General features: G+C 58.9%; 41 protein-coding genes and 6 pseudogenes. 16 read left to right on the top strand and 31 right to left on the bottom strand.

Annotated features, from left to right (window positions below):
• The first annotated feature begins 2,016 nt into the window (after positions 1-2,016).
• The 4 genes from gmd to IVA95_RS19420 all read left to right on the top strand — a co-directional run bounded on the left by gmd (position 2,017) and on the right by IVA95_RS19420 (position 8,440).
• Positions 2,017-3,102 (top strand): GDP-mannose 4,6-dehydratase, encoded by a 1,086-nt coding sequence (gene gmd, locus IVA95_RS19435; RefSeq protein WP_247511922.1) that lies wholly within the window; start codon positions 2,017-2,019, stop codon positions 3,100-3,102.
• Positions 3,083-4,060 carry a GDP-L-fucose synthase gene (locus tag IVA95_RS19430; protein WP_276577696.1) on the top strand — a complete coding sequence of 326 codons (978 nt, stop codon included), beginning with the start codon at positions 3,083-3,085 and terminating at the stop codon, positions 4,058-4,060. Before gmd ends, IVA95_RS19430 begins: the two co-directional genes overlap by 20 nt.
• 220 nt (positions 4,061-4,280) lie before the next feature.
• Entirely contained in the window at positions 4,281-6,107 is a 1,827-nt protein-coding gene (glmS, locus tag IVA95_RS19425; protein WP_247511921.1) for a glutamine--fructose-6-phosphate transaminase (isomerizing), read from the top strand.
• A 983-nt stretch (positions 6,108-7,090) separates the two neighbouring features.
• Positions 7,091-8,440: an MFS transporter gene (locus tag IVA95_RS19420; RefSeq protein ID WP_247511920.1), complete on the top strand. Its 1,350-nt coding sequence runs from the start codon at positions 7,091-7,093 to the stop codon at positions 8,438-8,440.
• Positions 8,441-9,007: 567 nt separating this feature from the next.
• On the opposite strand, the pseudogene IVA95_RS19415 reads toward IVA95_RS19420, so the two are convergent.
• From IVA95_RS19415 to IVA95_RS19365, 11 genes and pseudogenes are all read right to left on the bottom strand, one after another.
• Positions 9,008-9,400: pseudogene (locus IVA95_RS19415) on the bottom strand (nitrogen fixation protein FixA); the annotation flags it as partial.
• Between the two features lie 763 nt (positions 9,401-10,163).
• Entirely contained in the window at positions 10,164-11,138 is a 975-nt protein-coding gene (locus IVA95_RS19410) for a nodulation protein NodZ (protein ID WP_247511919.1), read from the bottom strand.
• A 190-nt stretch (positions 11,139-11,328) separates the two neighbouring features.
• Positions 11,329-13,341: a carbamoyltransferase gene (locus IVA95_RS19405; protein ID WP_247511918.1), complete on the bottom strand. Its 2,013-nt coding sequence runs from the start codon at positions 13,339-13,341 to the stop codon at positions 11,329-11,331.
• Between the two features lie 199 nt (positions 13,342-13,540).
• Positions 13,541-14,329 (bottom strand): ABC transporter permease, encoded by a 789-nt coding sequence (locus IVA95_RS19400; RefSeq protein WP_247494280.1) that lies wholly within the window; start codon positions 14,327-14,329, stop codon positions 13,541-13,543.
• A 3-nt stretch (positions 14,330-14,332) separates the two neighbouring features.
• On the bottom strand, positions 14,333-15,247 hold the full coding sequence (gene nodI, locus IVA95_RS19395; RefSeq protein WP_247511917.1) for a nodulation factor ABC transporter ATP-binding protein NodI: 915 nt from the start codon (positions 15,245-15,247) through the stop codon (positions 14,333-14,335).
• A gap of 4 nt (positions 15,248-15,251) precedes the next feature.
• Positions 15,252-16,964: a nodulation protein NodU gene (nodU, locus tag IVA95_RS19390; RefSeq protein ID WP_247511916.1), complete on the bottom strand. Its 1,713-nt coding sequence runs from the start codon at positions 16,962-16,964 to the stop codon at positions 15,252-15,254.
• 11 nt (positions 16,965-16,975) lie between these two features.
• The gene (gene nodS / locus IVA95_RS19385) at positions 16,976-17,605 is read right to left on the bottom strand and encodes a nodulation methyltransferase NodS (RefSeq protein WP_247511915.1); all 630 of its coding nucleotides are present in this window, start codon (positions 17,603-17,605) and stop codon (positions 16,976-16,978) included.
• Between the two features lie 23 nt (positions 17,606-17,628).
• Positions 17,629-18,987 (bottom strand): chitooligosaccharide synthase NodC, encoded by a 1,359-nt coding sequence (gene nodC / locus IVA95_RS19380; RefSeq protein WP_247511914.1) that lies wholly within the window; start codon positions 18,985-18,987, stop codon positions 17,629-17,631.
• A gap of 14 nt (positions 18,988-19,001) precedes the next feature.
• Positions 19,002-19,661: a chitooligosaccharide deacetylase NodB gene (gene nodB, locus IVA95_RS19375; protein WP_247511913.1), complete on the bottom strand. Its 660-nt coding sequence runs from the start codon at positions 19,659-19,661 to the stop codon at positions 19,002-19,004.
• The gene (locus tag IVA95_RS19370) at positions 19,658-20,290 is read right to left on the bottom strand and encodes a NodA family N-acyltransferase (RefSeq protein WP_247511912.1); all 633 of its coding nucleotides are present in this window, start codon (positions 20,288-20,290) and stop codon (positions 19,658-19,660) included. Before IVA95_RS19370 ends, nodB begins: the two co-directional genes overlap by 4 nt.
• Complete coding sequence (locus tag IVA95_RS19365; RefSeq protein ID WP_247511911.1) at positions 20,287-20,703, bottom strand: response regulator; 417 nt, start codon at positions 20,701-20,703, stop codon at positions 20,287-20,289. Before IVA95_RS19365 ends, IVA95_RS19370 begins: the two co-directional genes overlap by 4 nt.
• Before the next feature lie 442 nt (positions 20,704-21,145).
• Here IVA95_RS19365 and IVA95_RS19360 point away from each other — a divergent pair, with 442 nt between their 5' ends.
• The 3 genes from IVA95_RS19360 to IVA95_RS19350 all read left to right on the top strand — a co-directional run bounded on the left by IVA95_RS19360 (position 21,146) and on the right by IVA95_RS19350 (position 26,320).
• Positions 21,146-22,090: a LysR family transcriptional regulator gene (locus IVA95_RS19360; RefSeq protein ID WP_247511910.1), complete on the top strand. Its 945-nt coding sequence runs from the start codon at positions 21,146-21,148 to the stop codon at positions 22,088-22,090.
• 2,960 nt (positions 22,091-25,050) lie between these two features.
• Complete coding sequence (locus tag IVA95_RS19355) at positions 25,051-25,365, top strand: hypothetical protein (RefSeq protein WP_247511909.1); 315 nt, start codon at positions 25,051-25,053, stop codon at positions 25,363-25,365.
• A gap of 217 nt (positions 25,366-25,582) precedes the next feature.
• Positions 25,583-26,320 (top strand): outer membrane beta-barrel protein, encoded by a 738-nt coding sequence (locus tag IVA95_RS19350; RefSeq protein ID WP_247511908.1) that lies wholly within the window; start codon positions 25,583-25,585, stop codon positions 26,318-26,320.
• A 467-nt stretch (positions 26,321-26,787) separates the two neighbouring features.
• On the opposite strand, the gene IVA95_RS19345 is transcribed toward IVA95_RS19350, so the two are convergent.
• The 3 genes and pseudogenes from IVA95_RS19345 to IVA95_RS19335 form a co-directional block, all read right to left on the bottom strand.
• Positions 26,788-27,513, bottom strand: a complete 726-nt coding sequence (locus IVA95_RS19345) for a LuxR family transcriptional regulator (RefSeq protein WP_247511907.1) — start codon at positions 27,511-27,513, stop codon at positions 26,788-26,790.
• 1,037 nt (positions 27,514-28,550) lie between these two features.
• On the bottom strand, positions 28,551-29,777 hold the full coding sequence (metC, locus tag IVA95_RS19340) for a cystathionine beta-lyase (RefSeq protein WP_247511906.1): 1,227 nt from the start codon (positions 29,775-29,777) through the stop codon (positions 28,551-28,553).
• Positions 29,778-30,267: 490 nt separating this feature from the next.
• Positions 30,268-31,379, bottom strand: a pseudogene (locus tag IVA95_RS19335) (IS630 family transposase).
• A 42-nt stretch (positions 31,380-31,421) separates the two neighbouring features.
• Here IVA95_RS19335 and IVA95_RS19330 point away from each other — a divergent pair.
• On the top strand, positions 31,422-31,679 hold the full coding sequence (locus tag IVA95_RS19330) for a MarR family winged helix-turn-helix transcriptional regulator (protein ID WP_247511905.1): 258 nt from the start codon (positions 31,422-31,424) through the stop codon (positions 31,677-31,679).
• A 355-nt stretch (positions 31,680-32,034) separates the two neighbouring features.
• On the top strand, positions 32,035-32,244 hold the full coding sequence (locus tag IVA95_RS19325; protein WP_247511904.1) for a hypothetical protein: 210 nt from the start codon (positions 32,035-32,037) through the stop codon (positions 32,242-32,244).
• Positions 32,245-32,301: 57 nt separating this feature from the next.
• Here IVA95_RS19325 and IVA95_RS19320 read toward each other — a convergent pair whose 3' ends face one another.
• Positions 32,302-32,460 carry a hypothetical protein gene (locus IVA95_RS19320; RefSeq protein ID WP_247511903.1) on the bottom strand — a complete coding sequence of 53 codons (159 nt, stop codon included), beginning with the start codon at positions 32,458-32,460 and terminating at the stop codon, positions 32,302-32,304.
• A gap of 410 nt (positions 32,461-32,870) precedes the next feature.
• Between IVA95_RS19320 and IVA95_RS19315 the strand changes: the two genes are divergently transcribed.
• The 3 genes from IVA95_RS19315 (at position 32,871) to sugE (ending at position 36,015) form a co-directional block, all read left to right on the top strand.
• A complete protein-coding gene (locus tag IVA95_RS19315) occupies positions 32,871-33,209 on the top strand; it encodes a hypothetical protein (RefSeq protein WP_247511902.1) in 339 nt (112 codons plus the stop codon).
• Positions 33,210-34,726: 1,517 nt separating this feature from the next.
• Positions 34,727-35,587, top strand: coding sequence for an SPASM domain-containing protein (locus tag IVA95_RS19310; protein WP_247511901.1), 861 nt, complete (start codon positions 34,727-34,729; stop codon positions 35,585-35,587).
• A gap of 113 nt (positions 35,588-35,700) precedes the next feature.
• Positions 35,701-36,015 carry a quaternary ammonium compound efflux SMR transporter SugE gene (gene sugE / locus IVA95_RS19305; RefSeq protein WP_247511900.1) on the top strand — a complete coding sequence of 105 codons (315 nt, stop codon included), beginning with the start codon at positions 35,701-35,703 and terminating at the stop codon, positions 36,013-36,015.
• A gap of 1,857 nt (positions 36,016-37,872) precedes the next feature.
• Here sugE and IVA95_RS19300 read toward each other — a convergent pair.
• Positions 37,873-38,394 carry a thermonuclease family protein gene (locus IVA95_RS19300; RefSeq protein WP_247511899.1) on the bottom strand — a complete coding sequence of 174 codons (522 nt, stop codon included), beginning with the start codon at positions 38,392-38,394 and terminating at the stop codon, positions 37,873-37,875.
• 454 nt (positions 38,395-38,848) lie between these two features.
• Positions 38,849-39,594: pseudogene (locus IVA95_RS19295) on the bottom strand (energy-coupling factor ABC transporter permease).
• A 723-nt stretch (positions 39,595-40,317) separates the two neighbouring features.
• Here IVA95_RS19295 and IVA95_RS19290 point away from each other — a divergent pair.
• On the top strand, positions 40,318-41,151 hold the full coding sequence (locus tag IVA95_RS19290) for an RMD1 family protein (protein WP_247511898.1): 834 nt from the start codon (positions 40,318-40,320) through the stop codon (positions 41,149-41,151).
• An 831-nt stretch (positions 41,152-41,982) separates the two neighbouring features.
• Here the strand turns inward: IVA95_RS19290 and IVA95_RS19285 are convergent.
• The 8 genes and pseudogenes from IVA95_RS19285 to nifH form a co-directional block, all read right to left on the bottom strand.
• Positions 41,983-42,507, bottom strand: a complete 525-nt coding sequence (locus IVA95_RS19285) for a hypothetical protein (protein WP_247511897.1) — start codon at positions 42,505-42,507, stop codon at positions 41,983-41,985.
• A gap of 560 nt (positions 42,508-43,067) precedes the next feature.
• A complete protein-coding gene (locus IVA95_RS19280) occupies positions 43,068-43,364 on the bottom strand; it encodes a ferredoxin family protein (protein ID WP_247279062.1) in 297 nt (98 codons plus the stop codon).
• A 41-nt stretch (positions 43,365-43,405) separates the two neighbouring features.
• A pseudogene (locus IVA95_RS19275) lies at positions 43,406-44,713 on the bottom strand (FAD-binding protein).
• Between the two features lie 11 nt (positions 44,714-44,724).
• Positions 44,725-45,837, bottom strand: coding sequence for an electron transfer flavoprotein subunit alpha/FixB family protein (locus tag IVA95_RS19270; protein ID WP_247511896.1), 1,113 nt, complete (start codon positions 45,835-45,837; stop codon positions 44,725-44,727).
• Positions 45,838-47,015: 1,178 nt separating this feature from the next.
• On the bottom strand, positions 47,016-47,348 hold the full coding sequence (gene nifW, locus IVA95_RS19265) for a nitrogenase stabilizing/protective protein NifW (RefSeq protein ID WP_247297554.1): 333 nt from the start codon (positions 47,346-47,348) through the stop codon (positions 47,016-47,018).
• Positions 47,349-47,361: 13 nt separating this feature from the next.
• Positions 47,362-48,615, bottom strand: a complete 1,254-nt coding sequence (gene nifV, locus IVA95_RS19260) for a homocitrate synthase (protein WP_247511895.1) — start codon at positions 48,613-48,615, stop codon at positions 47,362-47,364.
• Between the two features lie 594 nt (positions 48,616-49,209).
• Complete coding sequence (locus tag IVA95_RS19255; RefSeq protein ID WP_247511935.1) at positions 49,210-49,905, bottom strand: nitrogen fixation protein NifQ; 696 nt, start codon at positions 49,903-49,905, stop codon at positions 49,210-49,212.
• A 100-nt stretch (positions 49,906-50,005) separates the two neighbouring features.
• Positions 50,006-50,896, bottom strand: a complete 891-nt coding sequence (gene nifH, locus IVA95_RS19250; protein ID WP_026233535.1) for a nitrogenase iron protein — start codon at positions 50,894-50,896, stop codon at positions 50,006-50,008.
• 533 nt (positions 50,897-51,429) lie between these two features.
• On the opposite strand from nifH, the gene IVA95_RS19245 reads away from it, so the two are divergent.
• Positions 51,430-51,984 (top strand): peroxiredoxin, encoded by a 555-nt coding sequence (locus IVA95_RS19245; protein ID WP_247511934.1) that lies wholly within the window; start codon positions 51,430-51,432, stop codon positions 51,982-51,984.
• Positions 51,985-52,116: 132 nt separating this feature from the next.
• Here IVA95_RS19245 and IVA95_RS19240 read toward each other — a convergent pair whose 3' ends face one another.
• From IVA95_RS19240 to IVA95_RS19230, 3 genes are all read right to left on the bottom strand, one after another.
• The gene (locus tag IVA95_RS19240; RefSeq protein ID WP_247511894.1) at positions 52,117-52,497 is read right to left on the bottom strand and encodes a hypothetical protein; all 381 of its coding nucleotides are present in this window, start codon (positions 52,495-52,497) and stop codon (positions 52,117-52,119) included.
• 1,375 nt (positions 52,498-53,872) lie between these two features.
• Positions 53,873-54,139, bottom strand: a complete 267-nt coding sequence (locus IVA95_RS19235; protein ID WP_247511893.1) for a DUF6129 family protein — start codon at positions 54,137-54,139, stop codon at positions 53,873-53,875.
• An 11-nt stretch (positions 54,140-54,150) separates the two neighbouring features.
• Entirely contained in the window at positions 54,151-54,387 is a 237-nt protein-coding gene (locus IVA95_RS19230) for a hypothetical protein (RefSeq protein ID WP_247511892.1), read from the bottom strand.
• A gap of 183 nt (positions 54,388-54,570) precedes the next feature.
• Here IVA95_RS19230 and IVA95_RS19225 point away from each other — a divergent pair.
• Positions 54,571-55,091: pseudogene (locus IVA95_RS19225) on the top strand (transposase).
• Here the strand turns inward: IVA95_RS19225 and IVA95_RS19220 are convergent.
• From IVA95_RS19220 to IVA95_RS19210, 3 genes are all read right to left on the bottom strand, one after another.
• On the bottom strand, positions 55,084-55,746 hold the full coding sequence (locus tag IVA95_RS19220) for a hypothetical protein (RefSeq protein WP_247511891.1): 663 nt from the start codon (positions 55,744-55,746) through the stop codon (positions 55,084-55,086). The pseudogene IVA95_RS19225 and the gene IVA95_RS19220 overlap by 8 nt on opposite strands.
• Before the next feature lie 83 nt (positions 55,747-55,829).
• Entirely contained in the window at positions 55,830-56,183 is a 354-nt protein-coding gene (locus IVA95_RS19215; RefSeq protein ID WP_247511890.1) for a hypothetical protein, read from the bottom strand.
• A 126-nt stretch (positions 56,184-56,309) separates the two neighbouring features.
• Positions 56,310-56,471 (bottom strand): hypothetical protein, encoded by a 162-nt coding sequence (locus IVA95_RS19210; RefSeq protein WP_247511889.1) that lies wholly within the window; start codon positions 56,469-56,471, stop codon positions 56,310-56,312.
• Between the two features lie 331 nt (positions 56,472-56,802).
• Between IVA95_RS19210 and IVA95_RS19205 the strand changes: the two are divergent.
• A pseudogene (locus IVA95_RS19205) lies at positions 56,803-57,663 on the top strand (IS5 family transposase); the annotation flags it as partial.
• Positions 57,664-57,671: the final 8 nt, after the last annotated feature.

Below are 57,671 nucleotides of genomic sequence, written 5' to 3'. Positions count from 1 at the left end.
CCCGCAGGGGGGATTGAACCGTACGTAGCGTCAGATTGTAGAGTGCCCAGCTAGGGAGCACCAATGTTCGGTCGCTTCAGAATTCCTGTGCTAAAGCGGAGCAGGACGATCGCTTGCGATGAGAGGTCTTCTGCCAAAGCGGCTGAGGATCGCGCTCACTGCGAAGAACGCTGTTCTGTCCTGTCCACGCAGATCGCCGAGCCGTATGAAGACAAGATCGCCCGCATGTAAGAAGGACCAATCCAGCCTTGGAGGCTTCGAAATACGTTTGCGGGCACTGAGTGCCCAACCAGCCGCCGCGAGATTGATGCGGTATCCCGGAGCGGTCATGTGAGAGGACCCGATGGATCCAACAGGGTCTTGCTCGTCGATCACTGTGAGGGCCAATGCCGGGCCATTGTTGGCTTTAAGAATGGCGATCCTGGAACCGCGTATATGTGCGGCGAACCCGTTGTGACGGGACCTCGCCAAAAGCTGTCATCATGGTGCGCTTATCACCATTCCCGAATGCGCGTCATGCCATGGTCGGACGGACGCAGCGTCGTTGAAGGGAAGCAGACTAGATGACCAACAGTAATCCGAGACGAGCGCGCGCAATTGCTAGGCATGGGCAGCGGTCAACGCGGCAGCAAGAGAGCTGCCGATAGATCCGCGAGCTGGATCTGCTCGACGTGCATGCCTGACGATTGCCCCAGGGCCGAACGCCGGTCCAGGCAATGAGGCCCATCAAGACCTGACGAACGAGTATTGAGAATCTCATGTGAGCGCGTTGGAACAGAAATGATGTGGAAGTCCCGCGAGCGACTGAAGATTGATCTGGGCACCTTGATTGAGCGCAACGCCGCGTTCGAACCCGATGAGCCGGCGATCCATTTCGAGGTCGCGCCTCTAAAGCTTACGCTCTTTCGGCGCATTCGAGCAGGAGCACGTGGTTTAAAGGCCCGGGTCGACCTCTCCACGAGCAGCTCATCCGACTTCTTTCTGCCGAGGGGCTGCAAATCAAATGTGATAATTGAGGTAGAACGCAGTTGATCCGTCAGCTCAGGCTGGTGTCCGCAGAAAGCTTGCTCAAGAACCGGGACTTTGCCGCGGGCATCGATAAGAGAAGGGGCGCTCGGGACCAGCAAACCGCCAGTTTCGATGGCAGCGGCACGTGCTCAAGCCGGCTTGTTCACGCACATGCGGGCTTTGCCTGGTCATAGTACCGCCGGTCCAAAGACATGCTTGCGAGCGCGGAAAAGACCCCCGGCGGAATGGTCGCCGAGCCGAGGACTGACCTTCTGAGCCATATCGTCCGCGCGCTAGACGCACCATTGTTGTTGATTCCGTGGCCACTCGCGAGCAATGAACCGCCAGATGCTTTTCGCTACTGAATTCGTCCTTCGGGGGCACAGGGCACACTGATCGTCGCGATAATCCCCTTGAGGTCCCGTATACCAGGTGCACTGGCCTCATTCATGCAGCGCTTTTCTGTGAACTCAAACAGCACAGAGTCAATATGCGCGCCTTCACTTTTGCTTGCCAGATCACCAACATGATTGTTCAGGGATGATAAGTACTGCGCGACAGAGAACGAATTTCAATGCTTTGTTTGCCCGGCTTGCTCGCAGTTGCACTGGATGAACAGCAAGACTGGAAAACTCTTAGGCAAGGACACGAAATGAGGGAAACTCGCTGGCTCGACGCGCGAGTTGAGCACGCAGGGACTGTGGAACGCTTCTCGGCCAAACGGGTCTGCTTATCTCCTATCCGCGCCGCAATTTCATTGGTCGCACCCACGCCGAGAAACGCGTGACGAAGGCCGAACGAAATCTTCCGGACTACAAACTTTCGTATAGTCCTTCAACCCCTTTCGATGTGGAAGGTTTACCTCCGTACAGTTGAGCGATCGATGCAATGCCTATACAGAGTCCAGAACTCGGCAGTTCGAGAGCGTGACGATTCCGCATTCGAAGAGGCCAGACGCGATTGACGTCGTCGATCGGGGACCGACATTAGCCTGCGCAGAGCAACGATTTGTCAAACCAAGAGAGTAAACGGCGGGTCGCTCTAATCACCGGCGTGACTGGACAGGACGGCGCCTATCTCGCCGAACATCTGCTGTCGCTCGGCTATGTCGTGCACGGCATCAAGCGGCGCTCGTCCTCGTTCAACACCGCGCGGGTCGACCATCTCTACCAGGACCCGCATCTCGGGGACGTGCCGTTCCTGATGCACTACGGCGACATGACGGACTCGACCAATCTGATCCGCCTGGTGCAGCAGATCCGGCCGACCGAGATCTACAATCTCGCCGCCCAGAGCCATGTCGCCGTCAGTTTCGAGAGCCCCGAATACACCGCCAATGCCGATGGGATCGGCGTACTGCGGCTGCTCGAGGCGATCCGCATCCTCGGCATGGAGAAGGAGACCCGGTTCTACCAGGCCTCGACCTCCGAGCTCTACGGCCTCGTTCAGGAGATCCCGCAGAAGGAGACCACGCCGTTCTATCCGCGCTCGCCTTATGGCGTGGCGAAGCTCTACGGCTACTGGATCACGGTGAACTACCGCGAAGCCTACGGCATGTTCGCCAGCAACGGCATCCTGTTCAACCATGAGAGCCCGATCCGCGGCGAGACCTTCGTCACCCGCAAGATCACGCGCGGCGTCGCGCGTATCGAGGTCGGGCTCGAACAGACGCTCTATCTCGGCAATCTCTCGGCCAAGCGCGACTGGGGCCATGCCAGGGATTATGTCGAGGGCATGCACATGATCCTCCAGGCCTACAAGCCCGACGACTTCGTGCTGGCGACCGGCGAGATGCGCTCGGTGCGCGAGATGGTCGAGCTGTCCTTTGCGCAGGTTGGCCGCCGCATCGAATGGCGCGGCGCCGGCGTCGACGAGACCGGCATCGATGCCAAGAGCGGCAAGACGGTGGTGAAGATCGACCCGACCTATTTCCGTCCGACTGAAGTCGATCTCCTCGTCGGCGACGCCAGCAAGGCGCAACAGCTGCTCGGCTGGAAGCCGAAGCGCAGCTTTGCCCAGCTCGTCGAGGAGATGATGGCAAGCGATCTGGCGGAAGCAAAACGAGAGGCGGCCGATGGCAAACGCACCGTTTGAGCTGAAGGGCAAAAGCGTCTACGTCGCAGGTCATCGCGGCATGGTCGGCAGTGCGCTGGTGCGCCGGGTCGCGCGGGAGGACGTGCAGCTCGTCACGGTCGACCGGCGCGAGGTCGATCTCTGCAACCAGGCCGCCGTGTTCGACTGGTTCGCGAAAACGCGGCCGCAAGTGATCTTCCTCGCCGCCGCAAAGGTCGGCGGCATCGTCGCCAATGACACGCTGCGCGCCGAGTTCATCTACGACAACATCGCGATTGCCGCGAACGTGATCCAGGCCGCGCATCAAAACGGCGCCGAGAAGCTGATGTTTTTGGGCTCGTCCTGCATCTATCCGAAGCTGGCCCGACAGCCGCTGCGCGAGGATTCGGTGCTTTCAGGCCCGCTCGAGCCGACCAACGAGCCCTATGCGATTGCCAAGATCGCCGGCATCAAGATGACGGAAGCCTATCGCAGCCAGTACGGCAGCGACTTTATCAGTGTGATGCCGACCAATCTCTATGGCCCCGGCGACAATTATCATCCCGAATTGAGCCATGTCGTTGCCGCGCTGATCCGCCGTTTCCACGAGGCGAAGGTCACCGGCGCAAAGAGTGTCGCGGTGTGGGGCACCGGCACGCCGCGGCGCGAGTTCCTCTATGTCGACGACATGGCGGATGCCTGCGTGCACCTGATGAAGAGCTATTCGAGCGCGGAGCTGGTCAATATCGGCACCGGCGAGGATATCACCATCGCCGAGTTCGCCCGTGTCGTCGCCGAGGTCGTCGACTACAGCGGCGAGATCGCCTTCGACACCTCGCGCCCCGACGGCACGCCGCGCAAGCTGCTCGACGTCAGTCGTCTCGCAAGCCTCGGCTGGCGCGCGAGGACATGGCTTGTAGATGGAATGCGGCAGACCTACCAGGCCTTCTTGGCGGTATCGGGTACATCGGACAAAACGAGAGACTCATGCAGCTGCTAACTGCTGACGGCGCTCATTGTCCGATTGCCAGAAAGTTGCTTTAGGATTTTCCGGCGAATTCGACAGGGCTCCACGTGTTGCTTGGAGCTCGCGCACCTCCGGGTGCCGCGTGCCCGATGGAGGGCAGGCACGGCTAGACTGGCCGATAACTATAGCGAGCGAATTGGTCAGGCGCGCCTTGCGGGACGCTCTGTTTTGAACTTGAGGTAAACTGATTAGCATGTGCGGAATTGTCGGCATCTTGGGGCGCGGTCCGGTCGCGGATCGTCTCATCGATTCACTGAAGCGACTGGAATATCGCGGCTACGACTCAGCGGGCATCGGAACGCTCAAAGGAAACCAAATCGAGCTTCGACGCGCCGAGGGCAAGCTGAGGAACCTTGAGACACGCGTTCGCTGCCATCCGCTCTCAGGCCATGTCGGGATTGGGCACACGCGCTGGGCTACTCATGGCAAGCCGACGGAGCACAATGCTCATCCGCATGCAACGGACAATGTTGCAGTCGTCCATAACGGCATAATCGAGAATTTCCGCGAGCTGCGCGCGGAGCTAAAACAGCATGGCGCCTGTTTCGCCTCTGAAACAGACACCGAGGTGGTGACGCATCTCATCGACTTTTATCTGAAAAATGGCTGCTCGCCGCAGGAGGCAGTAAAAGCGTCGCTGCCGCGGCTAGTCGGCGCGTTTGCGCTTGCAATCCTGTTCAAGGGTCAACACGACCTCATGATCGGTGCGCGCAAGGGCTCACCACTCGCGATCGGGCATGGCGAAGCCGAAATGTATCTCGGATCGGATGCCATCGCGCTCGCGCCCCTTACCGGCTTGATCACCTACCTTGAGGACGGCGATTGGGCTGTGCTCAACCGCAACTTCAGCGTGGTCTACGACGCACAAGGCACAGTTGTCCGCCGGGAGGTGGTGAATTCTGGCGCGTCGTCGGTTCTCGTCGACAAAGCAAACTACCGCCACTTCATGGCGAAGGAAATCCACGAACAGCCAGAGGTGATCGGGCAGACGCTGGCGCATTACGTCGATATCGCCACCGAGAGCGTGGCACTGCCGCAGGAGCTTCCGTTCGACTTCAACGAGATCGGACATATCTCGATCACGGCTTGCGGTACGGCAGGCTACGCCGGCCATATCGCCAAATACTGGTTCGAGCGGCTGGCTCGTATTCCGGTCGAGCTCGATGTCGCCTCCGAATTTCGCTATCGTGAGGCGCCGATGCGCAAGGGAGATCTTGCTATCTTCATCTCGCAGTCCGGCGAGACGGCCGATACGCTGGCTGCGCTCCGCTATGCCAAATCGCAAGACCTGCATACCCTCTCGATCGTGAACGTACTGAGTTCGACCATTGCGCGCGAAAGCGGGACAGTGTTGCAGACACTCGCCGGACCTGAAATCGGCGTTGCCTCGACCAAGGCGTTCACATGCCAGCTGGTCGTCCTGGCGGCGCTTGCGGTCGCTGCTGGCAAGGCGCGCGGTGAATTGCCGGAGAGCGACGAGGTCGATCTCGTGCGAGCGCTGATCGAAATTCCGCGGCTAGTTACAGCGGCGCTTGCCAGCGAGCCGCAGATCGAGAAGCTCGCACGCGACATCGCCAAATCGCGTGACGTGCTATATCTTGGTCGCGGCACGTCGTTTCCACTGGCCCTGGAGGGGGCACTGAAGCTGAAGGAGATCTCTTATATTCACGCCGAGGGCTATGCGGCCGGAGAGCTCAAGCACGGCCCGATCGCCTTGATCGACGAGAGCGTTCCCGTAATCGTCATTGCTCCCTGCGACCGGGTGTTCGAAAAGACCATCTCGAACATGCAGGAGGTCGCCGCACGCGGCGGCAAGATTATCTTGATAACGGACGCTCGGGGAGCCGCAGAGGTATCCATGGATTCACTCGCGACGATTGTGCTGCCGGAGATGGGTACGACATTTACGTCGATTGTCTATGCGATTCCGGTGCAGCTTCTGGCCTACCACACGGCCATCCTGATGGGCACGGACGTCGACCAACCCCGAAATCTCGCGAAATCGGTAACCGTCGAATAAGGCAAGGCGACGCGGCCTGGAATTGTGTGGTCAGATTCCGAATGTGCACAAGCCTCGGTCAGATCGAATCACGATGTGCCGCCCAGCTCCTGGCCCGATGCCACCGCATGGTTTTTGCCCGGTTCATAGCCCTTGCTTACGGAGGCTGAGACTCATGTGCAAAATCTTCGGCCAATCAGGTTGAGGCTGGCGTGGCGTTGCCTCCGGCAAGCAAGGAGTCGCGTATGACTTATCACGGCATTCCGATTGCTTGGACCTGGTCATAATCGTGACGAACATCCAGGTTTTTCATACGGCGTGGAAGCCAGATGAACCTGTTCGATTGATCCAAACGAATGCCCGTTATCGCTGAGGAGCCCCGCTATGTTCCTCCCCCTCAGCGCGGGTTTTGGACCGCATTCGGACCGCAGCGCCCCTCGAAGTACGAGGCGCGCCTCGCTTCGAAGGACAACGTGGCACTTGCCGAGCATGGCGATCGGCGCTATCGGACGGGCTCGATCGCCAGCACCCTCACCAAATCTTTTCCGTCAAATCTCAGGTTACTTGAGCAATATCGAGGCCAAATCGCTGGACATGGGGTGAGATGCTAACGCAGCTCGGCCCCAATCGCAGGCTCGCGAGCTGCTCTAGCACGATATCTCACGGAGCTCTTCCCTGCCGCTCGTATGCCATGCATCTCGTCCTTCCTTTTCATTGCATGTCAGTGCGCTCGATGAGAATTCGGCCACGCCACAGACAACAACCTTGTCACCGAGAATTGCCCGAAGTTTCAGTAGCTTGAGAGTCACTCCTGCGGCGCGAGCGGAATAACGCCCGAAAAACTGTGCGAGTTTGCGGCAATTGCCGAAAATAAGCCGGAAACGTCAGGCGCTTACGGGTTGGTCGATAGTGCCCTGATGGCAGATTCGCGGCCATGAAACTGCACTCGGCTGGCGTGAGATTTTCTCCGGAACCGGCCATTTCAAACCGAGAGGAAACTCGCCATGTCACCAGCGTCCATCGCGCACGCGTCAAATGCCAAATCGCGCATTGGCGCCATCTTACGTGCGACGAGCGGCAACTTCCTCGAGCAGTTCGACTTCTTCTTGTTCGGGTTCTACGCCAGTGCCATCGGAAACGCGTTCTTTCCATCAGGAAGCGAAACCGCTTCACTGCTTAACACCTTCGGTGTGTTCTGGCTGGGGGCCTTGATGCGACCTGTTGGCGCGATTGTGCTTGGAGCCTATATTGACCAGATTGGCCGTCGGCAAGGCCTGATCATCACGCTTTCGATCATGGCTATTGGCACCGTCATCATCGCCTTTTGTCCCGGCTATGCAACGATCGGCATTGCCGCACCCGCGATCGTGCTGTTCGGACGGCTGTTGCAGGGCTTTTCTGCCGGCGTTGAGGTTGGCGGCGTTTCCGTCTACCTCTCCGAGATTGCCACTCCGGGCAACCGCGGCTTTTACACATCGTTTCAGTCCTCGAGCCAGCAGGTTGCGATCTTTGTCGCGGCTCTTATCGGATATTTTTTGAGCGAAGCACTTCCGGCCGAAATGGTTGCCGCCTGGGGCTGGCGGATCCCATTCTTCCTTGGCTGCTTGATCGTTCCGCTTATCTTCTTCCTGCGCCGGACGCTGGAGGAAACTCCGGAGTTTCTGGTCATGAAGACCCACCCAACGGCCCGCGAGGTCTTTGCCTCCACAGTTGCGAACTGGCGCATTGTCATCCTCGGCATGATGATCGCGATGCTGACGACCACGACCTTCTATTTCGTCACAGTGTACACGCCTACGTTCGGCAAGCACGTATTGCAGCTGTCCTCGCAGAACACGCTCTTGGTGACGCTTTTGGTCGCCGTGACGAACTTCATCTGGAACCCAATCGGCGGCGCGATTTCTGACAGAATCGGTCGGAAGCCGGTCTTGCTGACCATTGCCGGCCTTGCCTTGGTGACTGTATATCCGGCGTTGTCTTGGCTTGTGACCGACCCAAGCTTTGGCAAGATGCTGGTAGTGGAGATGATGTTCTCGTTCTACTTTGGCACCTATAGCGGCGCCATGTTGGGCGCTTTGGTCGAAATCGTGCCGAAGCACGTTCGCACAACCTGCTTTTCTTTGGCCTTCGCACTCGCCGCAGCTCTCTTTGGCACCTTTACGCCGCTCGCATCGACTTGGCTGATCGATCGGACCGACGACAAGGCTTCGCCGGGTTTCTGGTTGATGTTTGCAGCTTTGCTCGGCATTATCGCCGCACTCACCATTTATCCAGGAAACACCAAGAGACTTGCGAAGCTGTCGCGACCCGAGCGGTCTAACCGGGCCGTAAGCGCGCAATGTGCCACGCATTAGCAGCGCGCCCACGGGGACCTTCACGTCCAAGACTGAACTGAACGGGGTGCGTGGCGGTCCTTGCGGTGATCTCACGGTGGTCCGCGTGCCACTCTGCGGGTCACGGTTCTTCTTATGCGATATCGAGCAGTATCGGGACGAGCCGTCGCTGATGTTGACCGGGGATGGCTGAGCACTACCGCCACGCTCGATTCGTTCTATGGTCGAGCGGCGCGATGATAATGCTCGCACTTTGCGGTTACGTGAAACACGGCAGCTCGCTCGAGGGAGATACATCCCTCGCGCGAGCTCCACGTACGCTGCCAAGCACACTTAACGGGCACATCTTGAGGCTGCATGAATTCCCCAGTGGACCGGTGTATCGCAGCTCGCCAAACCTTAGCGTAACGAGACGTTCTGGTATGTTGATCCGAAACCGGCCTCTCGGCGCTCAGAGGCAAGTTGAATGCTCACCCTCCCTAGGGAGAGCGGTCGAAAAGCTTGAATCGTGCCTGGTGCACCGAGCGACGGGCCAATGCATGACCACGGACCCAGGCGATCGCTGGCTCCGCTCGATCAGCCGCGACTTCACGCACCGCTAGTTTGCGCGGATGAGGTACCGCGCGCAAGCTGTGCGAGCTCCGTCTCGAGCGTAGGGTTGCGCTTGAACATGGCGTCGATCAACGCTTGCGCCGGCTGCTCGGCCGCTTCCACCCACGTCGCCTTCTCCGCTCGTGCGGAGGGCGCGAAGACACGCTTGACGACGGTCGGCGACCCCCTCAGGCCGCATTTGGCCATGTCATCCACGCCGGCAGTTTGAGCGCTCCATTTTACGATTGAGGCACGGGCCGCACGCAAGGCATCGATCATTGCACCGCGGCGAATTTGATTGCTTGCCTCTAACATGCTGACGAGACAAGGAAGCTTGGAACGCAGCACCTGGACTCCTCCTTCGCAGCGCCGTTCCGCCTCGATCGTGCGTACTTTGAAGTCCAACGCTTGCGTGCGCTAGGCCTTCGAGCCGAGAGGCTGGCGTTCCCATGGCGAGCTGACTGCGTCGCCCTCGACGAGTGGTCTGTGGATCATGCGCGCTTGACGAGATAGGTTAGCTGCCTTTGGCGGAGATCAGGAACAATAGCCAGTTCGTCCAAGTTGCTCTCAGCCGTGGTACGCGCGGCCGCACATGCGGCTCTTGCGCAATATCGATGGGCCGCCGGCCGCGCGGTTCATCACACCTCCGTCCGAAAGGACTCTGCGAGCGGCGCATGAACAAGGCCGTCGTCCAGAAAACGAGCTGACCGCAAAAGGATTCCCAGCAAAGGCGATCCATCTACCGGACGCGCCTCCTTGCTGCTGGGACATTCTGACGTGACTGTTTGTTACGTCAGATTTCCTCGGCGACCCGGACCGCCATTGCCGTGCTTTTCACCGTCTGGCCAGCGATGGCGGATTTGGCCGGATGATGACAGGACCATAACCTTTCCGCGCGACTCGACTTACACATGAGGGCCCGAAGCATTGCGGGGCAAGGCCGCCGGCGCCCGCCGGCATTGGCCTACGCCTCGCAGGCGTTCGCCCTCCCACCCGCACCGCATCCGTGGTCGTGCGCCGGTCAGCCGTCCCTTGCGGACGGAAGTCGCCATCCACCGTTCCTGCGAGACGTTGCGAAACGCGATGGTGTCGAAGCCAGCAGTATCAGGCTGATGATCTAGCCCGCCATTGCTGAGGCTCAGATTCTGGCGCTTCATGAAGCCGCGAAATGCTCGTATGGGTTATCGATCATGGTCAAGTGCTCCGGATTTCTCTGGTCGAATTCAATAATCCGTGGCACGAGCAGACGGGCATAGCGCGTGAAGGCGCTGGTGGGGGGAAAGCGGATCACAGTAGCGCATCGCGCAAGAAGATACATGTCGATGAGAGCGGAAGCTCCACCTTCAATTCCCATTTCCGCACTATGCAACGGCCCTGCCCGATCGGCCTGGAAACGTTTTGGTACGGCGAAGACATCGGGAAACAGACCCGATACGCGATCGAGCACCTGTGCACTGTCCGTGCACAGGAAGACCTTTACAGGCTTTGGATATGGCAAAGCCTTGGCTTTACGGATTGCCATGCAGACCTGACGAAGGGCGAGCTCCGAATCGGCCCAGTACGGCGCATGCTCCATGATATCTTCGCCATTGCCGTGCCGAACATGAACGCCAATGATGCTATGGCCGCCAAAGTGTTCCTCATACAAGGCGTCGATCCGCGCTTGAATCTCAGACCTGAGCTTGATGTTCCGAAAGATCAGTCGTTCGGCTTCCTCGCCACAACGCCACATCAGGCAAGCGTCACAGACAATGGTGTTGGCTTCGTTATCTTCTCTTGCCTGGAATAGCTCGGTCAGTTCGTCACGTTCACGGAAGATCTGCTCATCCGGACGATTGATGCAGTCGATCGATGGCCTATTCCACCACCGCGGGAAGAACGGTCCGGGAAACGAGAGCTGGTTGACCCGGTCATCGCAAATCACCGGCACTCCAGCGATGTCCTCAAGCGGCTCGAAGAACACCGGAAAGGCATTGCTGAACGGTTGGTCGATGTAGCAGGAACCGCGCCAGTCAACGACGAGCGTCCGCCCGGTCCGCTGCGCGTACGACCAGGCTGACGCCAGCGACCAGAGGCAATCACCAAAGCCGGTACGCCTCCGAGAAATAACAAAGCGTTCCTTCGTCAAGTTATCAAACCCTTCTCGTTGCGCAAGATCAGTTTTGTGTGGCGCACCTACTCATCTGCGATTCCGATCCACGCCAATGGACGGCTGGTCACCTGGACGCAAGGCGATCAACCCGCAAGCCCTCCTCCACGGCACCGCGGCAGGTCATGCAAGAGGCGTCCAAGGAGCGCTCTTCCGCATTGCTCACCTTTTACGACCGCGCAGTCTGTGACGGATGCAGCCGAATACGGCGCAGATCCCAGAGCCCGCGCAGTTCGTTCACGAGAGCTTCTCGCCTAGTCCTGTCAGAGGTGACCCTGGCGAGAAGATCGGCAAGAACAGCTTCCTTCTCAATTTGCATCAGCATGTCGAACAGGTCATGCGAGACGCGCACGCTGTCCTGGCTGGAGTGACCCATGCGGATCTCGCAGACTGTCTCCTGGCGTTCTCGGCCCGCATGAGCGCGAACCCGGTAAAGAGATACATGGGGCGGCAGTGATACAGCGAGTGCAGTCCAGCTTTCGAGCGTTGTTGCCCGCTTCTTGACGAGGAATGACCCGACCACAAGGCCATCCAGCTCGGTCGACAAAAACGCCGTAATCGCATCGGCAACGGAATCTACGATCGGTTCGGCATTGTTGTTGAAGGACGTATTAAGCAGAATCGGGACGCCTGTCCGGCTCTTGAAGGCATTGATGAGTTCCCAATAGGCGGCATTGCTCGTGCGGGAAACCGTTTGCAGCCGAGCCGTACCATCGATATGCGTGATCGCGCCCAGCAAAGCACGCTTGGATTCGCGCACGCGAACGACGAAATTCATGAAGGGATATTCTGCGCGACCATCCGGCAACTCAAAGAACGCGCCCGCATCCTCCTCCAGAACCGATGGCGCAAATGGTCGATAACTCTCGCGCTTCTTGACCATCGCGTTGATCCGGTCCTTGTTCGCCGCGGGCCTCGGGTCCGCAAGAATACTGCGGTTACCGAGCGCACGAGGGCCGAACTCCGATCGGCCCCGTACCCACCCGATCACGGCGCCATCAGCGATCCACTCGGCTGCTCTGGTCGCCACGTCAGCGGTTCGTTCAATCTCCAGGTGTCCGGCCCATCCCTTCAGTTCCTGTTCAATGCTGTCGTCGCTGCCGACATCTGGCCCCCAATAAACCGCCTGTAGCCGCTCGCGGGGCGCAGGCTGCCCGGCCTCGTTCGACACCATCAGTGCCGCGCCCAATGCGCATCCGGCGTCATGCGCAGCCGGCTGCACGAAGATGTCTTCGAACAGGCCTGAATACAGGAGTTTTCCGTTCAGCGTGCAGTTGTGGGCCACCCCGCCAGCCAGGCACAACCGTTTCATTCCGGTCGACTCACGGTAATGCCGCAGAATGTGAAACACGATCCGCTCCAGCGCCTCCTGCAACGATGCGCTCACATCTCGATGCTGTTGCGTGAACGGCATTCCCTTTCGCCGGACCTCGATGTTGCGCAGCAATGCCGGGCCGATACGTTCGAGGTGAACGCGGTAGCCACCATTTGCGGAGAGCTCATAGAATTGGGAAAAGAGCTCGCGATAACGTGCGGGATCTCCGTAAGGAGCCAGTCCCATAACCTTATACTCGTCGAACAGGCCGTAGCCGAGATATCGGATCGTCTCCAGATAGAACAGTCCGAGAGAGTTATTCTCTGGAAACGTCATAACTTCGATCATTTCGGTGCCCGACCCGACCGCCAAGAGACCCGACAGGAAGTCGCCACAACCGTCGATCGCGAGGACGAGGCTTTCTTCAAAACCCGACATCGCCAGAGCGCTCACGGCGTGGGCCTGATGGTGGCCTACGAATGACACCCGCGAAGGATCAACTTGGGTACCGAACTCCGTGGCTAGAAGGTGCCGTAACAGCAGATTCGCATCTAGCGGAATTGAGATTTCCGGTTGTGAGATGAACAACCGTTCGAGCATCGCATTGCAATAGGCTTCAGTAGCGTAGAACGCAATACGATCGACGTCGCGAAGCTCCACGCCCGCGGCTGCAAGACAGTATTCAATCGCACTGCTCGGGAGCTTGTTTGAATGTTTGATCCGGTTGAGGCGCTCCTCTTCCACGGCAGCGATCACGCGCCCGTCCTTGACAAGTACCGCGGCGCCGTCGTGCAGAAACGTGTTCGGTAGTCCAAGGGGGTTTTCATAGACTCTGTCGAGGCCGCCACTCAATCCTAGACACAGCATCTTGTTCTCCGTTAATCCTGAGAGGCCTGTTGGCCTATTTCGTATCGCTTGCTTTGGGAGTAGCCCGCACGTCGCCGCGGGGCCGATCAGGCATCGCTAGCGTGAGGAGACTCACATAAGCGTCGCACGCGATCGGAAGTTCGTTACGCCCGATATCTCATCTCGCACACGCGATGCTTCGCTTTAGGTCTTGTTCCTCTCACCGCATCAGGCGCTGCCGAAGCAGCACGGCCGAGACGAGGAAGGGAAATGCTGCGTAGATGCAAAGTGCGCCCACATGCAATCCGACGCTGTCGACCGGCCGACCGAGCATTGCTGGACGAATGAGATCGACCGAATGAGTCAGCGGCAATAAGGCCGCGATGCGTTGAAATGAACCGGGCAACTGGCTCATTGGGAAGATCGCCCCGCTCAAATACATCATGGGCGTGAGAATGAGCGACTGGTAGAAGATGAAATAGTCGTGGCTTGGTGCAAGTGCTGAAACGACCATTGCGAGGCTCGCGAAAGTAACGCCAGTGAGGGCGATGGCTGGTAACGCATAGGGGATGGATGACCACTCTGCGTAACCCAGCGCGACGGCGACAATCGTGATCGCCGTCCCGGCGAGCAAGGCCTTACTCGCTGCCCATGCCACTTCACCGAGAACAATGTCGCCGAGCGTAAGGGGCGTACAGAGCACTGCCTCCCACGTGCAATTTGTCTGCATGCGAGCGTAAGCCGCATAGATCGTTTCGAAGGTTGCGGAGACCATCGCGCTTGTGGCGACCATGCCAGCCGCCAGAAACGAGATGTATGAGGTCCCCTCAACACCACCTATGATCATTCCAAGGCCAAAACCGAGACCGAACAGAGAGCTCATCGGCTCGGCCAGATTCCCAAGAATCGATGCCAGAGCGACTTTCCGCCAGACCAGAAAATTGCGGCGCCATACCGCGATCCAGTTCCATGGATTAGCAGGGAGCGCCGGCGCAAAACGTTGCCACATCGTTCAGTCCTTTATCTCTCGCCCGGTTAGCCGCAAGAAGACATCCTCCAGATTTGGAGGACGCTGCAGAAAGCGGAGATCCGTGCGGTTGGCAAGCCGGAGGCGCACCTGCTCTGGATCCGTGACATAGCAGAAGAGCGTCTCCCCGCTCACCTCAGCGCGCTGCACTTGGGGTCTGACCAGCGGCAGCAGTTCATGCGGATTACCGCCGTAAATCTCGATCACTTGGCAGCCGATCTGCTGCTCGATCAGCGCGTGAGGCTGACCTTCGGCGATCTTACGGCCGTGCTCAAGCACGCACAGGCGGTCGCACAATCGCTCCGCCTCTTCCATGAAGTGGGTGGTGAGAAGGATCGTTTTGCCGCGCGCTAATAGCGAGCGCAAGCGTTCCCAGATCAGGTGACGGCCGTGCGGATCAAGGCCGGTCGTCGGCTCATCAAGCACTAAGAGCTGCGGGTCGTTAATGAGGGCCCGTGCCAACGTCAGGCGTCGCTTCATGCCGCCGGACAGTTCGGCGACGCGGGCATCCGCCTTGTTCTCCAGGCGCGCGAATTCGAGCAGTGACGGCGTGACCGCTTTCACCTCAGCCGCGCTCATGGCGAAGTAGCGCCCGAAAACGAGCAAGTTTTCGCGCACCGTGAGCTGAAGATCAAGGTTATCGAACTGTGGGACAACCCCGATCCCCCGCCGCGCCAAGCGCGCCCGTGCCGGCACTGGCTCGCCGAGCACGCATATCTTACCTGCATCGGGCGATGCTACACCCAGGATCAAACGCGCAAGCGTGCTTTTACCCGCGCCGTTTGGTCCCAGCAGACCGAAGCACTCTCCCGGCGAGACGGTAAACGAAAGAGCGTCCACGACGACCCTGTCGTCGTAGAACTTGCTCACCTGGAAAAGGTCGACTGCCGCGGTTGACATTTGCTTACGCCATCGCGACGGACGTTGTTCGCGCCGCTTCCTCCCTCGCGCGCTTTCTTGTGTACAGCAGGCCGTTACACCATACGTGATCGACGCGTCCCCACTGGCACGCGGCGGCAGCATCCGGGAAAAAGCCGCGTCCATGCAGATTGGCGCTGGTATTGCAAAGCAGCGGAATGGCTGTGAGCTTCTCGTATTCGACGAGAAGCTCGGCCACTTTATGCTGAGAGGTTCTGGAAACGGTCTGTAGACGAGCAGATCCATCGAGATGCACGACGGCGGGAATTTTGTCCCGCCATTCCGGTCGCGTCTGGTGATCGAACAGCATGTACGGATCGGGTATTCCAGGGCTAAAAATCTCCGCCGCACGATCCTCCAGGCATATCGGCGCTACCGGCCTGAAATGCTCACGAAGTTTGATGTCGTTGAGATGATCTTTCATTCCTTCCCAGCTCGCAGCCGCGAGAATGCTTCTGCCACCCAAAGCTCGTGGTCCAAGCTCGGCACGCCCGGCAAGGAAGACCACGGGCTTGTCGCAAGCGAGGATTGCCGCAAGTTCGCCCATAGTACAGGGCGCGCCCTCCCATTCGGGCGGGACTTCGCTGGGACGAACGGCCGGTCCACTGTAGACCGACCATTCCAGAGCTCTAAAGCCTTGCTGTGCCGCCAGTGCAGAGCAAGCAGCACCAATGGCTGAGCCGCTGTCGTTCGGAAAGGGCGGCACCCACACGACATCGAACAGGCCAGTCGCACGAAATACACTGTTCCACTTAATATTCAGGCCACAGCCGCCGGCTATGCAGAGGTTACGCGCCCCTGCAAGATCCGAATGCCGCTCCACAACATCAGCAATGGTGCGAACCAGCAGACGCTCTAGAAAGACGTGAAATGACGCAAGGACGTCTTCGGCTTGCTTTTCCTTCAATCGCATTGCGCACGCATCGAAGAAGTCGTGCAAAGCTTCAAGTGGCGATTGTGAGCTGTTGACCTCTTCAAGCTCAGGACAAGCGCCCTCAGCATCCGTGGCAAAGTGCGCCTCATAAAGTTCATGAAACGTCTTAATACTGTCCTCGTCGGGCGATCCCAGCGCGATATAGGCCATCAGCTTGCCGGCAATACCGAGATCCCAGCTGGTCCGGTCTGCCCGCCTGTAAGGTCCAAAGTGATGTCCTGCCGTCGCATAGGCGTGACCTATCATCGGAAACAGGCACTCGATGAACCGGATGCCGTGGGGCTCGACATAGTAGAGGCGTGGAAACATGCAGCCGTCCCACACCAAGCAGAAAGCAGATTGTGCGGATTTGGCAAACGAGCTGGCGCAGTATGCGGATGCTACGTGCCCGGTGACATGGGGATAGCTTTGATAGGGATATAGCTTCCCATCAAGCATGAGGCCGATGCGATCGCGGGACGTCAGGGGGCTATCGCCTTGCCGTTCGACATACGGCGCGCCCTTGAGCTTGATGGTCGTCGTCCCACTAAGGACTTCAAACTGCGACTCGAACTCTCCATCCCAGCCATCAATGACGAACTGATCAACATCGCTCGGATCCAGCCCGTGCTCCGCCAAGGCGCCAACAACGGCATCCAGATTGTCAATGGTTTGATAACGCGGATTGTTGTTCAGCTTCTCCTGTTCGACACAAAACACCACCCGGCCGTCCTCGATCAGAGCGACTGCCCCGTCATGCGTCAACTTGATACCGCAGATACGCATAGTGGCTCCTTTCAAGCTCGACCGTTAGGACGGATCGAAGATCGCTCCGGATTGCGAAAGCGGACCAACAAGCAGTCTTCGTCAGCCGACTGCCCCTGGCACTGCACGCGTTCGACCTCAATGAGCGCTTCAGTCAAAATCGTGATGACTGTCTCGGCGCCAGCGACATGCCCCCATCGCCTGCAGATGGCATCACGTGCAGATCCGAAGACCAGATGCCCACGTGGAGCAAGCATGTTCACCATCTTGTCGATTGCGGTACGCATCCGTGTCATGTCTTCGAGGTAGTAGAGAACTTCGGCGACCACGATCAGATCGAACAGCTCTTCGGTCGAGAACTGCAGAATATCGGTCGCCGCCCAGCTGATATGCGACCACCTCTTGGTCCGCTGGACCGCTCGACCGATCGCTCGCGGCATAACATCGATGACCGTGAGCCGTTTGCAGTGAGGAGCAAGCTTCTCTGTGAATGCACCGGCAGCGCACCCGACCTCGAGGCCTGTTGAGACGGCGCCGTTCGACAGCGATAGCCGTAGCAATTGGGTGTGACGCTCACGTTCGAACGGATTGTCGTCAAGCCGCCACGGGTCATCGTTAGTCAGCTCCCGTTGCAACGATTGATATGTCTTGTCCACGCTCACCACTAAATCCCCCTACAAAGCTGTCAGTCAGTCTCGGCCGCAATGCCATCAGACGCGATCAGCTGCGAGGGAGCGCGCGAAAGACCTGCCCCGCGAATTGAGCCAGGCGTTTCCGATGCCGGGTTAAGGCTTGGTCCAGTTGTCGCGTCTTCGATCGAGGCCTTCGATTCATCGACGTCTGATGATTTCGCTACTTTGCGCGAGAGCCAGTCGCTGTTGCTCAAGGTACAGAGCGCATAGGCTTTCATCGGGAGCAGGAGGAAGATGTTGATCGGGGTGTGCAGCGAGAAGCCGAGAAATCGAAGCTCGCCGGCACGAACGGCCGCCACGCTGCATCGAATCATGGTCATCGCGACGATGGTCAGACCGGTCCACCAGGGCACGGTGCCGGTGAGCGCGAGCTGAGCGAGCGCGGCAATCGATGAGATGGCGAGCAGCAGCGGCCCGAGGTTCTGTCCGAGCACGTCGAGCGTAAGGTACCGGTCCAGGCCGGGCAACAGGTGCAAACCCAGCAGCGTGTCGCGGTAAGTGCTCCGCGCCCAGCGGAGCTGTTGCCGCAGATACGGCAAGAGCCTGTCCGGGACCACCGTGGCGGCGATGGCGTCCGGAACGTACTCGGTTCGAAACCCTGCCTTGAGCATGAGGATCGTCAGATGACGGTCCTCACCGAAGTCGCTCGGCTTTCCCCGGAAGAACTGCGTCTCGTACTGGTCCAGCAGCAACAGCAGCGCGGAACGGCGGTACATGGCACACGGCCCGCAGCAGCACATGACGGCACCAAAGCGCGTCTGCGCCGCGCGCTCTTCGTTGCAAGCCAGCCAGTACTCCATGTCGATCAATCGGGTCAGCCAGCTGTCGTTCCGGTTGCTGGCCGTCAATTGCCCCATGGCCGCGCCGACGGCTGGATCCTGCATCTTGCGTACGAGCTTGCTGACCACGTCGCTGGCGATTTCCGTGTCGGAATCGACGTTGAGCACGAGATCGCCGAACGACCGGCGTATCGCTGCGATCTGCGCCTTGCGCTTTCCAACGTTGCTTGGCAGCAGAATGACGTTGAACCTCGGGTCATATGCGTAGCTCCCATGGACCGGGGCCACTGCACCGACATTTGCAGAGCCGTCATCGACCACATAGACCTGCAATCGCCCTGGGTAGTCCTGGCTTGCGAGAGACTTCAGGCAGGCCGCCAGCGTGCGCGGGTCCTCGTTGAAGCAGGGCACGATGACATCCACGCTGGGCAGAGCACCGTTGTCGATCGGGTCGTACGGCGGCAGTGAGGCGTCGGTTCGCAGCGCATAAAGCGCCTGCGCACTCTTATGGACGCTGGAGAGCAACGCGTAGGAGGCAACAGCAACGGTGCTGATGGTGGCAAGCAGGCTCATGGGGATTGATCTATTCAGTGAGTTTGAGGAAGCGACCGGATTGCAAATCCACGGTCACGCAGTGCTGGAATGAGCTGGGCGAGCGCCGTCACAGTCTGGTCGCGCCGACCAGAGTGAGGGCGGCGTTCCAACTCGTCGGGAGGGCACCCGTCGTGCAGGAGCACGATTGCCCCCGGCCGGACCGAGGCCATCACCGCGGCAACAATCGCCTCGGCGCCAGGACGAGACCAGTCTTGCGGGTCGACTGACCAGTGCAGGGCTGCCAGTTCGGCCTTCGCCGACGCGGCAAGGGCCTCCTTGGTCCAAATCCCATACGGCGCACGCATGTGCCGCACAGAGGCTCGGGGGCAGGCCATTCCGATGACCTTGTTCGTCGTGAGGATCTCGTATTCCACCTCATCCGGCATGCATTTGGATAAATCCGGGTGCGTCATTGTGTGGTTTGCGATTTCGTGCCCTTCTGCAATGATGCGCTGGAACAGCTCCGGCTGACCCGCTGCATATGCACCGATCACGCAGAAGGTCGCGGGGGCGCGATGCTGCGCCAGCACATCCAGGATAGCCGGCGTGCAATGCGGGTTGGGACCATCATCAAATGTCAGATAGACGCAGTGCTCTCCGCCGGCGTCGGCGTAGTCGCTCCGCGCTTCAGTCTCGTCGTCTGCGGACGTCACAGTTCTGGCCCGTTCCGTTCAATCATCTCACCGGCCGGCCATTCGCTCATTGGCCTCGCAATTGGCAGAACAAGGACGACCACGTCCTCCACGCGCGTCGGAGGCACAGTGAGATAGATATCCGGACGAGTGGACCGGACACGGAGCCCTGGCAGAACAGTCGCCAATCCCTGTCGCCCGAGCAGCCTGGTAATATGTTTCTGAAGGGCAGATCGGACCGTGCCAAAGCCGAACGGCACCCCAAGATCTCGCAATACGGGATACATCACGCGGATGGAGTGACTGATGCCGAGCCCCTCGAGATCTGGGCGTACCCCGTACAATCCGAGTTCAGCCACAAGCAGATCGACCTCACCAACTTTTATGAAGCGGCGCAGTGCGCCGATGTGAATCGCGACGCCACGATCATCGTAGCCGATTGCCCGAATCTCAGGCCTTGCGCCGGCCCAGCTTCGATGACATTCAAAGGGCTTTGCATTGAATGCCCCGGTTGGACCATAGGTCTTCCGGAAGAAGTCGGACAAGTCAATATGGTCAGCAAGTTGAAGCTCATTTTCCCAGCACAGCCTCCAACGAACTGGAGGGCGCGCCGAAACACCTCGTGTGGATCCGGGCGCGATCATTTTCATAGAGAGTAATTCCTATTCATTATCTGGCTCCTGACGCAGGCCAGCAGTTCGCTACGCTCGAAAGGCTTGCTCAAGAACTGGAGTCCAGCTTGCAGGACTCGCCTCATATCGTCTTCGGAGTTGTCTGTGAGAAGGACGGTGGGAATCGCGCCTCCGGATGCAGCCAGATGATGGAAAAGCTCAAAGCCACTCATCCCGCTCGACTGCGTGTCCGCGATCAAGCACGACGTGATCAAACGGCGGCCCGATTTTAAGAACTCGTCTGCGCTCTCGAAGGGTTCGGGTACGTAACCCGCGGAAAACACCATATCCGTCAGAGCTTCACGCACTGACCGATCTGCATTCACAATGGATACGACGTCGATCGTGTGCGCAACTCGCATCAGATTCGCCCAGGACGCCTTCGCTTGCATGTTCCGCACGATTTCCCCGCAGCAAGGACGCAATCGGATGCCACCAAAACACATTTGGGGCCCGCAACCGGAGGGGTCCAACTGGACGGAGATCTACGGCCAGGTTGAGCGTTCGCTCAATTCTACGGCGGTACACGGCCGACATATAATGGGTTGGCGAAGCCATACGAAGGTTTGCTCGTCCTATACGCCCACCCACATTTGCGGATTCCCACCGTGCTAGGTCGCCGAGATATGACCTGCGCAACACGCGCGAAACTGCGACCGCACGGTCCAGATGTCTTGATCGATCCCTGGCGCTGGGCTGAGACGCGCAACGATTTGTAACCATTCTGATAGATCTGACATCTCGCTAAACTATCCTTTGCTATCCTCATTCGGTACAAATGGTAAAATCCATTGTATCGATAGAACACATTCATAACGTGGATCACTCAGGATTATGCGTTTCAAGGGCCTCGATCTGAATCTCCTCGTCGCGTTCGACGCCCTGGTGACGCAAGGCAATCTCACTGCGGCGGCAAGAAGCATCAACCTAAGTCAACCTGCCATGAGTGCTGCCGTCGCGCGGCTTCGCACTTACTTTCGCGATGAGCTATTCACGATGAGGGGCCGGAAGCTTGTCCCAACGCCGCGGGCTGAATCGCTCGCAGTCCCGATTCGCGAGGCTCTCGCTCACATTCAGCTCTCCATCATTTCTCCGGACGGCTTCAATCCGTCTCAATCGAATCGGCGATTCAGGATCATCCTGTCCGACTTCATGACTGTCGTGTTTCTCCGACGAATCGTGGACCGCGTCGCGCGGGAAGCTCCAACAATCAATTTCGAGTTGTTGCCGCCCGTAGAGGAACCCGATGAACTTCTCCGGCGCGGCGAAGTCGATTTTCTCATGTATCCGGAGATGTTCATGTCGAGTGCGCATCCCAAGGCGGCACTGTTCGAGGACACTTTCGTTTGCGTGGGCTGCCCCATGAACAAGCAGCTGGCGCCGCGACTTACGTTCGAGAAGTACATGTCCATCGGGCACGTGGAAGCCCAGTTCGGGCGCTCCCTGAGGCCCTCCTTCCACGAATGGCTCTTGCTCGAGCATGGTTTCAAGATACGCACCGAGGTCGCTGTGCAGGGTTTTGGTATGATTCCGCCTATGCTATTGGGCACCAACCGTATAGCGAGCATGCCCTCAAGACTGGTCAGCCATTTCGCAAACACGATGCCCCTGCGGGTCATCGAACCTCCGCTGCGACTTCTCACATTCACCGAGGCCGTCCAATGGCCGGCCATTCATAATACTGATCCTGCAAGCATTTGGATGCGCAACATATTCTTGCAAGAGGCATCCATGATGGTCTCTCCGTCCGAGACCAACCAATGTCACGGCCCGTTCTAGGATTGTTCGGCCGTTTGCGACCTACTCTCCGTTAACCAGATCTACGCCAGGCTCGAAGCTCCGGTCCTCGCTGGTGTTCGGATTGGCGCGCTTGAGCGTAGTTTGATCGGGTCGGCGGCGCTATTGATCTCGCGCTGGCGTGACGATCTTGCGCGTCATACAGCTCGTTCGGCGGCGCTCCGCAACGACTTTCCGCTGATCCGACGGGCTGCATCGCACTGTTCTACATGAGCTGAGCTCAGAGCTCGCGAAATGATCGGCCAGTCAGTTGAACGATATCCGGCCTCGGCACTAAAATCCCTTGAATCGTACACCGCGTCAGGTTGTAGACCAAGACCTGCGATCGAGGCTGCAAACGTGGTCACTGGTAGCGCACCCGCACCGCTCTTCGCCTGCCGGTGGGCATTCTCCTTGCCGTCTACTGTCCCGGCGATCGCAGTAATGCCGAAGCACGCCAGTAGCTAGACGTCTCTTGGCGGGCCGCCCCACAGGGTCGATGCCGGCTCGTTCGCGTCGAACCAACTTGTTCTGCCGAACGCCAACGCTATCCACAGTCGCGCCCGGAAAGCCCAACGCGAGCTGACGTAACTCGGGAGAGCGGAACCTGGAAGTGAGAGGTATTGCGCAAGGCTGGCATGGAGGTTGGGACAGCTCATCTCAGCGGCGTTGTCTTACTCTTATTGTACTTGATCCCGCATGACGGAGCGCAACGGCAAACTCGCTGGCCGCAGGATCAACCTGGATCCACCCGCCATGAGCTCGCGGCATTGTCCCGCTGCGCGCGTGCTTCGGTGATGAGTATTTATGATGAGAGGACGGCAACTGTGCCAATGTCCGCGCGCGGAACGGTTCGCCGCTCCCATTCGCCAAGCCCTGCTCCACCTCCAGCTTCTGATCATTTAGGGCGACATGGTCAATCCAGTCATATCGGATCGTGGGTGCAGGGATCCTTTCGGATCTCGCGACAGTCGTCTTATTTTCGAAAGTATTGTGGCGCGTGGCGCGCGATGTCGCCGCCGTCAGTCCCGAGTTGCAGCCCCTTACCGCTGACCCCGAAGAGCTACTTCGGTGCGGTAACATGATTTGCCTATCTTACCCAAAGCATCTATGTCCAGCGCTCGCACACCAAAGCGATACTGTTCGAGGATGAAAGTGAGTGAGCTTCCGGACGAGCAAGCCATTACCCGCAACAGCTGGACTGTGCTGCGCAACACTGATCCGGCTCACGTCCACGTGAAGCCAACTCCGACCCGACTCATGGCGCCTGTGTTCTTGGCGATTTGCTCGATCAGACGTTCAACTCTTACTCGTCTAATCAAATCGAGGTTGCGCCTAGCACCTGGCGGAATTCTGCATAAGGCGTAAGTTAGATCACGCGATCGGGTAATAAGAAGACATCGTCCTGGTTTTGAGAACCGGCGGTCCTTTCGAGATCGCCCAGCGATTGGTATACAGGCAGCCTGCTTTTCCTAACAGTTTCGTCTCGTCAGCAGGCAGGCCGCGGGACAGGTGGCAGGACCACTTCTCCGGCATCATCAAGTCAAGAACCGTGTATTCAAGCCCTCGGTCTCAGAGGATGAGTACGGTACCCCTTGCACTGCAATGCGACCGCCTGCCGGCCGCCGCGGCGCGCAAATAGTCCAGGTCCTAACGGCACTCCGAGTGCGCCGCGAGACGGCTAGTCTCGTCCACGTTTCAGCTGCGACCGAAAGTCTTCTCCGTTGCCCGCGGCGGGGCGGGGCAATGCCGCCCAGAGAAGCGCAGCACTCTGACCAAACCACAGGTATCAGCCATCACGAATGTCGTTTTCCTGCAATGATCACGGCGTGGGCCACTCCGCGGATCTGCATACTATGCCTGGCTCCACGCACACTGCTGCTGCAGGTCACCTCAAGTGGGAGGGAGCAGCTTGCGGCGCGGCAATCAGGATGGAAGTGCGTCCCATCCAGATTGTCGCGCTATAGTAGCCGAAGGGATTTGAATCGTACGTAGCGTCACGTTGTAGGAACCAGGCATCCGCCGCATCGCGCCGACCAACTAGTCAACGACCGATGGCGGGAGTGTGACGTAACACATCAAAGCAATCCTCCGGTTTAGACATCGAGATGACGACACCGCTTCTTTTTCTCACTATGATCTTCTTCGGCGGCTTTGGATTAGGATACGCTATGCGCAGCTGGCGTTCCCGCAAGCGACGTGAGCACGCCCGGCTCTATGGCGCTTACTTTCATTCCGGCACTTCTGCTCCGCCGCCGCTCCGAGTTCCCGCACGCCGTGGTTCCTAATGCTGCATTCGGCCTTGCTCAAGCAAGGAAATTGCCGATCTGCCACACGAGGGCGAACGCCCACCGTCGTCAGTTCGCGAGCACAGAATCGCAAGGCAGCGTGGAGGCCACGCGCGTGCTCGCGTGGAGTCAGTCCCAACAGCGCGGTGTAACGTGTGACTGATCGCCGATTTGACCCGAGACACTGACGGTGAAGACTGCGAGTTGGCCGTTCACGGACGATCGGGCCGACGGCGGTGGATTCACAACCGGCCCCGGACCTTGCAACGTACATTTGTGTGATCTTAGCATGCGCGGAAGCCATTGCCGGACCGAATTCCAATCAGCGCTGGTGCGCATCGCGGAGAAGATATGTCTGGCACGCGAGCTAACGCTTGAACTAAATGCGACGGCGAGCACGATTGCGGCAGCACCGACAAGGAGCACCTTTCACTCTCCTCCGGCATCTACACCGCTTCGATGCCCGTGGCCATCTGCACTGGGCGAGAAGAGAGATCCAGAGCCATCGCACGACTTCGAATTTCGTCTCGCGCAGGATCAGCGCCGCATTGACCGTGACAAATGCTTCCTGGCCGAGTTCGATTCGCTGAACTCGCCTACCTAAACTGAGAGGTTTCGAAGGTGAGACTTCCCTCTTAGAACTCGATCCGCGATAGTCAGTACAGCGGATGCATCATGAAGCCTGACGAGCGCCTCGCCGAAGTCCTTGAGAATAGCGCGTGTTTTGATGATGACGCATGGGAGGTGTGGGCACAGTGCCTCTCACCCACTGAGCGGCTGGCGTATATTCGCAAGCATCGCTCTCACTTCCGGTTCGCAGATTACGATGAAGTGATAGCTGTTGTACGGCGGCGGCGCTTCACCGGTTGCTCATCGCAGCTCCTTCGATGGCGTCACAGGATAAGAGCAAGCACGTTGCAAAGCGCTTTGCTCTTTTCGGTTGCGGTGTGGCTGGGGATCACGTGGCTTGCGGTGCGCTTCATCCGCTGAGATCAGCAGCCGGCTTTTCGTCCACGCCTACGCAATCTACGTTCGCACGCGAAGGAGCATTGCGAGGCAGTTGAAGATGATCCGCAACGCCGCAACCTGACGCAGGGTTCGGTTCAAGCATTCCTTTCGGCGCAAATGTTGCGATGCAGTTACAGCAATTCGCGCGGATGTTGTTAAGACGCGCAAGGCTCGGGGCACTCAAGACATGAGAGTAGAAATGAAGAACTTGTTGCTTGTGACTGTAAGCATTGTGGCGCTTGGCGCGGTGGCGCCCGCATTCGGCGCGGATCTGGCTGCGCAGCCGGTCCAGCCCCTCTATGCCAAAGCTCCGCAACGTGTCGCGGCTGCGATCTACGACTGGAGCGGCTACTACGTCGGTATGAACGGCGGCTTGGGCTCAAGCTCGAATTGCTGGGACTTCAATGGCGGCACGCCTGAGGGCTGCCATGATGCGACCGGCGGTACTGTGGGTGGCCAGATCGGCTATCGAAGGCAGATGGGCCAGATCGTGCTTGGTGTTGAAGGCCAGGGGAACTGGGCTGATTTGACTGGCTCGAATGACAGCGTCGCGTTTGCGGATATCAACCAGACCAAGATTGATGCGTTCGGCGTGGTAACGGGGCAGATCGGTTATGCCGTGGACGACGTACTATTTTACGCCAAAGGTGGTGCCGCAGTGACGAGCAATACCTATCAGATTAGCTCGACCCTCACGGGCGCGCAGCTTGGGAAGAGCGACCACATTCTTTGGGGTGGTGCATTGGGAGCTGGGATTGAGTACGGTTTCGCGCCGAGCTGGTCGGTCAGCCTCGAGTACGACCACCTATTCATGCAGCCCGCACCTGTGCACTTCGCCGCGCCCGCAGGCGGAACCGATCGCATCCGCCAGGATTTCGATCTTGTGACTGCACGACTCAACTATAAGTTTGGCGGCCCGTTTCTTCTGAAATATTGATCCGCAGTACGAACGGCGGATCGAAAGCCCCGGCCCATGGCCGGGGCTTGTTTTTGCGAGGGCGGGCTTGCTGCATCAGGCAATACTGTTATCCCAGGCGACTGGGTCGTCGCAATCCAAACCCAAAAACCGCTCCCATATTGGACGAGTGGCGCTTGCGCTGAAGATCACTGTCATCGCACGCGCGTCAGCAATGCGGCGAATGGTTTCCCGTCATGTCCAGTCAACGTCGGATTTAGGCAATCGTGCGAACCTCTCCCGCATCGAAAACACGACCAACCCTCGGCGGGATGCGCATCTATGCTCCCGAAGATCGAGATGACAGGCTTCTCAGCTATTCGCGGCAACAGCATCTTTTGCACCTTGGGCTGAACGTGTCCTCGCTGCTATTGTCATATTGTCACGCTGGTCAGATCGCTCGCTCGTGACTTCGGCATAGGTCAATACGCGGCAGCGGCGCCAAAACGTCAGATAAGACCGAGGCGAATCGCCTTGGCAACGCAATAGGTACGGCTGTTCGTCTCTAGCTTTCGCATTGCGTTCTTCAGGTGAAAGTTCACCGTATTCTCGCTGACTCTCAGGATGACTCCGATTTCCCAGGATGATTTCCCCTCTTCCACCCAGCGGAGGCAATCCTTTTCTCGTTCGGATAGGGCCACTTGCATATGGCATCTGCCCTCCGATGACGGCGCGATCTCTGCAAATGCATGATGAAACTGCCAAGCCAATGCGTTGAGACGACTGAGGCGATACTCAGGGTCGGCATCGTCGAACCTGGATGCAAAGGATGCGACAGATAGCTGTCCAAATGGTCCGAACAGTGGTACGGTTACGCCATGCTTCAGACCGGCCTCTTTGGCCTCGTTCAACACACGCAGTTCGCCGGGCTGCAATTGATATTTGTGAGCGAGTTGATCCCATAGAAACGGCGCCGACTGCATCGTCGTACGCCGAACCACGGGATCGATGGCATTGTATCGGCGTTCAGCATAGCGCTCGCACCACGCGGAAGGAAAGTTCACTGTCACCGCGGCTGGCAGATACTCTGGTCGGCGGGTCGGCTCCGCGTCCGTCAGCGCCCCGTAAGCGACTCGACTGAAGCCCTGTTCGCTCGAACAGCTCACAAGCAGATCGAACAACACCTCGGGAGATCGACTCTGTTTTGCACATTCGATGAAGCAAAATAGGTCCATTTGGTGCCTCCCCCCACCGACTTAGGCAAACCGGTGCTGCGTCTTTCGAGTGGATCGATTTGGGCAGGGGCCCTGCGCCACTTCAGCCTCCTCTTGCTTGCGAAGTGCTCGACCGAAACGCGACAAGCATACTTCTCGTCATGAGCTGCAATCGAGTTGCCTCAGATCGGATAGTTGCTCGACAGAGAACAGTGTGCATGCGCTTCTTCGGGAGGAGGCGGACCTGAAGCGTCCAGCAAATGTCGTACCAGCTGAGGCGCTAGGAGCAGTGCCGCAAAAGCACGAGTGCTGGAGAACTGGGGACGCAACGTTCACTGCTAGAATTCGGACATTCGTCGCAAGAGAGACAACCTTGTTGGCGCTGCTAGCTGAAGAATATATGTTGCATCGGCAAGTACGCGAACGATCGTTTACGCGTTGGTCAGCCTCCCGCCTCTGCCCCCGGGGCCAGCCGAGCTAGCGTAGACCCAGCGCCCGCGTCAAAGGGTACAGAGGCAATGACGCAGAAATGGCATGCATCCGCTGCGATACCCGTTTGCCATGGCGGTCGCGCCGTACCGAACGGAACGCCGGAGATCCCGGTTGCGCGATCGCGTATTGCCAAGCGCTCGTGTTCAAAAGCACCCGGACATGTTTGGGCGAGCGAATCATCCGAATACGGCAAGGGCACCTGCGGCTTAAATGACCTCCAACTGACCGCACATGATGGGCGTTGTGCTCACGCACATTGACAGACAGAAGCCGTGCGCATAGTCGTCCTGCACGGGGCTGGTGCTCCACCTCGGAGATGCACGGCCATAAATCCGCTTTACAAACAGTAGATCATCGGTCCGTGTCAGCCAACATGCCCGGCAATCGCGACTGTCTGCGCCTACTGATCTCTGCTCGGGTTCCAGTTGCCGCGTTTCGGGCGGAGACGACATATTACAGTTCGGGCGTGATCTCGCGACGATAGTGGCTCGTTGTGCGGTAGGCATAGCGCCCCCAAGCGTCGCTTTTCATCGGTCTCCTCCGCGCCATCAATACTGCCCTTGAAATCACCCGTCTCTGCTCTCATCCTGGTAAGCAGCGTCGCTCACGGAGTGTTCGCAGGCGGCTTGCAGCGCCTGATGCATGTCCGCAATGAGATCACTCGGCCCCTCGATGCCGGCGTGAATACGAATCAACGGTCCATCAAATGAAACTATTGCTTCCGTTCGTTGAGGATCATCGACAGGCAGCACAAGGCTTTCGTACCCACCCCACGACAATCCGATTCCAAAAAGGCGCAGTTTCTGGAAGAAAACCGAAAGCTGGGCCTTGGACATAGGCTTCAGAACGACGCCGAACAGGCCGCTTGCACCCAAGAAATCCCGCTTCCAAATATTGTAGCCCGGATGGCTTGGGAGCGCAGGGTGTAGAACCAGGCCCACCGCCGGGTGGTCTTCCAGGCTTTGAGCCAGCTTGAGGCCATTTTCGTAATGCTGCCTCATGCGAACGGCTAGTGTGCGCAGTCCACGAAGAGCTAAATAGATGTCATCTGGCCCAGCAATCTCCCCGAAATGATGAGCGCTTGGCTGCAGGAGCGGCCACGCTTCCTTGTTAGCGGTAGCAATGCCCAGAAGGGCGTCGGAATGACCAACGATATATTTGGTCGCGGCATGGATCGAGATGTCGACGTCATGGAGAAAGGGTTTGAAATAGAGCGGCGTCGCCCAAGTATTGTCCATGAGCACGAGCGCCCCCGATTGATGTGCGATCGCGCACAGCGCGGGCAGATCTTGTACCTCAAACGTCATGGACCCCGGGGACTCGAGGTACACAGCTCGCGTTTTTGTCCCAATCTTCGCGAGTAGATCCGAAGGCTGTGTGGGATGGAAGTACTCCACCTTGACCTCAAATCTAGTTAAAACCTGGTTCGCGAACATCCTCACCGGTTCATAGACGTTATCGCAGATCAAAACATGATCCCCGGCCTTCAGGATCCCGAGAAGCGCGTGGGAGCACGCAGAAAGCCCCGAAGGGAACAAGATCGAACGATACCCGCCCTCCAGTTCACAAATGGCAGCCTCGAGAGCGCGAGACAGCGGTGAGCCGAATCGTCCGTAGTTCGTCACTGGATTCTGCTTGCGCCTATCCCACTCTTCGAGGTTTTCCGAAACGATCGTGGAACCTCGATAGACAGGAACATTGACCATCCCGGCGTGTTCAGCCGGCGCGCGACCGAGATGAGACAATTGCGTGTTGGGCTCTGGCAAGCGTTTATCCCAAGCGATGCGATCCATACCTCTCCTATCTGGGATCCCGTCGCTTAAATGCGCGGCGAATGCCCACTACTATCAATCTGCAACTCGTCTCCGGCGCGACGACTCGAGAACTCTGCATCGACGGCCTCTTTCGTCATCATATCCCAACCTTAGAGCAGCTCTCCTCCCAGATCGAAAGCGCGGTCGACCGCACAGTGAGACCGTGCCGGACCGCGCCCCTGAAAGTCGGTGGTCTTCTTCATGCAGATCTACAGTGGGTCCATCACTACAGCAAAGCCTGGGCCAGACGCGCGGGCTGCGCGCTGCAGGCGGATTAACCGGACTGGTCGGATGCCTCGGCACCAGGCGGATTTCTTGTCGGACAAAAGACGCTGCATGTCGGCTCCTCGCCAAATCGGTTAAATCGGGACGATCTTGATGTGGGTCGACAATTGCACTTCTTATGAACTCGCGCGTTGGCGTTGTTTTTGCAGCTTCCCAATGAAGGCCTAGTAGCTCTGCACAGTGATTATGACTCTTTGGAAGCGGCGGGATAGGGGCGGGCCATTTTGGCGCGCGCCTTATCTGTTGTGAACATCCATTTGATGCGTGAGCGGGCGGCATTTCGCTTCCGTTCCCAGGCAGCGATTTCGCGGCGCAGCCGCTTGGGATCATCGATCCTGCGATCCAGGCACCGGCCCCGCAGGACGCCGATTTCGATTTCAACCATGTTGAGCCAGCTTGCGTGCTTGGGGGTGTAGTGGAACTCGAGCCGTCGCAAAATCTGCCTGGCTTCGGCGGGCGGGAACGCCTGATACAGGGCGCCGGCCGAGTAAGTCGATAAATTGTCCTGAACGACCCGGATGATCTCGGCATCGGGATAATGGCTGTTGACGAGATCGCGCATGCATTGAGCATAGTCTTCTGCGGCTCGCCGCTCAGTGACTTTGACCTTGCGCCAGGGACGATGCACGTCGACGAGGACGAAGAGATTGATCCTGCCATTGCGACGATACTCGTAATCGTAACGTTCGAGCTGGCCCGGCCTTGCCGGGATGGGCTGACGGACCTCTCCGATGAGTTGCACCGGGCTTTCGTCGAAGCACACCACCGGCCGCTTGGGGTCGGAAGCCTCGGCGTAGAGGTCGAGGACATCCTCCATACGGGCAACGTATTCGCCATCGACCTGCGGAATGCACCACATGTCTTTGCGCCAGGGTTTGAGGCCATTTTCGGCCAAACGCCGCCGAACCGTCTCGTGCGACAGGCTCTTGTGTTCGGTGAGCTTGACCATCGCACCTGCCAGTAGCTCGAGCGTCCAGCGGGCACGGCCTTCTGGGGGGCTGGCGCAGGCCGTCGCCACCAGCAAGGCTTCTTCCTTGCCCGTGAGTTTGCGGTCCGCCCCGGGACGCGGCTCCTCGCTCAGCGCCCGTTCCAGATTGCCTTCCACGAAGCGTCGCTTGGTCCGGTACACGGTCGAGCCGCCCACGCCGACGCTACCTCGTCGCTGGCCCCGGCGTCGGCGGCCAGCAAAATCTGTGCTCGTTTGAGCTTGCGCGACGCATGTTTACCGCCGCCGAGCAGCGCTTTGAGTTCGATGCGCTCGACTTGGCTGAGTTCGACCCGATAGCGTACGTTCATGCCTGCCTCCTTGAATGAGGCACGCACGAACAACTGAATCGGATGGCCGGTGTGAGTCCTTCGGCAAAAACCTTCACGCCCAAACAGGGGCAGTACCTAGCCTTTATCCACCTCTATACGCGGCTGCACCGCAGACCTCCGGCGGAAACCGACATGCAGGAATATTTCCGTGTCAGCCCGCCCTCGGTTCACCAGATGGTGCTGACGCTGGAACGAGCCGGCCTCATCACAAGGCAGCCAAGGACGCCTCGCAGCATCGAGGTCCTCGTTGATCCGAAACACCTGCCAGAGCTAATCTGACCGCCCGACGCAACCTGTCAAATTCACTGTGCAGAGCCACTAGGTGACAAGACAAGCGTCCGCGAGCTGCGCTTCCGCGTCCGTCCGATTTGCACGCTACAGCACTCTGGACTTGGCGGCGGCATAAGGGGACTCTTTGTTTGGTATCGTAGTCCATTTAGATCGATGCATCTCGGGCAATTGGGGTACGCGCAGATGGCGCCGAAACGGGTCAGCAGGAACCTCGTCAGCGGCCACAACGGCAGGCCTTCTGGCGAGCCCGCATCGACAGCGTCGCGCCATGGATATGCGCATCTCACTCAGCGGGGTTTTGATCCGATTGGGGGGGAGATCATCGAAGCGCATGCAGGGACTCATGGTTGACAATGATAACAACAACCGGCGCCGGCTCGTCGAGTTCAAGGACGGTTGCCGCTATGGCAAATTCGGAACGACTATGGCTTATGAGCTGATCGCCCACGAGAGGATCAGGGCCTACAAGATGGGGGGCAAGACCATGATCGATCTCGACAGCGTGGATGAATATCACGCTTCGCTGCCGAGGGTCGAAACAAGAGCAAGCTAGGCCGCCGATCTGCGCAGCGAGACGGCGGACGCACCTTCGCGCAGGCTGACAAGACGATCAGACAAGGCTGCACAAACACACGCATTCGGCATAATAGGCCGCACCGTTATAGCTACCTGGGATCTTGTTTTTGTCACCCTTGCCAAACTGGTCCGGCGTCGCGAAGGACTTTCTCCACGTCGTGGCGAGTTGAGCTTCCACATCGTTGGTAAACACGCCCTTCTCGTTGAGCAAGGTTGACGCGGTCGAGCGGAAGCCGTGCGCGCAGTGGTCGCTGCTGGCGCCAGCATCGCCGCAGCCCTCTCAGTATGTTGTTGGACATTAGTAGACCGTCGGCCATCGGCATTGGACGTCCAGTAGATCGCGGACAGCGCCGCGCGATCAGCGGTTCGGCGCCGGGCTTGTGCGAAGCGCAACCCTGTCGACCCCACGAAGCCAATACGAGGTAGTTTGTCTCACTCGGCATGGTGGGCTCAATGGATCGGGTCGCCAATACCGGCCCTTGACCTCGCGATAGCATGTTAGGTCGGGCCGCCAGGAACTCGAGTCAAAGCAGGGTTCGATTCCAGTTAGGGCGATTGGTGAGACCGGAACGGGATGGGCCATGCCGTTGCCGGCATTTATTTTTGCCGGCGAATACCGCGCGTCATCTTGTTGGTATTTCTGGTGGTATCGACAAAAGCCGACGACGAAATGTATTGCAAATTCAATTTGTTATGTTAGTAGGCGATTGCCGGCCAGGGGCAGATCGCGGCAATGAAGCGCAAGAGAATTCCAGCAGCTGGTTCGCGACTAGCACGATCGGAATCGAACCGCCGACGCCCGCGGGAATTGAATTGCAATGCCTGGCGGCGAGCGCCCACCGTCCGAACCGCGAATTGGCATCCGCACCAGAAATGACCTCACTGAAACGCAACAAACGCGATCGAACGCAGACGAAACCGCAGCAAAATCAGCGAAGCTGATCGGTAGTCTGCCGCTCATAACGGTCTGGTTGCAGATTCGAGTCCTACTCGCTCCACCAGGAATGAGAACCCTATACCCACTAGGGCAAGCCAAAAAAGCGCCGCCACAGTGATCGCCGTCGTGGCGATAGCGTGTTGTCTAGTGGATCATCCGAGCACCATTACTATAGAAAGCCCCTCCTCCCATGCGATTTAGGTTCTGGGCCGCTATTGCTGAACAATGCCGCGAAGATGCGCCGCGCAACAGGCTGGAAAGAGAAGCCCGAGGGACTCTGCTTTCCTGGAATTTGTGAATAGCCTATGGTCAGGCTCGATGACGAGATTGTCATCGCAATCATGATATTACCGCGGCCTGAGGCCAAACACATACCAGGCAGGTGTCGATGATGAATGGAAGAGTGGTTCCCGGCTCGTGAAAACTCTCGATCGCAAAACTCGACGGGTGGCTCGCGACATCCGGAGCTCACAATCTGTGTTAGCTTGCTGAAGAGAGGACTTCCCGGCCGTATCGGCACCTCATCGGCAGATAGGCCCAGTCCGTTGTGGTGCTTTCTGGTGGGCAACTTTGTGCCGATGCCGCCACCGGCCTGCTTTGCCGTGCTGGCCTGGATATAGATCTCAAGGCCATTTTAGCAGCAAGAAGTCAGCACGTGGCGTCGCTGCGATCGATCGCCCAGCCTCACGCGACGTCCTCTTTGCGCGTCATAGATTCCGACTCGCAGCATGGGAAATCGCTTCTTCAGCTCGCGCGCGCCGGTTTTGACCCCGCCTCTCGTCGCAAATTCAGTCGTGAGTCGCCCATCGATTTCGAGTGCGTAACCTGAAACCGGCAATTCACGGACGATAGCAACCATCTTTTTCCTTTAGCGACAGTAAGAAGACGATGTGGACTGCGTAGCCCGGGTCGCGCAAATCGCGCCAGCTCACTCCTATGTTGGGTAGCGTTTTCAACTGATGAAACTCGCAATTTGCTGCATGAAGGGACTTTGCATTCTCGACTGGGGCCAAGGGCACTCACAATCGGAACTTCGCGGGTCGATGCCGACCACGTTGATCATGATGACGTGGCGCTCGGGGCGGCGGCTACACCGTCACATTTCATAAGAAAGCTGCCATTCAACTCATTTTCGAGAGAGCTTGAACCGTACGTAGCGTCATATTGTACGCTATCGATCGCGTAGAGTTGCGCTTCGGTTGGGCATTTGGGACGACATTTATCGCGGACGTGTCGAGTTATGGACAGTACCGCCAATGGCATGAGTGATGCTTGTTGGAATAAACGAGACGTTAGACCAATCCCATCGACGCATGTGCATTCGGCAGCCGTCCAATCCTGCTGGACTAGGGCGCTAAGGGGAGAGAGCCGTGGCGCTTTCTTCATCTGTCGCGACCGCGCTTGCGACCGTGCCGCGTCGCGCTGATGGGCGACGAATCGAGAATGATGCATGAGCGAACCGGCATGAGATGCAAATCGACGGTCCCCTCAAGGTGTCTTTGTTCAAACGCGGAGCGCGGAAGTGGACAATATAGAATCGATGACTCTACAGGAGCTGCGTTCCGCAATCAGTGGCGGCAGGATCTTGGAGATAACTACGACAACGGACTGTGTCGTCGGATGTTCTTATTGCCCGCAGGACAAGTTTGCCGAACGGCAAAGAGCGATATCCGACGTGAAGCATCTTTCTCTGCAAGATTTCAAGCGATGTCTGGCGCGCGTACCAGCAGCTGTCGAGATCAGCTTTTCCGGGTATTCGGAGCCTTGGCTCAATCCGGCTTGCACCGAAATGGTTGAGCATGCCTATGCGTGTGGCCATGGAATCCGAATTTTCACAACCCTAGTAGGAATGAACGGGCGGGATCTAAGACGCTTGCGTGCGCTGCAGTTCCGCGTTTTCCTGGTGCATGTTTTTGATGACGGCACGCACATGGATAGTGGTCTCGTCAGGCGCAACTATGTCGATTTGATGCGCCAATTTGTCGATGCCGACATTTCATCGTTGCTCTTCATAGTCATGGGCGAGGTGCATCCCGAACTTGTCGGCATAATTCCTGACGAAGCGCTGGTTCGCTCGCGTCCGCCGCGCAGCAGGGCTGGCAGCGGCGAGAAGATGGTTGGAGCGCGGCAGCCAATCGTTGGAGCACTGACATGCCCTGACGAACGGCAATATCGTAATGTTCTTCTCCCAAATGGCGACGTTACTTTCTGCTGCATGGATTTTGAGCGACGACACGTTTTGGGCAACCTCCTCCGCGACAGGTACAAGGATCTCTTTGAAGGGGCAGCTTTTTGCAACATTGCCGATCGCATGAACGGAACGGAGGGCTTTCTGCTTTGTCGATCGTGTGAATTCGCCGAACCAATAACGTCGGAATGCTGATCTTGAGAAGTTGACCCATGCTCGAAGCGAATCGCGAGCCCTGGCAAGGACGGCCTTCCAGCTCATCACCACATCAGTCGCGGCGACGACCCTGCCATGAACGGAGGGTCGCCATGGCCTGGAGCATTTTGTTGGTCGCCGGCCTGCTGGAGGTCGCCTGGGCAATCGGCCTCAAATACACCGAGGGCTTTACCAAGCTCGCTCCGTCCGTGCTCACGCTCGCGGCCATGGCCGGCAGCGTGATCCTGCTCGGCCTTGCTCTAAAGACGCTGCCCATTGGAACTGCTTATGCGGTCTGGACCGGCATCGGTGCGGTCGGCACCGCAGCGCTCGGCATCATCTTCTTCGGAGAACCGGCCGCCGCGTTTCGCCTTGCCAGCATCGGACTGATCGTCGCCGGCATTGTCGGGCTGAAGCTCGTGTCTTAACGAAAACATCGAAAGCATTGACCCCCACCAGGTCAGCGCCGCAACGATCGCCGAGGCCGGCACGTGATTCTCCAGGCATAGTCGATCGAGCTGGCCACGTTCCAGCGCACCGCCGAGGGGCGCGGCGCCGACAATGGCGAGGAAAGTCGCCAAGAACAAGATGCCGATGCCATGCCTCTGGGCCGAGACCGTCTGGCCGCCCTCAGTGTCGTGACGCGAAAGCCCTAGTGCGGACGATACGTCAGTCGCCCATCAGGGTCCCACCGCCATCGCGTCTGGCACAATAGCACCACCCAGAACGGCACGACCAATTCGCTGCCGAGATCGCCGTGCGAATAGAACAGCAATGAAAGCCAGCTCTGCGGCTGATCTCCGGACGACGGCCAAGAAAGATCGCTTGCCGGAGTTATACGATGCCTGATCTCCGGAGCAGCAGGGGAGAAGATGCAGATTGGCAGATCGTGTTCGTTTGCTCCGAACTGCTTCCGACCGTCCCGCGTCGGCACCATCAGGGACTGCCGACCAGTTCAACTCTTAGATCGCAGTCAGGTGAGCTTGCGATCTCTGACTGAGCTCAGCTCCGCGCCTCGAATTACCGGTGCAACTTCATTGTGTGGTTGCAAAGAAATCGATCACCTAATCTCTTTCGCAGGAGCGTTCACTGAAATCATCGAACTGGCGGTGCCGGCGCACGGCATTCGATTCGTGTTCGACCTCAGACCCGCGGCTTGTTTGAACAACGACCGCTATTGTCCCGTAGACGACATCGCGATCGAAAAACGCCGGGAGCTTGCATCGTGCCCGTCAGCACAGAGTCTGCACACCACGAGGGCACGGGAGCGACGCTGCGAGTTCAGTGGCTCACGCTTCGTTCTTGAAGGCGCGCACTTCGTGTTCGGGAGGTGATATGCGATCTGACGTTCTTGTTCGGGCTGTCGCAGCAGTTGCGCTCGTCGCATGCGGTGTTGCTCATTCAGCGGATCTCCAGCCAGTCATCAGCGAGCCATGCTGTTTCCAACCGAACGAACAGCTGCGTTGTCTTCTGTGGCATTGTTGTGATAGGCGCCTGCAAGGCAGGTCCACACGTCTTTGTCACCGAAACCGCACGTGTGGTGTTAGGCTTCTTACCCGCCCGGTCAAATGCTGGCCTATGTCGGAGCAGCCGTGGCTTGAAAAGGCAATCGCGGCCATATCGCCAACAGCAGCGAAGTCCGGGAAGGGACCTATGCGGCGTTCCCGCGGCAAAGCGCGCAATTCGACTACCGTCGTTTCGATGGGCCCCTCGGATCCGGCGTTGAGCAAGCGCTCACATCTGCTTGGTCCATCAGATTTGAGTGCGAGTGTATGAGTTTGGCGGGACAGCATCTGGCGACCTCTGGGAATCAAGCTGCGAGCTCTGGGCATATCAAAACCTGAAAGTTAGAGCCGAATGGAGTGGAGGTAGGCTGCATCCCAAGCCACATTCGTGTTGCCTACCTTGCCCAGTGGTGCCTTGAACGCCACTGGCCTTCTTTCTTCCGCTCAACCTGTACGCGGCGGAATCTGATTGTTGTTCCGTGCCACGCCTTTGTCTTGTTTAGGCTCCGGAGAGCCCGCCATTCTTCTGAGGTAAATGCGGCTCTCTCTCGAACTCAAAAGGCGCCGCCTTGGCATGACCGCGAGTTTGCGAAGAATTACGCCGAGAACGATGGCGTTCCTGCGGAGCTTGCGATTTACTGTCTTGCGACTTTCGCGCTTACGAGAGGTTGAGACCATCTTACTCCTTTGAGCATGGTTGGGCGGCAGTGGTAAGCTTGCTCACTCCCGGTCGACGCCAGCTCGCTCGTGACTGTCACCTTGTGCGGAACCGAATACGAGTCAAGGGTGTGCATTCGCGTCGTCAGAACAGCTGGCTGGTCGACCACCTAACCGAATGCACGCTCGATATAGCCAAGGTACGGCAAAGCTGCCCGCCCACAAGCCCAGTCCGGCACGATCGGCCGCGCGTTGCGCAGCGTGGTATCGTCTCCTGGAGTATTGCGCCCAATCGAGCACGAGACCGTTACGCACCAACCATTCTCCGAGATCGATGCCATCAGCTGAACAGGTCGCTATCGTCCGTCCACACTCATCCTTCAGGACTGACAGGCAACTGACTTCGCGCTCTGCAATGAAGCTTTCAAGATCGCTCGCGGCCCTGAGGCCACATCGATATGGATTAACGTTGATATCTCGGCACATTTGAGTCTTGTCCGGCGCGTCGATGCCCCAGAGCCGAACGCGTGTCCCGTGAATTTCTAGGGTGTCGCTGCTGATGACCTTTGCCGGCCCCGTCAATTCGCCGGCAAACACGATGCTGCACAGTGCAAGCATGGTCAACACCACGATCAATCCATACATGGCGATCTTCTTTGTCGAACTGCGAACATTCCGGCCGAGTGCAGCAGAGCTTGGGAAACCGCCGAACGGCGCTCGATCGCGGCTGTGCTTAGGAGGGTGCTAATGTTGCATGGGTAAGCTCGTTCGACGGATGACTCCCCGTGTAGCAGCAGCGCAAGACGCCCCTCGTGTCCAACCTCGCCCCCGATGCTCTGCGACCAGGCTGGTGCGCTGACCGCATCCCACCATTCCTTCACGTCGTTGAGGCAGTTCGCCTTGGCCGCATCACGCACCAGCAGGTCGAACTCGGGAGTGCGCGTCCGCTCACTAGCGACCGGGCCGGCGCAGACGGCCGGCCGCAAGCCGGCGAGATATGATTTCCTGGTCGCCTTGTGCGGAATGAGCATAAGCTCGGCCCCCTCGCTGCCACGGATAGCAGCGAGCGCGCGTGGCCCGGGATCGCTGCAGCCGGCTGCTATCGGGGAAAGCGTACGCATCGCTTGAGCAAAACGGGCGACATGACGGCCATCGTTGCTATCAACAGCAACATGCCTTCTAGGAGCGGTGGGCGACAGATCCCCTCGCACTCACGCTGCCCAATTTGTTTCGCGAGCGCCAGCACGGCCAGATCAGCCACCGGCTCGACCAAGGCCACGACTGCATAGGAAACTGCGAACGATGCGACGTTAGCGAGGTTGGCGGCGCCGAAGCCCGCGCCATAGAGCGCCCAAAACGCGACCCAGACAACGATAGAAGATTGATACGCAGTCGAGAGCGCAAGCGCCTTACTGTACTGCAGATCGCGATAGGCGGCCTTGGATGGATGAGCCGCTTGGCGAGCGCCTGGATCGCAAACAGCGGCACTAGAAGCGTCGTGACATTCATACCATATTGCGGCAGGTCGGTCGGAACGAAGAGGACGCCTTGCAGCAAGAGGCCGAGCGCAAGACCAAAGGCAGCCGGCGCCGCGCCGAACAACAGGAACAGCGTCGAGCCCAGGACGAAGTGCACTTCGGAGACACCAACCGCAAAGTGCGGCAGGATTTCGAAGAACGTGAACACAAGGCGCATCGCGGCGATGGCTTGCATAGCAAATGACAGAGCGCCCGGCTCGCGTATGGTCTCGACCACAAGCTCGGCGACGACGCAGCCCGTCGCAATGCCTGTCGCGTAGCTCAACACGAGCTTGGCGCCTGTTACTATTCCCGGTTCGATATGCACGCTCAAGTCCTTTCTGCCGTTGTACTCGGGCCTTGGCTCAAGAATTTGCCGGCACGGTCGTATGGCTGACGGTTGGAAACGGCACTTCACCTTCCTCACCCTCGGTCCACTGGTCACGTCCTGTTTTCGCCAGATCGGACCGGGTGTGCACTCACCCTTCGCTCTGTCTTTGCGACATTTCATAGCAACAGCTATGCCAGCGCCGGTGCCGCGGTTAAGGCTCTGATTGCGCTTTGAAAAGTTCCGCGGCGCGTAAGATTCGCCGTGTTCTGTAGCCGACATGCTCTGGAGGAAATTGAACACACATCGCTGCCAGTCTTTGGTCAGCCTGTGCCGTTTCAAACAATCATTTTCGCTCGTCCGTTGAAGCGGAAATCCTGACGCCGCTGGCGCGAAGACACCGGTTCGGCATCAATCTTGCTCGACCTTGTTCGACGACGGCGCCTGCGGCGCAGCCAAATGTTTGGCGGCCGGGGTCGTCGAATTCCTCCAAGAGCTTGCTGGGTCGTTCGATTGACCTTGCGGCCAAGCATGCACGAACATGGAAATGCGACGACCCACCCAAACTGTGGAGCCGGCATTTGCTGGATCGCAGCATCATCTCTCAGCGACGCGCCCGGCAAATTCCGCTGCACCACCTGCGACGAAGTTCCGGACGTGTTTGACGGTCCCGGGGGAACGCTATCGCGTCGCAGTGGCGCCAAACCGGATGCTAAAGTGAAAATGGATCAACTTACGCCCGGTAAGCCTGCCGTCTCCGGACAGATGGCGGCCGCCTCGATGCTGCGCATTCGCGCGGTCATGCTGGGCGATCGTATCAACCCGTCGGCTCTCGAAATCGGAACGCTGGTGTCCTCGACGCCGGTCGCTTTCCGCATTCATGCCGGCCTTGTCGTGATCTTCCGCTATGGCGTTGTAGTGCTCATCGGGTTGTCGCCCTCGGAAGAAGCCGCTCTGATCGGAACCCTGATATCGCGGGTCATCGGTGAACTCAGCTCCTATGAGGAGGAGAGCGCGCAGGTGCAGCTCTGCAGCGACCAGAGCGCCGAGGTCATCCTGCCGGGCGGGCGGATTTGTCTCAGAAAGTTTAGCGACGATCGGCTGCTGCTGATCGCTGATACGCTAGCCAAGAGCACGGCGCTGGAGCGAGATGAGCGCCGTGTCGCCGCGGTGTTCGACGTGATCGAACCCTTTGCATGCGAACTAGCCGAGCGCGGCCGGACGCCGCGGGGCCGCAAGGGCATTCTCCAACTGATCGGCAATGCGCTCCTGGTCCAGCAGCGCGTCGCGGGCCGCGTCGACATTGCCGAAAAGCCCGACGCACTCTGGGAGAAGCCGGAACTCGAGCGGCTCTATTCGCGTCTGAAAGACGAATACGAACTGAAGGAACTTCTTGAGATGCTTGAGCGCAAGCTGTCGGCCATCTCCGGAACGGCTAACGCACTGACGGACATCATCGACACACGGCGCTCGCTGCGTCTTGAGTGGGTTATAGTCGTGCTGATCGTGATGGAAGTTGCGATCGGATGCTTTCAGATTATTACAGCAGCTCACTGAAGTGCGGCTGGCCCCAGCGCGTGAGGCGCCTTCGTGGGGTTTGAGCGGGCCTACTGACCGACCTGGCCGGCATTGACGTGGGACGCGCCGTTCGGCCGCACTCAGCTGCGGATTTCGGCTATGTCTTCGCCGTGCTCGTGGACGCGAGGTTCGGCGAAATCCTGGTGCGGCTCGCGAACACAGCGAATAGCCGAGGCGAGTTCGTTTCCCCGGCGATCGAGCAAGGATAGGGGGCGTATGGCAGACGCGCGGCGGAGCGTTCATGTCGACGATCCAGCGCCACCCAAGAAGGCGCTTTTGCCCAATTGCAGCGGGCCGCCACTCAGCTTGTCTGCAATTCTCGACTTGGTCGCGGAATACTTGCCAGGCCTTCCCCGCCGTCCGCCAGGGCGCAGCCAGCGACTACCGAAACAAGGACGGTCGATTTCACCAGGGCGCCTCACTGAGTTGAGCGACCGCCTTTCGCCGCTTTGCCACATCGCCGCGGCTCGGTCGATGTGTCCTGCCGTGATTTCCCTTGCTTGGCTGTTAGCGAACGGTTCCATGATCCGCCAGCGCGCGAACGCGCGCTGCAACTGAACATGAAAACTCAGAACTGCGGATCTCGTCCTCGCTAACGCGAAGGTCGCCGAGCTTGACGCGGCCGGGGACTGCGACCGGGCGTGCATAGCGGCTCCGCGTCAGCGATAAACGCTAAACGGATGACAAAGGAACTACGCCGCAAATTTCGACGCGGTTTTGACCTCGCAAGCAGGCGCCGAGATTTTCTGACGTCCACATTCGCTGTGGACATTCCATCTGCAGGAGTGTCCCTCAAAGTGCCCCGGACACTCACGCGCCCTCGGCAGCTCCGCTCAAATCCGCTTCCGAACCGATCCCGGCATGGCGATCCTTCGCTGGCTCGTTCAGGAGCCCGGCGAGCCTGAGGCCTTCAAGGACTCCTTCGAGCCGCTGTTCGCGAATGATTGCGGCCAGCAGCGAAACGGCCTCCTCCCGATCGACGGTGAAGCAGACGTCAGGCGCTCGCTCAACCAACAGGTCCAGCAAGGTCGGAAGGTCAGCAACGTGGTGGCGTAAGGTCGAGACCACATCATTCGCGAGATAGGTCGCCAAATCAGCATTCGGCGGCGGATCAAAGTCCAAGTCGACCTCGGCGCGCTTCTCGATCGCATGTCGTATCAACTCGCCCTGCCGTCTTGCATTCATCGAGAGCATGAACACCGCATCCGCGAGGTTCTCGCGCGGCAAGCTTCTCAGTTCGGCTATGCGGGCCTGGATGTCGCCGACCGAACTCTCACGGCGTGCCTCTGCTCGCCGCGCGTTAGCGGCTGCCCTGCTCTTTTGTAATCGAACCATCGTCATGCTCTCCGGCCGACCATATATCCCGGCGATACAGGCGAATGAAAGTGCAAACTTGTGTGCTGCATGCGCGCAGCCCGCCTGACGAACGCGCAACCGGCGGTCGCGCGAAGGAGTCACAAATCGCTAATCTCGTGATCCGCTCGTGCTTGTCTGTCTATAAGGCGCTCGATGGCACGTTCGTCGGGGGGTCGGCGGCTATGGCGAAGCGAAGTCCTGCTTACAGCGTTCCGTGATAGGCAGCGTCGCGAGGCAGTGGCGGCAGGCGGAGCGCCGCGAACTCCAAAGGACGAAACCGGCCAGATATTGGGGAAGAGAACCAGCATCGGTCGACAGGTCTGAGATGGACGACCTAATCCCGCCAATGCGTTGCGCCCTGTTTCGGATCCGCTCGCTTTGGCTATCTTCGGGCATATTATAGCGGAACCTGGCAAGGGCCCGCCCGGTAGATGGAAAGGTTGGGACTCGATTGAATCAGGTGAAATGTCAATTTCGCGCGTGATCTCGTTGTATCGCGAGAACGCCGCAGCCTGCCAATCAGCCCCTACCCCGAAGCTTTAACCAAATTTGAATAGCACACCGTAACCGCCACGTGGGTAGCTCCACTCGATATCACCACTTTCTTCGCAGATCACCCGGCAGGTGCCGCACTCGATACACCCGTCGACTGTCACCTCAACATGACCTTTATCGCTGAGCTCGTAGCACCGTGCAGGGCAGGCCTTCAGCATCGATAAGAGCCGCGAGGATGGTGTGGTGTGCGGCCGCACCTTGATATGGGCGCGGCCGGAATCAACGAGATAGCGGTTGTAGAATAGTTTGTCCTCGACACGTCGGGATGGCTCGCTCGGCATTGTTTCTGGCTCCGTCGTTCGTCGTTGTCTTTGGTTTGTGATCACCGCCAGGCCCGGGCAATGCGCAGGGCATCGCTGAACAGTCCACTCCACGACCGCGCCTTGATGAACGAGCTCAGCATCAGCCTCTCTTTCTCGAGCTTTGGTGTGCCGTCGACGCGCACATAATCCTGCATCGCCTTGGAGAAGAGCTGCGGATATGTGAGAAAGAAGTTCTGCGAGTGGGTATGCATCAGTGCCGGCATATCCTTGTACTTCTTCAGGTCCTTGATCAAGAAGGAATCATTCAGCAGTTTTTTGTAAAGCGAAAGATTTTTGGCCGTCATCGGATCATTTCGCGATTTGATAAGGCAGATCGCTTCCGCGGCGATACGGCCCGACGTCATCGCCAGATTGGACCCCTCGCGATGGATGCGTTGTTGAGCTGGGCGGCGTCTCCGACAACGGCCCAACCCTCACCACAAAGCTGCGGGATCGCCTTGTATCCACCTTCGGGGATCAAATGCGCGGAATATTCCTTTACTTCCGAACCCTCGATCAACGGCGCGACGGACGGGTGACGCTTGAGGCTCTCGAGCAGGCCGTAAGGCGTCTCGCCGGTACGCTGGAAGTCGGCAACAAGACAGCCGATACCGAGCGAGATGCATTCCTTGTTGGAATAGATGAAGCCCATACCGGTCATGCCGCGGGAGATGGTTCCGGCGGCTTCGATGACGAGCCCCTCGTCGCCTTTGAGATTGAAGCGAGCATCGATTGTCTCGCGCGACAGGAAATGCATCTCCTTGACCGCGAGTGCGACCTTGTCCGGTTTCGGCCGCCCTCTTAAGCCCGCACCCGTCCCGAGCACTCCGTTCACCCCCTCGGCCAGCACGACGACATCTGCATGGATTTCACCCCCCATCTCGGTCTGTACGCACCCCGACGACCCTCCCATGGGAATCCTGGAGGAGCTCGGTCACCGTGGTCTCGCACAGCACCGTGGCGCCGGCCCTCGCGGACCTTCTGCGAGAACCATTTATCGAACTGGGCGCGGATGATGGTGTAGCGGTTCGGCTTCTCCTCGTTGAAATCATCGGAGCGATAGTGAATCCCCGTGCGCGAACGCTCGTCCACGATCCAGAAGCGTTGCTCGACGAGATGCCGCTCAAGCGGTGCATCTTCTCGGAAATCCGGGATCAGCTTCTCCAGCATATCGGCACGAGGATGGCGCCTTGCACGTTCTTCGACCCCGAATACTCGCCGCGCTCCAGCTGCAGCACTTTTAGGCCCCGCTCGGCCATGGTAAGCGCTGCCCCATTCCCGCCCATGCCAGCACCGACGACGATCGCGTCGAATCTTTCCTCGATCATAACAAGCTCCCCTAGCCAGCGATGCGGTCGTGCGAGTGCGGCGACAGCTGCGCGCGGAATGCGGAGGTCAATGCGGGCAACAGTCGAATGGCGTCGGTGACGATGCCGATCTGGGCGAAGTCGAAGATCGGAGCGTTCTTGTCGGTGTTGATGGCAACGATGAGGTCGCCCCCCGCCACGCCAACGCGATGCTGGATCGCGCCGGAAATACCGGCCGCGATATAGAGCTTTGGCCGAATGGTTTTCCCGGTCTGGCCGATTTGTCGGTCCGAGGTGACCCAGCCCTTCTGGACCAGCGGCCGCGAGCAGCCATATTCGGCGCCAAGCACGTCCGCGAGCTGCTGTACCAGTTGGAAGTTCTCAGGCGATCCCAGACCGAGCCCTCCGGCGACGACCACGTCGGCATAGGCAAGGTTGGACTTTGTAGAATCGCGGTCCGGCAGGAACGACAGCACTTTTGTGACGATATCTTCTTCTACAAGCCCGAGCGGATGCGAGATGACGCGCCAGACGGCGCCGGTCACGCGCTCGGGCATCGGCATCACGCGCGGACGGACGGTTGCCATCTGTGGACGATAGTTCAGTGTGTAGATCGTGCACAATAGTGAGCCGCCAAACGTCGGCCGGGTCGCTGCAAGCGAGCCGTCGGCATCGACATCGAGCTCGGTGCAGTCGGCAGTTAGGCCGGTGAGCAGTGTGGTGGCCACTGAGCCGGCGAGATCGCGGCCCAGTGTAGTTGCCCCTAGGAGTAGGATTTCCGGCTTGTACGTATTGACCAGCTCTGACAGGGCCTTGGTGTAGGATTCATTGCGATAATCGGCCAACAGATCATCCGCGACGATATAGGCGAGGTCGGCGCCGTAGCAGAAGGATTCGCCGACCGCCTGCTGCGTTGTCTCCCCGACCGGGCCGATGACAACCGCGGCGAGGTCAACGTTGAGCTTGTCGGCGAGCCGGCGGCCGGCACCCATCAGCTCCCAGGAGACGGGGTGCACTATCCCGCGTTCCTGCTCGATGAAGACCCAGACGTGCTTATACGCCTTGAATCGTTCGGGCAGCTCCCTCTTGGTCGCCGCGCGACCACCACCCGCGGCCGGAGCTGCGCTTTTGGGTGCGGTGCTCATCATCTGTACTCCCATCCGTGTTCAGTAGCGGCTCGCCAGCGAAGCGTGCTCCGCCTACAGCTTTGAATTCGCGCGTGAAGATTGCTTCAGTTAAAAGTTCGGCCGCGTGCCCGCCGCCATTTTTTCAACACCGCCTGGCAGCAGCGCGGGGCCGAGACACCCATTGCTGGACCTTTGTCGACGAGCCGGAAGCACGAGCTTCGGGTTCTTTCCGGGTTTGGCATTCTGGGGGGCACCATTTGGCAATGGAACTAGTGAGGCACCCAACCGCGCCGGTCACGCGAGCCGATCGATTGGTCCCCCCTCATCTTCGAGATGCAACCGAGTTGGAACAGATCGAGGACCTGCCAGAGGCTCGGCTGGTGCCATTGTCGGCCGCGAGCTTGCCGGTGAACAACGCGATCCATTACTCTGAATGCCCTCGCAATCTTGCCGATTGCAGCGACACGCGCGCAACTCTTGGCGGGGGCACGAGGGCCGGCGGTGAAGCCGCCCGTCAACGGCGCCGCGCGACCGGCGCTGGAGAGCAAGGGCTCCCCCCGGGAAACCTCGGCCATAGATCGGCCAACGGGAGTGATTTCGTCGACGAATCTTTGGCGCGGATCAAGCGCAGCTTTCAGCTCAGCCAGGCCGGAATATGCAACCATCGCTTTGGCGTCGCGACGAATCATGGTGCCGACAGGCAGCGCGCGCGAACTGCGCGGCGTCAAAAACAAACTCGATGCGGACCAAGATGTGCATTCGCTTCTCCAGACTAGCTGACCATGTGTAAGCAATCGTCGTACCAATTGCGCAGACGATGAAAATTGACCGCCAATACCGAATCTTACTGAAGGAAATCGGATTGGCAGCCTCTCACGAGGATCGGAACATTCGATAACCGTGCTGGACCCGTGTCCGGAATGCGAGAAGACAGTCATCCGAATCTTGGTGCGCTTTCCTCGCCAAATATGCGCACCCCGCTGCCGGCGTACCATTGCAGGAGATAGGCGCACCATGGGCACCAGCTTGAAACGACGGAAATATCAGGGCTGAGCCGTGATTGGCCCTTAAGGAGCCGAGTGTCCAAGCTGCGGACCGCGAGGCCGTAACTGCAACTTCCGTTTGAATTCGACGCCCTGGGTCGTTGGCAGGTTCTCTGAACCTTCACGCTCCAGAGCACGAGATATAAACTCAATTCACTCCAAGGAACCGAGCTGCACCAATGCTGGATGCTTGTTCGGTTGTGGTGCGGCCGCATCCTTCAGGACCTTGAACACGCGCTGTTCGATCGGGGAGGACGTGACGAAGTCGGCATAGGCGCGCTCAAGCGTGGCCTTGCAACGCGAAGCGATGTCAGGATCGGATGCACCGGTAAACTCCTCGCCCGCGAGATATTGACCCATGCGACGCAGGATATGAAGCCGCGCCACGTCGATGATTTTCGCATCGTACTCGACGCCGAGCAGTGCAAAAAACTCCTCTGCCGCGGAGGCCTTGTTCAATTGCGAAAGGATCCCATCCGTCGTCATTCTCAACCTCCATCTAGATCCGCCCAGAAACCGTCCTGGCTCGAATGTTCCAACCTGATCGCGCGACGCGCATGGCTGACCGCCCGATCGCCCTCAAGTTGACCGATCTCTCGTGAATGTCGCGCCAGATCGCCACCACCGTTTCCTGGGAAACCGGGCCTTTGTGCTCGATGGCATGCTTGCGAACGCGCGCGAGAATGGTTTCGGTTTGCTCGGCGCTGACCGAAAGCTGCAACTCGGACAAGAGCGAAGTGATAGCGGCAAGCCCTGAATGCTTGCCGGTCACAACGCGGTGGGAGCGGCCGAGCAACCCCGGGTCCAGCGCTTGGTAGGTGGGCCGGTCTTTTAAGAGCCCATCGACGTGGATGCCGGATTCATGGGTCAAGACATGCTCGCCGACAATCGCCTTGTTGAGCGGAATGGTGGGGCACGCTGCGGCTGCAGCGGCGACCGCGACTTTTTCCGGTTCGGATAGCAGCACGCCGGTATCACGGCCGTAGAGCTGCCTGAGTGCGACGGCAACTTCCTCCAGCGACGCATTGCCGGCTCGCTCGCCAAGTCCAATGACCGTCACAGAGGCGTGCGTCGCACCGGCCTTGATCGCCGCCAGCGTATTAGCCGTCGCCAGCCCAAGATCGTCATCGCCGTGGAATTCGAACTCGAGATCGGTGCTGGCACGCAGTGCGGCCATGAGCGCGAAGGACGCGTCAGGATTGAGCACGCTCAGCGTATCTGCGACACGAAAGCGCCGTGCGCCGGCCGCCTTGGCGGTTGCGATCAGGTCGATCAGGAAGTTGACATCGGCACGCGAGGAGTCTTCGCCACCCACCGCGACATCCAGTCCCCTGTCGCGAGCATAGGCCACGACGCGCTTCACCCGCTCCAGCGCGGCCAAACGGCCGCCACCGAGTTTCGCCGCAATCTGCACGTCGGACGATGGAATCGATAGCTTGACCATCGAAACACCGGCCTCGATCGCCGCATCGACGTCCGCGGGTTTCATCCGGCACCAGCCGATGATCGTGGCCGCAAGGCCCGCTTCGGCGACCGCTCGGATCGCGGCAATCTCTTCCTGACCCATCGCCGGCGTGCCGGCCTCGATCTCCTTGACTCCGGCCGCGGCCAGCGCACGCGCGATCGAGACGTTTTCCGGTGTCGTGAAGGCCACGCCGGGTGTCTGTTCGCCGTCGCGCAACGTGGTGTCATTAAGGACTATGGACCTCGACCGATCTTTGTCGGGCCCGATGATTGCGGCAGCGAACGCCATCAGCGGCTCCGTATGTTTATTCCAGAAGCTGTTCAGCAACTGCTGTGCCAACCCGCTCGAATTTCCAAGAACCTGTGAATGACGTCGAATTTCAGATTAGTCGGGTGTGTCGCAAATCCGACAGGGTGGAAACGGCGGAGCGCCAGGTTCGGTGCGCTTGCGACCGAGCTGAAGGCAGGCGCCGAGCTTGGAAGCTTGCTAGCCGGGCAACGGTTCGGACCTCACCTCAAGCTGCAGCACTTCGGGGAAGGCGCGTGCATTCAGGCATGCTTATCGAAGAAGAATTTTGAGCCATCGGGTTCGGTCCAACCCCAGGGTCGGCGTTCGTAAACAAGTTCAGCGGGCGCGATCGAGAGGCCAGATGTTGGCGTCGATCGCGCGTCAACATAGAACATCTCGGCGGTAATGTGACGGTCGCCTCCGCCAATTATCAAGCCGCGATCATCAGGCGCCGCCGCATCCGGCTTAGGCCGGCTGCGCGCAGTTGTTTACCCCGGTGTCTTTTCAAATCCTCATTCTCCTCATGTGACAGCTGGCCGAAAGCTCGTCCGATACACCGGGACTCGCGCCGAGGAGGGGGCATCCATTATGAGCTCAGTCTTGCGAACTTGGGATGGCTTGGACGGAATCATCGACACGACGCAGATGATCCCGCCGGCGTCCGGCCATCCGGCTCTCCCCGCTCTCCTCGCCGAAGCAAAGATCAAAATCATTGCATTCCGTGCAGATCGGCGTGGTACACATCACCAGACCGTCATCTTCGCATAGCGTGCGATAGAAGAAGCGCTTCCAGCGCATGTTCTTGGTGTTGCGAGCCGCCAGCGGCCCGAAATGGCGCATTAGGAGGCGGGACAATTCGTCCCGCTTCCGCAGACCGAGATCTTCCCACAAGTGATTAGGCTCCATGGCGCGCCGCGCGATCATCGTCGCGAGCCAGCCGCCGACCTCGCCATGGGTGGAACGTTGCGCAAGCAGGAGGTCGCGCACCATAATCGTCTCGTCAGGAGCCGGTAACGCGGGCTGTTCGCGCCAGGTACAACTCCTGACCGGGGTGGATGGGAAGTATTGCACCAAGAGCGCATCGAGCTCCTGGTTAGTCAAGCCAGCCCGTTCGGGAAGTTGGCCGCCATCCATAGCGGATGCGGCGAGAACGCAAGCGAGCACATGGCGATCGAAATCGTCATCGTCGCTGATGTCGACTTCTGTTGGATGGCGCCCGGTCAGAAGCCCGTAGAGCTCACTTGCATCGCGCTGCTCGGCGATGTGAGCTGCTGATACAGGAGATGACATCGTATCGGCCAATTTGCTTTGTGTGCCAATCATGAAGGTCCCCCAGCTTCTGAGTGGACGACGTCGGCCTTCCCCCGGTCGAGAAGGCCGACAACATGAACTATGCCGAAACAGCGGCGAGCTCGGCGGCAGTCTTGCCGACCAGGCTCTCGTCGACGGGCTTGATGATGCCGTGCTCCATGAGCATATCCTCGAGCTCGTCCATGCTGATTGGCGTCGGGATGGCGCCTTGTCCAGCATTATTGTGGATCTTGGTCGCGAGATTGCGATAGTGATCCGCCTGCTTGGACTCTGGCGCGTATTCCAGCACAGTCATGCGGCGCAGCTCCGCGTGCTGCACGACATTGTCGCGCGGCACGAAGTAGATCAGCCGGCTGCCGAGCTTCTTGGCAAGAGCATCTGCAAGCTCCAGCTCCTTGTCGGTCTGCCGCTCGTTGCAGATCAGGCCGCCGAGGCGCACGCCGCCGGAATTCGCATACTTCAGAATACCCTTGGAGATGTTGTTGGCGGCATACATCGCCATCATCTCGCCGGACATCACGATGTAGATTTCCTGTGCCTTATTCTCGCGGATAGGCATCGCGAAACCGCCGCAGACGACGTCGCCGAGCACGTCGTAAGAGACGTAGTCGATGTCCTCATAGGCGCCATTCTCCTCCAGAAAGTTGATCGAAGTGATCACGCCTCTTCCGGCGCACCCGACCCCCGGCTCTGGACCGCCGGACTCGACGCATCGAATGTCCTTGTAGCCGAGCTTGATGACGTCCTCGATTTCGAGGTCCTCAACGCTGCCGGCATTCGCCGCCAGACTCAGAATGGTGTCCTGCGCTTTGGCGTGCAGGATGAGGCGAGTCGAGTCCGCTTTGGGATCGCAGCCGACGATGAGAATCCTTTGGCCCAGCTCAGCAAGAGCCGCCAGCGTATTTTGCGACGTTGTCGATTTACCGATGCCACCCTTGCCATAAAACGCGATTTGTCTCAGCGAAGACATGTTGCTCTCCATCAACCGATTGCCAATTTTTCGCGCCGAACGCGCGAGACTGTTTCTCTCTCAGAAACGTGGGCACACGGGTTTCGGGAAGGAGGCCATCGCTCGCCATCGGCGTCGGCGTGCCCTCAGCCCTTACTCGTTGTTGCTGCATCCAGTTAGCAACTGGCGTGCCATTCGTTCGCACGTGCGTTAAGCATCTGACTAGGCTCGACTAATAGCGCAGCGTCCGAGACCGGATGCTGTGGCGGACCCGACAGCGGCAAGGGCTCTGAGAGAAACCCGACAAAGCCCGGCGCGTGGATTCCACTACGAGTGTCGGGCGAAAGAGCGCGGAACGGGGAATGCCGGGCCGTAAGCCCGAGACAATGAGGAGACCACACGGTGCAGATGGGGTTCGAGGACACCGCCATCATCAAAGGCGAATGTTCCACGACCGGCATGATGGGTACTTGCCGTCAGATCGGGTGGCATATCGCTTGCTTTGCCAGTCGCGGAACGCTGTTTTCCGTGTGACGCGATGTTGTGAGGACAATATGCCTGGAATTGGAAGTAAGTTGCCGCCCTTCGACATCACAGGCGTGAAGCCCGGCTTTCACCTGCAAGAGGAGAACGGGCAGAGCGCCTTCGAGACGCTGACTGAGAGGAGTTTCCCCGGAAAATGGAAAGTCATCTTCTTTTACCCGAAGGATTTCACATTCGTCTGCCCAACCGAAATCGCTGAGTTTGCTCGCCTGTCCAAGCATTTCGCCGATCGCGATGCAATCGTGCTTGGTGGCTCGACCGATAACGAGTTCTGCAAGCTCGCCTGGCGGCGTGAGCACAAGGATCTGCACCGTCTATCAACCTGGCAGTTTGCCGACACCAAGGGCGCACTGGTCGATGGCCTTGGACTGCGATCGCGTGATAGCATCGCGCATCGCTACACCTTCATCGCCGATCCTGAGAACACGATCCAGCATGTCTATGCGACAAGCCTCAATGTCGGCCGCAGCCCGACGGACACGTTACGCGTTCTGGATGCGATACAGACTGATGAGCTCTGCCCTTGCAACCGCGAAATCGGCGGCGACACGCTTAAAATTGCCTGAGGCAACATATCGAAAGTGCAGCAAGGAGCAGCTCCCGCATTCGAAGGACGTCAGATTCAATCGTTTGTCGGATACCAGATGAGACGATCTTACCGCAAATGCGGCCTGCTGCTAGCGAGTGCGGCCCGCAATTCAATTCTCATTGCCGCCATGGAGTCTGCCGCGGCCGCCGCGCTGTCCGCGCGCGGCAGTCGCGGCGGCGAATCGACGGCCTCGATGATGACGATGAACAATGTTCAGTACCGTTTTGCTCACCTCACAACAAATCCCGCATACAAGAGGATGCCGGCGCGGCTCCGCATGAACATACAAAATACTTGTACGCTTCTGCGCCTGCTGGACGCACATCTCCTGCCGGAGTACCTTTATATTGTCGCCGTAGGCCGGACCGCGGCTATTCCCTTCCGCCTTGCCGGCCGGCAGCATCATCAGAGCGATCTGCGTCAGCCAAAGGCCGCTAATGCTGTAGGCCGACGATGCCGGCGCCCACGGACTCGGAAAAAATGGTGCCAAGCTCCCTCTTCGGGGCAACTAGATTCCAGTCGCCGCGCCTCGAGAAGGGTGGAGGCAGAGGGAGATGGCTCAGCGCCGAATGACGTCTACCGGCCGAGATGATGATCCGCCGGCACGCTCGCGGACCGTATTTCCGGGCTCGGTAAATCTATATTCACCGATGTAAGCCGCACTATGAGACGAACGAGTCGGGTTTATCAGCTCCTGATTGAAACCATGACACTCGACGAGGTTTAGGCCAAGTGAGCCGGTCTATCGGGAAATCGGTCAGCTCGTTCATCGCGCGAGCTGTCCCTCGGGCCCAGGGACCTGAAACGATCAGGTGGCCCGGCGGTCGTAAGCCGCCTGGCCGTCTCGATCATCACGCCGGTCGATTTCCGAACATTGACGCGTATCTTAGCGCTGGTGACCCAAGCCAATCCCCAAGGTACGTGCTTTCTGTCTTAGAGAGCCCTCGGATCGCTTCATAAGCTTTGAAACCCTAGCTACGGGGGTGCGGGCCTTTGAGTGCGCTTTGAGCAGCTTGACGTCATCCTTACTATACTCTTTGCGCTTGGTGCTTTTTGCCACGTGTTCTCCGATTTCGCTTTGCACATCTGCCTGTAGCGTCTTGTTTTTGGCGAAGACGCAACTGCTTCCCATTACCATATCAATGGTCATCGACAACTATTCAAGCGGATTTTTCTCTTCGAGATAAGAACTGGAACTACACGCGAATTTGTCCTCTGTCCTCTGGATCTTTATCCGTGTGACAAACCCGATTTTCGACGCGCACGTCAGCCCCTTCAACATGGAAGCAAGCCATAGAGAAGGGACGCTCGATGCGTCTTCGAAAAACAACTCGAAAAGCGCTTCTTGCTTGAATGCGCCGACTTCACTCACCAATTTAGTAGTATGATATTTCCAGGCGCCAATACTATTGATGGAGTAGCGCGGATCGGCCGGGACAGTCGCACTGCCTCACTTGCGCGCGCATCATCAACCGGCCTTCACGGCGAGTGCACGGCGTTACCGCGCGAAGAGCAAACGTCTTCTCCTATTTTCTGAAGTCCTGCGGATTTAAGGGCGAGTACTCACAAAGGCAAATCTTGCAATGCCTGGGCGTTACTCCACGTCAGCTGATCGAGCACGGCTCGCTCATCCAAATTTGATCTACCGCAGTATCCTTGGTTAATAAGCCACGTTGAGATACCTAGGCAATTCCGCCCTCAGCGAACACTTCTGCGAGACCATCGCCTGCCCCCGTCTCATGGACCCGATGAACGAGCCGAGCGACCTGATCGTGATATTTCCCGGGCCGGGCACTACGGCATAGCAAACAACCCGCGGGCCTAGCCGTCCTGTGTGAGCTTGGCACTGGCAGGCGATTGCTTGATCATGACTTGCCAGAGCGCATGGCCAGCACAATGCCGGTGGCGCGCTGCGGATCATTCGTGATCTGTACACAGTGACCTCCACTGTCGAGCAGATGCAGGTCGAACTTTCCAACCCGGCGGAACGGACTCTGCGTCATGTCGGACGCCTCGCAACAAATCCAGGCAAGATGTGGAAATTTCTGCCGGAGCGTCAGGCAGGGCTCAGAGGCTGTATCAACAACGGCGAGCGTCTGCTCGATCTCCGTCAAGTCGCCTTCGAGCACCATCTCCACAACCCTTATTGCCAGAACAAACGTTCAGGGTCGGCGTTCAGAACCGCTGTCGCCAAGCCAAGCCGTTGATGGGTCGAATGCCACTCCCAGGCGCCCTTGCCGTGATCTTTGCGGAACAGCTGCCATGCCGCCCCAGTCCTATCGTGGTGCAGCAGCGCGACGTCGATGAGGCCGCCCTCCGCATTGATATTGCCTGAGCAGCACGGGCTCTCGACCAGATAGCCGCCAGCAACCGCTGTCACCTTTGGCGAGTCATATCGGTAGCGCTCGCGCTTCGTCAGCGCGCGGACGATCCGCCACCGGTCGAGCTCGTTGGTTGCGCGGGCAATCCGGAATGATGTCGTCTGATGATTGCGGCGTTCATTGCGCGATGTCCTAGGGCCCGTACCTAAATAGCGCCACGTGATTCCCTCTCCTGCGAGTTTTTGATTCGGGGGCGATAGAATGCGCGCGGGTTTGTTTTGGCTGAATGATCGGCAATGGGGACGTATCGAGGCAATCTTGAAGCGCTGGCCAAGCCCGGCGAAGACGGCGTCGTGCTGTCGCTCGACTCGACCTCGATTAAAGCTCACCGGTGTGCCTCCGGCGGAAAAGGGGGAGCACAATCAAGCAATCGGCCGCTCGCGCGGAGGCCGCACGACAAAAATCCATGCGCTGAGCGATCCGCTCTGCCGGCCGGTCGTCCTGCATCTGAGACCCGAGGCCAGGATGCCGATATCGCGGCGGCGCCCGATGTTCTGGCGCTCGCGCCGCCGATCCCCAACAAATCCAACCGCGTCGTCATCCATCGCTTCAACAAACGCGCCTACAAAGGCCGAAATGTCATCGAGCGCTGCTTTTGCAGGCTCAAAGACTTCCGCCGTATCGCCACCCGATACGACAAGCTCGCCCGGAATTCTTGGCCACTGTTCATCTCGCCGCTCTCGTCGCATATTGGCTCAATTGAATCTGGACCCTAGAAGTTGCTCCAGGTCGCGGATCGCGCGGCCGACCCGCCGATGCCACAGACGCCACTTCACGGCTCTGATGTCCCTGTCGATGGTTGGAAGCGCTTCAAAGGGGCCTGATCGGGATCGTACGATGTGATCGGCGATCTGCTGCATGGGCTGGATCTTCATGGCAATATGAAACCAGTCGATGATGTGGGTCGTTGTTTTCGGCATGGCGCGGGGCAGCCGCTTTAGGATTTCGGCCCCGTCCGAGATCACCGTCACATCCCCAAAGCCGCGATATCCGACTTCCTGGCGAGAGTGAAGAGCACAATCGCGGATTGCCTGCTGGTCGGTGCTGCCGGTGACGAAATAGCGATCGCCCCTTTGTCCCCGTCCCCCGCGGCCGCATCTGGCCACGACGAGCTCGAAATTTCGCGCCGAATGTTGATCAGCGCTACGAACGTGCGCCGTATCAATGCTGATGACGAACTCTTTGCGCGGATCTCCGGGAAGCTGCATCTCAAGCTGGCATCGGTCATCCGTTTGGGACCTCGCGCGCCAAGTTTCCTGCATGACCTGGTCGTCGAGCCGCTTGCCGATCCTGATGGTACGCTTGCGCACGGTCGCATGCGTCTCAGTCGGTTCAGTGGGCAGGAAATCGGCCAGCACTTCGCCGCCTGGCGGTAGGGCAGCATGCTTCCTAGCCGCGCCGTCAGTTCCATCAGCTCCCGCTCGATCGGGACAAATTTCCTTCAGCGGCGCGAAGGCACCGACCATCCCTGGATGGCATTCCCGGCACAGCATCCATCGGGGATTGCGAACCTCAACGGTGCCGCGACGGTTCGGATACGGCGTGTCGTGTAGTCCTTGGCCGGTCGGAACGTATGGCAATCCGGGCAAACCCGGCGAAGAAGGGCATACGTCTCCGCCTCATGATTCACGACCGCGTTCTGCAGCGCTGCCATGATCTTCTTGCTATCGCCGATCGACAAGCCGATGTCGCCGTCGAACAGGCTCTCCCAGCTCTTGTCTGTGCGGACCTCCTTCCGGTATGTGTCGCCAAATTCGTTCCGGCCCTCGATCGTAACCGTCCATTCCACCGCCATCGCTTTGTCTCAAAACGATGCTGATGGACTGCTCGAGCCTAACAACCCGTGTTTGACCCAGAGAAGTTACCGGTCTCCTCACGACCGACCGCGCATGACTCGGGGTCAATGTGGATCGCTACTCCTTCATTGCAATGGACTTGCACCATCTACTCCTTGCCGGTCTCCCGGCGCACCTTGTTCCGACCCCTTCAGGGGCTCAGCTCGTTCGGCGCGGCCGATCACCCCGATCAAAGCATCGACATAGGCGTCGAATGCGGCTTCACTCTCGGCTGTCCAGTCGGGCATGGCGGGGCGCTTCCCTGATCACGAAGCAGCACCCTAACAAATCCGCGACCAGCGCGAATCCCCCCGCATCCGCGACTTTCTGACTCAGTAAGACTAGGCGCCCGCCGCCGCCGGCATCAACCGGCGGGCAGATGCGCCGAGGGCAACAAGCGCGCCTGACGCAACGCCGCTAGATCGTCGTCCGTGAAGAAATCCCAAGCTGTTGATTTGGAATCCAGAAACGGCATTTTGCCGTAACTGGTTTTGCCGGAAAGCGGGCTTTTGGATCGGGATTCCTTGCAAACTTGATTTGTGATTCACTCGCCTTTGACTGCTTTGGCGAGGGGACGAGATGCGACCACGGGAGCGGTACGAGACGGGGGAGCAGGATCTTTTCCGGTCCCGGCTCGATCAGATCATCGACATGAAGCATCCGCTGGTGGCGCTGGGGCGGACGGTGGATTGGAGCTTCCTGGAGGAGCGGTTCGGCGAGGTCTACACCGATGATCCCGGGCGGCCGCCGCTGCCGACGCGCTTGATGGCGGGGCTGGCGATCCTCAAGCACACCTACGACATGTCCGACGAGGTGCTGTGCGAGCGTTGGGTCGAGAACCCCTATCACCAATACTTCTGCGGCGAGGAGTTCTTCCAGCACCGGCTGGTGTTCGATCGCTCGTCGCTGACGCGCTGGCGCAACCGCATGGGCGAGGAGCGGCTGGCTGCGCTGATCCAGGAGAGCCTGTCGGTTGCCACCAGGACCAAGGCGATCAAGCCGTCCGAGCTGTCCCGGGTGATCGTCGACACCACGGTTCAGCCCAAGAACGTGACGTTCCCCACCGATGCAAAACTTCTGAACCGGGCGCGCGAGAAGCTGGTGCAGCTGGCGAAGCGTCACGGGATGGCCTTACGCCAGTCCTATGCGCGGGTGGGCAAGCTCGCCCTGATCCAGCATCAGCGCTATGCCCACGCCAAGCAGTTCAAACGCGCCAACCGGAAGCTCAAGACGCTGCGGACCTATCTCGGCCGCGTGATCCGCGACATCGGCCGCAAGATCGAGGGCAACAGCGGGCTCGAAGCGGCATTTGCAAAGCTGCTGCCGCTGGCGCGGCGCGTCCGCGAGCAGCAACAGCGTCAACGCGGGCCGAAGGTCTATTCCCTGCACGCGCCGGAGGTCGAATGCATCGGCAAAGGCAAGGCCCACCGGCCTTACGAGTTAATGGC

It is taken from the genome of Bradyrhizobium sp. 157, assembly GCF_023073815.1.
Taxonomy (GTDB): domain Bacteria; phylum Pseudomonadota; class Alphaproteobacteria; order Rhizobiales; family Xanthobacteraceae; genus Bradyrhizobium.
Note: the sequence above shows the minus strand (reverse complement) of the source record. Positions and strands in the feature narration are given on the sequence as shown.

Excerpts from the sequence above, each read along its gene's own strand:
- nifV (WP_247511895.1), bottom strand. The coding sequence starts at position 48,615 with ATGGCGTTCGCTGCCGCAATCATCGGGCCCGACAAAGATCGGTCGAGG.
- IVA95_RS19360 (WP_247511910.1), top strand. The coding sequence starts at position 21,146 with ATGCGTTTCAAGGGCCTCGATCTGAATCTCCTCGTCGCGTTCGACGCC.
- IVA95_RS19330 (WP_247511905.1), top strand. The coding sequence starts at position 31,422 with ATGGCCGGTGTGAGTCCTTCGGCAAAAACCTTCACGCCCAAACAGGGG.
- IVA95_RS19350 (WP_247511908.1), top strand. The coding sequence starts at position 25,583 with ATGAAGAACTTGTTGCTTGTGACTGTAAGCATTGTGGCGCTTGGCGCG.
- IVA95_RS19290 (WP_247511898.1), top strand. The coding sequence starts at position 40,318 with ATGGATCAACTTACGCCCGGTAAGCCTGCCGTCTCCGGACAGATGGCG.
- IVA95_RS19325 (WP_247511904.1), top strand. The coding sequence starts at position 32,035 with ATGGTTGACAATGATAACAACAACCGGCGCCGGCTCGTCGAGTTCAAG.
- IVA95_RS19215 (WP_247511890.1), bottom strand. The coding sequence starts at position 56,183 with ATGGCGGTGGAATGGACGGTTACGATCGAGGGCCGGAACGAATTTGGC.
- IVA95_RS19355 (WP_247511909.1), top strand. The coding sequence starts at position 25,051 with ATGAAGCCTGACGAGCGCCTCGCCGAAGTCCTTGAGAATAGCGCGTGT.
- IVA95_RS19285 (WP_247511897.1), bottom strand. The coding sequence starts at position 42,507 with ATGGTTCGATTACAAAAGAGCAGGGCAGCCGCTAACGCGCGGCGAGCA.
- IVA95_RS19430 (WP_276577696.1), top strand. The coding sequence starts at position 3,083 with ATGGCAAACGCACCGTTTGAGCTGAAGGGCAAAAGCGTCTACGTCGCA.
- IVA95_RS19245 (WP_247511934.1), top strand. The coding sequence starts at position 51,430 with ATGCCTGGAATTGGAAGTAAGTTGCCGCCCTTCGACATCACAGGCGTG.
- IVA95_RS19280 (WP_247279062.1), bottom strand. The coding sequence starts at position 43,364 with ATGCCGAGCGAGCCATCCCGACGTGTCGAGGACAAACTATTCTACAAC.
- nodC (WP_247511914.1), bottom strand. The coding sequence starts at position 18,987 with ATGAGCCTGCTTGCCACCATCAGCACCGTTGCTGTTGCCTCCTACGCG.
- IVA95_RS19235 (WP_247511893.1), bottom strand. The coding sequence starts at position 54,139 with ATGGTGCTCGAAGGCGACTTGACGGAGATCGAGCAGACGCTCGCCGTT.
- nifW (WP_247297554.1), bottom strand. The coding sequence starts at position 47,348 with ATGACGACGGATGGGATCCTTTCGCAATTGAACAAGGCCTCCGCGGCA.
- metC (WP_247511906.1), bottom strand. The coding sequence starts at position 29,777 with ATGGATCGCATCGCTTGGGATAAACGCTTGCCAGAGCCCAACACGCAA.
- IVA95_RS19405 (WP_247511918.1), bottom strand. The coding sequence starts at position 13,341 with ATGCTGTGTCTAGGATTGAGTGGCGGCCTCGACAGAGTCTATGAAAAC.
- nodU (WP_247511916.1), bottom strand. The coding sequence starts at position 16,964 with ATGCGTATCTGCGGTATCAAGTTGACGCATGACGGGGCAGTCGCTCTG.
- IVA95_RS19365 (WP_247511911.1), bottom strand. The coding sequence starts at position 20,703 with ATGCAAGCGAAGGCGTCCTGGGCGAATCTGATGCGAGTTGCGCACACG.
- IVA95_RS19300 (WP_247511899.1), bottom strand. The coding sequence starts at position 38,394 with ATGTATGGATTGATCGTGGTGTTGACCATGCTTGCACTGTGCAGCATC.
- IVA95_RS19210 (WP_247511889.1), bottom strand. The coding sequence starts at position 56,471 with ATGCCCGACTGGACAGCCGAGAGTGAAGCCGCATTCGACGCCTATGTC.
- IVA95_RS19270 (WP_247511896.1), bottom strand. The coding sequence starts at position 45,837 with ATGAGCACCGCACCCAAAAGCGCAGCTCCGGCCGCGGGTGGTGGTCGC.
- glmS (WP_247511921.1), top strand. The coding sequence starts at position 4,281 with ATGTGCGGAATTGTCGGCATCTTGGGGCGCGGTCCGGTCGCGGATCGT.
- IVA95_RS19400 (WP_247494280.1), bottom strand. The coding sequence starts at position 14,329 with ATGTGGCAACGTTTTGCGCCGGCGCTCCCTGCTAATCCATGGAACTGG.
- sugE (WP_247511900.1), top strand. The coding sequence starts at position 35,701 with ATGGCCTGGAGCATTTTGTTGGTCGCCGGCCTGCTGGAGGTCGCCTGG.
- IVA95_RS19255 (WP_247511935.1), bottom strand. The coding sequence starts at position 49,905 with ATGTCATCTCCTGTATCAGCAGCTCACATCGCCGAGCAGCGCGATGCA.
- nifH (WP_026233535.1), bottom strand. The coding sequence starts at position 50,896 with ATGTCTTCGCTGAGACAAATCGCGTTTTATGGCAAGGGTGGCATCGGT.
- IVA95_RS19420 (WP_247511920.1), top strand. The coding sequence starts at position 7,091 with ATGTCACCAGCGTCCATCGCGCACGCGTCAAATGCCAAATCGCGCATT.
- nodI (WP_247511917.1), bottom strand. The coding sequence starts at position 15,247 with ATGTCAACCGCGGCAGTCGACCTTTTCCAGGTGAGCAAGTTCTACGAC.
- IVA95_RS19345 (WP_247511907.1), bottom strand. The coding sequence starts at position 27,513 with ATGGACCTATTTTGCTTCATCGAATGTGCAAAACAGAGTCGATCTCCC.
- IVA95_RS19370 (WP_247511912.1), bottom strand. The coding sequence starts at position 20,290 with ATGAAAATGATCGCGCCCGGATCCACACGAGGTGTTTCGGCGCGCCCT.